49 protein-coding genes (2 of these 49 running past the window's edge) are annotated in these 57,671 nt (G+C 35.7%); 26 read left to right on the top strand and 23 right to left on the bottom strand.

Features of this window, described 5'->3' with window-relative positions:
- On the bottom strand, window positions 1-682 hold the 5' portion of the coding sequence (gene mpgS, locus A3EM_RS0122880) for a mannosyl-3-phosphoglycerate synthase (RefSeq protein ID WP_020530588.1). Its footprint begins 617 nt before the window's first position; the window shows 682 of its 1,299 coding nt (coding positions 1-682); the start codon lies at window positions 680-682; its stop codon lies beyond the left edge, outside the window.
- A gap of 322 nt (window positions 683-1,004) precedes the next feature.
- Between mpgS and A3EM_RS0122875 the strand changes: the two genes are divergently transcribed.
- The 3 genes from A3EM_RS0122875 to A3EM_RS0122865 all read left to right on the top strand — a co-directional run bounded on the left by A3EM_RS0122875 (window position 1,005) and on the right by A3EM_RS0122865 (window position 5,121).
- The gene (locus A3EM_RS0122875) at window positions 1,005-1,934 is read left to right on the top strand and encodes an alpha/beta hydrolase (RefSeq protein WP_020530587.1); all 930 of its coding nucleotides are present in this window, start codon (window positions 1,005-1,007) and stop codon (window positions 1,932-1,934) included.
- A 31-nt stretch (window positions 1,935-1,965) separates the two neighbouring features.
- Window positions 1,966-3,030, top strand: coding sequence for an ATP-binding protein (locus A3EM_RS0122870; protein WP_157638037.1), 1,065 nt, complete (start codon window positions 1,966-1,968; stop codon window positions 3,028-3,030).
- Window positions 3,031-3,228: 198 nt separating this feature from the next.
- A complete protein-coding gene (locus tag A3EM_RS0122865) occupies window positions 3,229-5,121 on the top strand; it encodes a metallophosphoesterase family protein (RefSeq protein WP_020530585.1) in 1,893 nt (630 codons plus the stop codon).
- 107 nt (window positions 5,122-5,228) lie between these two features.
- On the opposite strand, the gene A3EM_RS0122860 is transcribed toward A3EM_RS0122865, so the two are convergent.
- Window positions 5,229-5,588, bottom strand: a complete 360-nt coding sequence (locus A3EM_RS0122860; RefSeq protein ID WP_020530584.1) for a hypothetical protein — start codon at window positions 5,586-5,588, stop codon at window positions 5,229-5,231.
- Between the two features lie 159 nt (window positions 5,589-5,747).
- Between A3EM_RS0122860 and A3EM_RS0122855 the strand changes: the two genes are divergently transcribed.
- Both A3EM_RS0122855 and xrtN read left to right on the top strand, forming a co-directional pair.
- A complete protein-coding gene (locus tag A3EM_RS0122855) occupies window positions 5,748-8,312 on the top strand; it encodes an XrtN system VIT domain-containing protein (protein ID WP_020530583.1) in 2,565 nt (854 codons plus the stop codon).
- 23 nt (window positions 8,313-8,335) lie between these two features.
- Entirely contained in the window at window positions 8,336-9,688 is a 1,353-nt protein-coding gene (gene xrtN / locus A3EM_RS0122850; protein ID WP_020530582.1) for an exosortase N, read from the top strand.
- A 133-nt stretch (window positions 9,689-9,821) separates the two neighbouring features.
- Here the strand turns inward: xrtN and A3EM_RS0122845 are convergent, their stop codons facing one another.
- The 3 genes from A3EM_RS0122845 to A3EM_RS0122835 form a co-directional block, all read right to left on the bottom strand.
- Window positions 9,822-10,229, bottom strand: a complete 408-nt coding sequence (locus A3EM_RS0122845) for a GNAT family N-acetyltransferase (RefSeq protein ID WP_020530581.1) — start codon at window positions 10,227-10,229, stop codon at window positions 9,822-9,824.
- The gene (locus A3EM_RS43390) at window positions 10,195-11,412 is read right to left on the bottom strand and encodes a lysophospholipid acyltransferase family protein (protein ID WP_020530580.1); all 1,218 of its coding nucleotides are present in this window, start codon (window positions 11,410-11,412) and stop codon (window positions 10,195-10,197) included. Before A3EM_RS43390 ends, A3EM_RS0122845 begins: the two co-directional genes overlap by 35 nt.
- A gap of 205 nt (window positions 11,413-11,617) precedes the next feature.
- Entirely contained in the window at window positions 11,618-11,905 is a 288-nt protein-coding gene (locus tag A3EM_RS0122835) for a YciI family protein (RefSeq protein WP_020530579.1), read from the bottom strand.
- 89 nt (window positions 11,906-11,994) lie between these two features.
- On the opposite strand from A3EM_RS0122835, the gene speE reads away from it, so the two are divergent.
- Together speE and A3EM_RS0122825 are read left to right on the top strand one after the other, a co-directional pair.
- A complete protein-coding gene (speE, locus tag A3EM_RS43385; RefSeq protein WP_020530578.1) occupies window positions 11,995-13,266 on the top strand; it encodes a polyamine aminopropyltransferase in 1,272 nt (423 codons plus the stop codon).
- A gap of 252 nt (window positions 13,267-13,518) precedes the next feature.
- On the top strand, window positions 13,519-14,307 hold the full coding sequence (locus tag A3EM_RS0122825) for a hypothetical protein (protein WP_020530577.1): 789 nt from the start codon (window positions 13,519-13,521) through the stop codon (window positions 14,305-14,307).
- A gap of 103 nt (window positions 14,308-14,410) precedes the next feature.
- Here the strand turns inward: A3EM_RS0122825 and A3EM_RS0122820 are convergent, their stop codons facing one another.
- The 4 genes from A3EM_RS0122820 to A3EM_RS0122805 form a co-directional block, all read right to left on the bottom strand.
- Window positions 14,411-15,655 (bottom strand): DUF1015 domain-containing protein, encoded by a 1,245-nt coding sequence (locus A3EM_RS0122820; protein ID WP_020530576.1) that lies wholly within the window; start codon window positions 15,653-15,655, stop codon window positions 14,411-14,413.
- A 24-nt stretch (window positions 15,656-15,679) separates the two neighbouring features.
- Window positions 15,680-16,861 carry a phosphoglycerate dehydrogenase gene (locus A3EM_RS0122815; RefSeq protein WP_020530575.1) on the bottom strand — a complete coding sequence of 394 codons (1,182 nt, stop codon included), beginning with the start codon at window positions 16,859-16,861 and terminating at the stop codon, window positions 15,680-15,682.
- Window positions 16,862-17,077: 216 nt separating this feature from the next.
- On the bottom strand, window positions 17,078-18,157 hold the full coding sequence (gene serC / locus A3EM_RS0122810; protein WP_020530574.1) for a 3-phosphoserine/phosphohydroxythreonine transaminase: 1,080 nt from the start codon (window positions 18,155-18,157) through the stop codon (window positions 17,078-17,080).
- Window positions 18,158-18,437: 280 nt separating this feature from the next.
- On the bottom strand, window positions 18,438-20,072 hold the full coding sequence (locus A3EM_RS0122805) for an acyl-CoA carboxylase subunit beta (RefSeq protein ID WP_020530573.1): 1,635 nt from the start codon (window positions 20,070-20,072) through the stop codon (window positions 18,438-18,440).
- A 300-nt stretch (window positions 20,073-20,372) separates the two neighbouring features.
- Here A3EM_RS0122805 and A3EM_RS0122800 point away from each other — a divergent pair, with 300 nt between their 5' ends.
- Window positions 20,373-20,846 (top strand): hypothetical protein, encoded by a 474-nt coding sequence (locus tag A3EM_RS0122800; RefSeq protein WP_020530572.1) that lies wholly within the window; start codon window positions 20,373-20,375, stop codon window positions 20,844-20,846.
- A 52-nt stretch (window positions 20,847-20,898) separates the two neighbouring features.
- Here the strand turns inward: A3EM_RS0122800 and A3EM_RS0122795 are convergent, their stop codons facing one another.
- The 3 genes from A3EM_RS0122795 to A3EM_RS0122785 all read right to left on the bottom strand — a co-directional run bounded on the left by A3EM_RS0122795 (window position 20,899) and on the right by A3EM_RS0122785 (window position 23,472).
- Complete coding sequence (locus A3EM_RS0122795; protein WP_020530571.1) at window positions 20,899-22,188, bottom strand: MFS transporter; 1,290 nt, start codon at window positions 22,186-22,188, stop codon at window positions 20,899-20,901.
- A gap of 20 nt (window positions 22,189-22,208) precedes the next feature.
- The gene (locus A3EM_RS0122790; protein ID WP_020530570.1) at window positions 22,209-22,688 is read right to left on the bottom strand and encodes a GNAT family N-acetyltransferase; all 480 of its coding nucleotides are present in this window, start codon (window positions 22,686-22,688) and stop codon (window positions 22,209-22,211) included.
- A gap of 142 nt (window positions 22,689-22,830) precedes the next feature.
- The gene (locus A3EM_RS0122785) at window positions 22,831-23,472 is read right to left on the bottom strand and encodes a hypothetical protein (protein WP_020530569.1); all 642 of its coding nucleotides are present in this window, start codon (window positions 23,470-23,472) and stop codon (window positions 22,831-22,833) included.
- Here A3EM_RS0122785 and A3EM_RS0122780 point away from each other — a divergent pair, their 5' ends adjacent.
- From A3EM_RS0122780 to xseB, 3 genes are read left to right on the top strand one after another with little or no spacing between them, the layout of a single operon-like run.
- Window positions 23,473-24,678, top strand: a complete 1,206-nt coding sequence (locus A3EM_RS0122780) for an exo-beta-N-acetylmuramidase NamZ family protein (RefSeq protein ID WP_020530568.1) — start codon at window positions 23,473-23,475, stop codon at window positions 24,676-24,678.
- A gap of 16 nt (window positions 24,679-24,694) precedes the next feature.
- Window positions 24,695-25,915: an exodeoxyribonuclease VII large subunit gene (gene xseA, locus A3EM_RS43380; RefSeq protein WP_157638035.1), complete on the top strand. Its 1,221-nt coding sequence runs from the start codon at window positions 24,695-24,697 to the stop codon at window positions 25,913-25,915.
- A gap of 8 nt (window positions 25,916-25,923) precedes the next feature.
- Window positions 25,924-26,130 (top strand): exodeoxyribonuclease VII small subunit, encoded by a 207-nt coding sequence (gene xseB, locus A3EM_RS0122770; RefSeq protein ID WP_044239545.1) that lies wholly within the window; start codon window positions 25,924-25,926, stop codon window positions 26,128-26,130.
- A gap of 70 nt (window positions 26,131-26,200) precedes the next feature.
- On the opposite strand, the gene A3EM_RS0122765 is transcribed toward xseB, so the two are convergent.
- Window positions 26,201-27,535, bottom strand: coding sequence for an ABC1 kinase family protein (locus A3EM_RS0122765; protein ID WP_020530565.1), 1,335 nt, complete (start codon window positions 27,533-27,535; stop codon window positions 26,201-26,203).
- Window positions 27,536-27,541: 6 nt separating this feature from the next.
- On the bottom strand, window positions 27,542-28,153 hold the full coding sequence (locus tag A3EM_RS43375; RefSeq protein WP_157638034.1) for a TetR family transcriptional regulator C-terminal domain-containing protein: 612 nt from the start codon (window positions 28,151-28,153) through the stop codon (window positions 27,542-27,544).
- A 406-nt stretch (window positions 28,154-28,559) separates the two neighbouring features.
- Here A3EM_RS43375 and hemL point away from each other — a divergent pair, with 406 nt between their 5' ends.
- Both hemL and A3EM_RS0122750 read left to right on the top strand, forming a co-directional pair.
- A complete protein-coding gene (gene hemL / locus A3EM_RS0122755) occupies window positions 28,560-29,852 on the top strand; it encodes a glutamate-1-semialdehyde 2,1-aminomutase (protein WP_020530563.1) in 1,293 nt (430 codons plus the stop codon).
- Window positions 29,853-29,857: 5 nt separating this feature from the next.
- Window positions 29,858-30,505, top strand: coding sequence for an SCO family protein (locus A3EM_RS0122750; RefSeq protein ID WP_020530562.1), 648 nt, complete (start codon window positions 29,858-29,860; stop codon window positions 30,503-30,505).
- 45 nt (window positions 30,506-30,550) lie between these two features.
- Here the strand turns inward: A3EM_RS0122750 and lon are convergent, their stop codons facing one another.
- Complete coding sequence (gene lon, locus A3EM_RS0122745; protein WP_020530561.1) at window positions 30,551-33,031, bottom strand: endopeptidase La; 2,481 nt, start codon at window positions 33,029-33,031, stop codon at window positions 30,551-30,553.
- A gap of 716 nt (window positions 33,032-33,747) precedes the next feature.
- Here lon and A3EM_RS43370 point away from each other — a divergent pair.
- From A3EM_RS43370 to A3EM_RS0122715, 4 genes are all read left to right on the top strand, one after another.
- On the top strand, window positions 33,748-35,769 hold the full coding sequence (locus tag A3EM_RS43370) for an OmpA family protein (protein ID WP_020530559.1): 2,022 nt from the start codon (window positions 33,748-33,750) through the stop codon (window positions 35,767-35,769).
- A gap of 121 nt (window positions 35,770-35,890) precedes the next feature.
- Window positions 35,891-36,592: an isoprenoid biosynthesis glyoxalase ElbB gene (gene elbB, locus A3EM_RS0122730; protein WP_020530558.1), complete on the top strand. Its 702-nt coding sequence runs from the start codon at window positions 35,891-35,893 to the stop codon at window positions 36,590-36,592.
- A 139-nt stretch (window positions 36,593-36,731) separates the two neighbouring features.
- The gene (locus A3EM_RS0122720; protein ID WP_157638033.1) at window positions 36,732-37,619 is read left to right on the top strand and encodes a DUF4249 domain-containing protein; all 888 of its coding nucleotides are present in this window, start codon (window positions 36,732-36,734) and stop codon (window positions 37,617-37,619) included.
- 207 nt (window positions 37,620-37,826) lie between these two features.
- Window positions 37,827-39,812: an OmpA family protein gene (locus A3EM_RS0122715; protein ID WP_020530555.1), complete on the top strand. Its 1,986-nt coding sequence runs from the start codon at window positions 37,827-37,829 to the stop codon at window positions 39,810-39,812.
- A gap of 264 nt (window positions 39,813-40,076) precedes the next feature.
- Here A3EM_RS0122715 and rpsA read toward each other — a convergent pair whose 3' ends face one another.
- Window positions 40,077-41,879, bottom strand: coding sequence for a 30S ribosomal protein S1 (gene rpsA / locus A3EM_RS0122710; RefSeq protein ID WP_020530554.1), 1,803 nt, complete (start codon window positions 41,877-41,879; stop codon window positions 40,077-40,079).
- 325 nt (window positions 41,880-42,204) lie between these two features.
- Here rpsA and A3EM_RS0122705 point away from each other — a divergent pair, with 325 nt between their 5' ends.
- Window positions 42,205-43,326, top strand: a complete 1,122-nt coding sequence (locus A3EM_RS0122705) for a glycosyltransferase (protein WP_020530553.1) — start codon at window positions 42,205-42,207, stop codon at window positions 43,324-43,326.
- 158 nt (window positions 43,327-43,484) lie between these two features.
- Here A3EM_RS0122705 and A3EM_RS0122695 read toward each other — a convergent pair whose 3' ends face one another.
- Together A3EM_RS0122695 and A3EM_RS0122690 are read right to left on the bottom strand one after the other, a co-directional pair.
- A complete protein-coding gene (locus A3EM_RS0122695) occupies window positions 43,485-43,760 on the bottom strand; it encodes a hypothetical protein (RefSeq protein ID WP_020530551.1) in 276 nt (91 codons plus the stop codon).
- A gap of 84 nt (window positions 43,761-43,844) precedes the next feature.
- Entirely contained in the window at window positions 43,845-45,029 is a 1,185-nt protein-coding gene (locus tag A3EM_RS0122690) for a THUMP-like domain-containing protein (RefSeq protein ID WP_020530550.1), read from the bottom strand.
- Window positions 45,030-45,146: 117 nt separating this feature from the next.
- Here A3EM_RS0122690 and A3EM_RS43365 point away from each other — a divergent pair, with 117 nt between their 5' ends.
- Both A3EM_RS43365 and A3EM_RS0122670 read left to right on the top strand, forming a co-directional pair.
- Complete coding sequence (locus A3EM_RS43365; RefSeq protein WP_020530549.1) at window positions 45,147-45,647, top strand: hypothetical protein; 501 nt, start codon at window positions 45,147-45,149, stop codon at window positions 45,645-45,647.
- Window positions 45,648-46,294: 647 nt separating this feature from the next.
- On the top strand, window positions 46,295-46,951 hold the full coding sequence (locus A3EM_RS0122670) for an SDR family NAD(P)-dependent oxidoreductase (RefSeq protein ID WP_020530547.1): 657 nt from the start codon (window positions 46,295-46,297) through the stop codon (window positions 46,949-46,951).
- Between the two features lie 39 nt (window positions 46,952-46,990).
- Here A3EM_RS0122670 and A3EM_RS0122665 read toward each other — a convergent pair whose 3' ends face one another.
- From A3EM_RS0122665 to A3EM_RS0122655, 3 genes are read right to left on the bottom strand one after another with little or no spacing between them, the layout of a single operon-like run.
- Window positions 46,991-48,166: an iron-containing alcohol dehydrogenase gene (locus A3EM_RS0122665; RefSeq protein ID WP_020530546.1), complete on the bottom strand. Its 1,176-nt coding sequence runs from the start codon at window positions 48,164-48,166 to the stop codon at window positions 46,991-46,993.
- Complete coding sequence (locus tag A3EM_RS0122660) at window positions 48,166-48,468, bottom strand: putative quinol monooxygenase (protein ID WP_020530545.1); 303 nt, start codon at window positions 48,466-48,468, stop codon at window positions 48,166-48,168. Before A3EM_RS0122660 ends, A3EM_RS0122665 begins: the two co-directional genes overlap by 1 nt.
- A 29-nt stretch (window positions 48,469-48,497) precedes the next feature.
- Window positions 48,498-49,226 carry an NUDIX hydrolase gene (locus A3EM_RS0122655; protein ID WP_020530544.1) on the bottom strand — a complete coding sequence of 243 codons (729 nt, stop codon included), beginning with the start codon at window positions 49,224-49,226 and terminating at the stop codon, window positions 48,498-48,500.
- A 329-nt stretch (window positions 49,227-49,555) separates the two neighbouring features.
- Between A3EM_RS0122655 and A3EM_RS0122650 the strand changes: the two genes are divergently transcribed.
- Window positions 49,556-50,551: an aldo/keto reductase gene (locus A3EM_RS0122650; RefSeq protein WP_020530543.1), complete on the top strand. Its 996-nt coding sequence runs from the start codon at window positions 49,556-49,558 to the stop codon at window positions 50,549-50,551.
- Between the two features lie 13 nt (window positions 50,552-50,564).
- On the opposite strand, the gene A3EM_RS0122645 is transcribed toward A3EM_RS0122650, so the two are convergent.
- Window positions 50,565-51,584: a GntR family transcriptional regulator gene (locus A3EM_RS0122645; RefSeq protein ID WP_020530542.1), complete on the bottom strand. Its 1,020-nt coding sequence runs from the start codon at window positions 51,582-51,584 to the stop codon at window positions 50,565-50,567.
- Window positions 51,585-51,806: 222 nt separating this feature from the next.
- Between A3EM_RS0122645 and A3EM_RS0122635 the strand changes: the two genes are divergently transcribed.
- Window positions 51,807-53,393 carry an FG-GAP repeat domain-containing protein gene (locus tag A3EM_RS0122635; RefSeq protein WP_020530540.1) on the top strand — a complete coding sequence of 529 codons (1,587 nt, stop codon included), beginning with the start codon at window positions 51,807-51,809 and terminating at the stop codon, window positions 53,391-53,393.
- 1 nt (window position 53,394) lies between these two features.
- Here A3EM_RS0122635 and A3EM_RS0122630 read toward each other — a convergent pair whose 3' ends face one another.
- Window positions 53,395-54,219: an alpha/beta fold hydrolase gene (locus A3EM_RS0122630; RefSeq protein WP_020530539.1), complete on the bottom strand. Its 825-nt coding sequence runs from the start codon at window positions 54,217-54,219 to the stop codon at window positions 53,395-53,397.
- A gap of 122 nt (window positions 54,220-54,341) precedes the next feature.
- Between A3EM_RS0122630 and A3EM_RS0122625 the strand changes: the two genes are divergently transcribed.
- From A3EM_RS0122625 to A3EM_RS0122605, 4 genes are all read left to right on the top strand, one after another.
- Entirely contained in the window at window positions 54,342-55,013 is a 672-nt protein-coding gene (locus tag A3EM_RS0122625; protein WP_026210530.1) for a DUF2461 domain-containing protein, read from the top strand.
- A gap of 127 nt (window positions 55,014-55,140) precedes the next feature.
- The gene (locus A3EM_RS0122620; protein ID WP_020530537.1) at window positions 55,141-56,340 is read left to right on the top strand and encodes a pyridoxal phosphate-dependent aminotransferase; all 1,200 of its coding nucleotides are present in this window, start codon (window positions 55,141-55,143) and stop codon (window positions 56,338-56,340) included.
- Window positions 56,337-57,317, top strand: coding sequence for a D-glycero-beta-D-manno-heptose-7-phosphate kinase (gene rfaE1, locus A3EM_RS0122615; protein WP_020530536.1), 981 nt, complete (start codon window positions 56,337-56,339; stop codon window positions 57,315-57,317). The genes A3EM_RS0122620 and rfaE1 overlap by 4 nt, the downstream gene beginning before the upstream one ends.
- 317 nt (window positions 57,318-57,634) lie before the next feature.
- On the top strand, window positions 57,635-57,671 hold the 5' portion of the coding sequence (locus A3EM_RS0122605; protein ID WP_020530535.1) for a S8 family serine peptidase. 4,253 nt of this gene lie beyond the right edge of the window; only the first 37 of its 4,290 coding nucleotides appear in the window; its start codon is at window positions 57,635-57,637; its stop codon lies beyond the right edge, outside the window.

Raw genomic sequence — 57,671 nt, 5'->3', positions numbered from 1 at the left:
CAGAAGCTCTTCCTCTTTTGGCAAAAAACAAATTGGATTCCACAACTTTGGGTTTACTATGCCATGAAATCCGAACCATGGTATAATCAGAATTACTCATGGTAAATCCGGCACCATATTCATGCACATATTCCATTACAGCACCTGGGAAATAATTGTCTGAATCAATGAAACCTATATACTTTTTGCCACATATATAAGCCAGCATTTTACTCAAAATCATCCCTTCAGCTTTTCCATCCTTTACGACTCCATTTTTATCGAGCAAGTGCGTATAACCTGCTGCGGCACAGGCTTCTCCCAACTTGGGATCTTTCTGATGGACAATTAAAAAATCTCTGTCCATAAAATGCTCCATATGTTCAATAGCATCCTTTTCCAGCTTATACCGATCCATTGGGTATCTGGGACTGTTGGATACAATGATGATAAGGCAGTGGTGAGGAATTCCGCTTAAAACCCCTTCTATCAGTTTAATTTTCTCGTTTCTTATGGGTACAACAATTGCCATTTGCTTTTGAATTTCATGCTGGGTGTCATAGGCAATTCTTTTCATAATGGGGTTGTCGTCCTTATCGTTTTTGGCATTTCGCAAACCAGCGTCTAATTCATAAACCTTCTGCACGCCATGGAAAACAATTGGACCAAATCTTTCTACTTCTCTTGGAATTTCAATCTTCATTTTTTCTTAAATAATTTACAATTAGGAATTGATTAAACTTTTAAAAATGATGTAGAACACCACCCTTAAATTCGATGCTTTTTCAAAATACAGAAATCAAATAAACTATCTGAAAACAGTGGATTTCATATCTGGAAGATAAAATATTGAGTAGTAAGTAATAAGGTAAAATATCAAAAAATACGAAATTTGAGTACTTTCTAAAACTCCGTAGTTAAATTTAGGTCAATTTTTAATTCTGCCCTGAAAAACAAGCTGTCTTGTAAATAGGCAGGTTACTAATTGGCTAAATTTAACAACCGAAATTGATAATAATAGGAAAATGAAAATTATTTTTAAATTAATTATTATAACCATCATTCTGACAAATAGCTTTAATTCGATAGGTCAAAATTCCGGAGATTCTCTATTTCTCTGGCCGGATGGTGCGCCAGGTTCAATAGATTTTGAATTAAATGAAATCCACCAGGTCAATGGAATTTTAAGGGTAAGGCAAGTGTCACAGCCAACCATTCAACTGTTTTTGCCAGAAAAAGAAAAAGCCACCGGGGCTGCGGTAGTTATTTGCCCGGGAGGAGGATATGGAATTTTAGCAATTGATCATGAAGGTTTTCAGATAGCCAAATGGTTAAACTCATTTGGTGTGGCTGGGATTGTCTTAAAATATAGGTTACCAGATGACAGAATAATGGAGGATAAAACCATTGGTCCATTAATGGATGCGCAACAAGCGATAAGAATGGTAAGGCAAAATGCAGATAAATGGAACATTGACCCGGAAAAAGTAGGGATAATGGGTTTTTCTGCAGGGGGGCATTTAGCTGCTACAGCCGGAACTCATTTTAATGATATTGTAGGTGGGATTACAGATAAAACATCCGTCCGTCCTGATTTTAATATTTTGATTTACCCAGTGGTTTCCTTTAAGGAGGGAGTGGGTCATATGGGCTCAAGAAGAAATTTAATTGGCCAGACTAATGATTTTAACCTGGTTTCTAAATATTCGAATGAATTGCATATTACTGAAGCTACACCACCCACTTTTCTTGTGCATTCACGCGATGATAAGGCTGTGCCTGTTCAGAACAGCATAAGGTTTTATGAGGCTTTATTAAAGTATGATACTCCTTCCGAAATGCACTTATACAACAAGGGAGGGCACGGATATGGATTAGGAAGGGAAGGAACCACTACTTTATCCTGGCCGGATAGGTGTGCAGCCTGGTTGAAAGAGATCGGAATGGCCGAATAATTAATATTTGTGAATATAGAATTGCAAAAACATGCGTTATTGGCATTATAGTTTTTGTGATTCTATGTTTAGTAATGAAGAAAAGATATTAGCAAGGGCGCAAAGCCTGGTCGACCGGAAAACACTTGAGGACCTGGATAAAAAAGGTCTTCAGGTTATTTTTAAGGAATACCAACGCCTGACCCAAGATTATGGGTTGCTTTTAGCTGATATGAAATTCATTACCAAAATTGGAGATCGTCTTCAACATAAACTGAATAGCCTCAATGAAAGGCTAACTGAAAAAACTGTTCAGTTAGAGCATGCCAAAGACCTAATTCAGGTACAAAACAATAAACTGCAATCTGCAAAAGAAGAACTGGAAGAAAAGGTAAAGGAGAGAACCCGGGAACTGGAAAAAGCCTATAGTGATTTACTCGTTTCTAATCAGGAACTGGATGACTTTGTATACAATGCTTCTCATGACCTGAAAGGGCCCATCGTAAGACTGATTGGTTTGTGTAATGTTGGATTACAGGAAATTGAAGACGAAAAATCCATGAAGTACCTTTCTATGCTGCAGGAAATTTCCAACCAAATGAACGATATGCTTGGGGGATTACTTCACATCAATAATCTAAAACATTCAATAGTAACCCCTGATAAGGTATTGGTAAATGGGGTGTTGGAGGAGGTTTTGGGGAATTTGACTAAATTCAAAAAGTTTGATTTGAGTCAAATCAATATAGAAGCTCCGGAATTGTTGATTATTAGAAGTGATCTGGAGATTTTAAGAACCCTGTTCCAGAACATTTTTGAGTATTGTGTAGCGAATAGCATTCCCCAGGAATCTGGGAAAGCCATTCATTTTAATTTAAAAATTGAAAAGCAATTTTTAATAATTGAAGTAACGCTATTTTGCAGCAAAATTCCAGATAAAGTAAAGCAGGAAATTTTTAATTTATTCTATAGAACTTCCAATAATCCTCACCATACCGGAATGGAGTTGTATACAGTAAGTCTTGCCGCAGAAAAACTTGGAGGAAAGGTTGCGCTTTCCTGCTCTGAAAAAAATACTTCCAAATTTATCATTACCCTGCCTGAAATTTTGGTTTAATCCCAAACTTGTTGGCTAATTTTTAAGTTCTGTTTACTTTTTAAAGGGAATATTTTACCTTCTGATTCTAATTGTTACTTTTGAGAGCAGGATATCAGACCTAATTGTTTACTATTTTTTTAACTGAAAATTTCCATTGGAGATTGGTTTAGGAAATAAATCATTTTTGGAAATTATTTTTTAATTGAAGCTATAATAATGAAAATTAATATTGTTATTTCTCTCATCTGCTTTGTATTTAGTTTGGGTTGGCAAAGTGTAATTGCCCAGAAAAAAAGTGAAGTTCCAGCGGTTTATTCTAATATTTACCAGGATGCTGATGGTAAGTTTTTCATTTTTACAGGTAAGGATACCATTTATGAATTTATAGATGAACCCTGGTTAAAACTCGAAAACCTGAAAGGAGATCCTCAGGGAATGCCTATCGGATTGTTTTTCGATTTCAAGAATACCGAATTGAAAGGAACCCTTTATTATGGCTTTATTCCGCAGGGTGATTCTAAACATCCGCTTCCGGTATACTTTCGGCAAACAGCAAATATCTTGTCAGGAAGAACAACAATTCCCATCAAAGGAATTATGGGAGGAAAATACGATATGATTGGATGGGAAGAAAGTGGAAAAGGTAAAATCGGCTATCGTGTAGTAGATGCAGAAGGCCGAATGCTTTATGATGGCAGAATTTCATTTAAAGGAAAAGGGCCTTTCGAAATTGATGATTCAGTGATAGAAGGACCATTTGTAAATCTGGTAACGGATGAAGGGGCAACCATATCGTTTGAAACAAACAATGAAATAATTGCCAGTGTGGAAGTAGGCGGAAAAACCTTTTCTGATGAAAAAGCTACCCGAAATCATGAAATTTTAATTACAGGCCTGGAATCCGATAAAGATTTTGATTATAACATAGTGTATGGAGAAAATAAGGAAACTTATTCTTTGCACACGGCTCCAAAACCGGGAACAAAAACTAAGTTTACATTTGCCTATGCAAGTGATTCAAGGAGTGGCAATGGGGGAGGAGAACGGGATTTGTATGGGGCCAATTTCTATATCATGAAAAAGATCATGGCTCTAAGTAAATACAGAGATGTGAAATTTTTTCAGTTTTCAGGTGATATGATTAATGGTTATTTGAGAGACCCTGATGAGGCAAGGTTGCAATATGCTAACTGGAAAAGAGCGGTTGAACCTTTCTGGCATTATTTCCCCATTTATATTTCCATGGGTAATCATGAGGCACTATTACGGGAGTTTAGACAAGAAGGTGGTGGCAGAGCCTCTGTAGACCGATTCCCTTTTGAAACTGAATCGGCTGAGGCCATATTTAATGAAGCTTTCGTAAATCCTACTAATGGCCCCGAAAGTGAGGATGGAGCTTCTTACGATCCTGGTAGAAATGTGGATTTTCCAAGTTATAAAGAAAATGTATTCTATTATACCTATGATAATGTGGCGGTGATTGTATTAAACTCCAATTATTTATATAATCCTTCTGAGGGAAATATTCCCCTTACCGGAGGTGGATTACATGCTTATATCATGGATCAACAATTGAAGTGGCTTCAGTCTACCATAAAGACTTTGGAAAAAGATGATAATATTGACCATGTTTTCCTCACCCAACATACTCCGTGCTTTCCCAATGGCGGGCATGTAAGAGATGATATGTGGTATAATGGAAATAATGAATACCGCCCTGTGATTGCAGGAAAGCCTTTGGCAAAGGGAATCATTGAAAGAAGGGATGAATACCTGGATATTATCATCAATAAAAGTTCGAAAGTGAGGGCAATTATGACGGGGGATGAGCATAATTATGCTAAAACTGAGATTAAGGCTGGAATGGAAATGTACCCTGAAAACTGGGAAGGTAAAAAAATTAAAATCTCCAGAACTATTTACCAGATCAATAATGGAGCGGCTGGTGCTCCTTATTATGCGCAGGAACAAACCCCCTGGACACCAAATGTAACAGGCTTTACCACCCAACATGCACTGGTATTATTCCATGTAGATGGAGAAGAAATTGAAATGGAAGTAATTAATCCGGATACCTTGGAGCCTGTGGATGAGTTGAAACTTAATTAACCAAAATTTTATATTAACCAGTTATTTGGTAATTAATAGCTTAATAAAAAAGAGTAGTAGCTTATTTTTAGGGTTACTACTCTTTTTTTGTTTGTAAAACTAGTTTTTTAGTTAAATTCATTGTTTCGGGGACATACATAATGGTTTAGTTGGCTGAATTTTATGATTTTTTCATTTTTAAATTCATTAACCCAATGGCTTTCTTCGCCCTCTGGAACATTAATCAGATAAATTTTCATCCTTTCTGAAACAACTCTTTCCACGGATAATTTATAAGAATCCACAAGAGAAATCAGGTTTTCCTGTGGAATGGTGTCATATGTTTTTATCATTATTTCTCCGGGTACAAAATCTCCACATATATCATGTTCCTCATTATTGCACCCAATTAAAATTGACCCTGTAATTAATAACCATATCAAAATATTTGAATTTGTTTTCAGGTGTTTTGTGGTGATAATAAACATAAATAAATGAGTTTACTTGAAGTAAATATTGATAAATTTAATAATATTGAAATAATCATAATCCAACAATCTAATTAACATTTATTATGAGCTTAAAATTTGAAATGCAACCATTAAAATTAACTTTGTAATACAAAGTTCTTTTAAAATATTAATGCTATGGAATATCAAAATGACCAATTAGAAGAAAATTTACCTGAAATAGGCAGGAAAAAAGAAGCCTCAGCCCTCCAGAAGAATAACAGGACAAGAATGGTAATAGTAGGTTGGGTTTTTTCAGTTATTGCTTTTTACCTATTCCTGATGGCTGAGACAGATTCCGATCGTTTCCTGGATTTTGGAAGTTTGTTCATGATTAATTTCGGAATTGCTATTGTTTACTTCCTCATTACAGTGGTGAGTAAATTTAAATTTAGTAAAATAAACCCCGCTGAATATGCTTTATCCCTTGTGCTATTTTCAATCAGTGCTTTTACCCTCAATAAGTCTCTTCCTGTGTTTGGTAATTTTCCCAATTGGGAAATTGCGTACATATTCCTCATGCATATCCCGCTTTTTACTTTGTCATTTAAAGAGGAATTACCCAAATGGCTAATCAACTTTTCCTATTTTGCTTTAGGAATGGGGGTAGTACTTTGGGGTTATATGTGCATTCACCTTACGCTTTTCATGGTTTATGGGCTACTGATTTTCTGGTTCTTTGGGATTTCTCTGCATGCCTGGGTTCCTGCTATATTTCTTTTATTTAGTTTCAAGCATATTTCCCAAAATCAAATTTATCCCATCCAAAAAAACATGTTTAAAGTTGGGATACTGGGGCCTTTAATTTTAGGTATATTGTTTATCGCGAATTGGGGAATTGAAAAACATAAATTGGAATCCATTATCCAAAAGGCTGAGACAGAAGGCACTGAATTACCGCTTTGGGTAAATGTTTCCAGGGAAATTGCTGACAATTTTGTTACAAGACAATTTTTATTATCTGAAAATCTAATATCAGATTCGGATTCCTTTTTGGATAGGCCTTTCAACCGAAACAGAAATGGTTTGGATGAGGTGATGACTGATGATCCTTTAGTGAAAATCGGACTTTTGCTATTCGGAAATATTGAAGGACTTGATACCAAAGACAAACAATCCTTATTAATTACCCAGCAAAATTTAAAACATGAAGCAAATAGAAGGCTTTGGTCGGGAAATGATTTGAAGACAAAGGAGGTGAAAACAAGAGTAAATTTGTATCATGATTTCAGGATGGCTTATACAGAAAAAGAAATCATTATTGAAAACACAAGTCAGTATTCCTGGAGGCCTCAGGAAGCCATTTATACCTTTCATTTACCCACTGGCTCTACCATTTCCTCTTTATCACTTTGGATAAATGGAAGGGAGGAAAAAGCAGTTTTAACTACCAAAGGCAAGGCGGATAAGGCATATGAAACGATAGTAGGGGTAGAAAGCAGAGATCCGGCATTGGTACATTGGCTGGAAGGAAATAAAGTGGTGGTGACGGTATTTCCCTGTAATCCTGAAGAAAAAAGGCGCTTCAAAATAGGCGTTACCAGTCCACTTGTTTTAAAGGAAGACAAACTGGTTTTACAGAATATTTATTTTGAAGGACCGTCCACAAAAGATACTTCAGGAGAGGAGGAAGTGATCATTGTTTCTGGAAACAAAAATCTAGATATTGAAGGGACTAAATTTTGGAAAGATGGTGAAGGTAAATATTCACACAAAGGGAATTACAGAAATTACTGGGAGCTGGAAATACCAGCAGAAAATCCATCGGAGAGGGCTTTTGTTTTTGATGGGGAAAAATATACTGTTTCTACTTTAGAGAAAGGTTCGCAGGCCTTTAGTCCAAGAGATATTTACCTGGATATCAACAATTCCTGGACAGAGTTTGAGATCAATCAGGTGTACGCTGCTTTAAAAGACAGGGACATTTTTATTATGGATAAACAGCCAGAATTACTTACAAAAGCTAACTTCATAGAATTAGTAAAAAAGGCAAGGGCCTATAATTATTCTTTGTTTCCCATTCACAAAATTCATTTTCCTGAAAACTCATTGGTCATTACCAAAACAAATTCCAATTCTCCAGAATTGAAAGATTTAAAAGACTCGGAGTTTTCAAAAAGTTTAGCTGCTTTTTGTGCAGAAAATAAAACTCCTGTGAAATTCCTGAACATTGGTGATGAATTAAATCCATATTTAAAAACCCTGGAGGAACTTAATGCCATTAAGATTAAAAACTCTGGCCTTTTAGGCTTTTTGGATTTGAATAAACTATTTACTTTCCAGGAAGAAGTGCTTGAGGGTAATGAAGTGGAATTGAAAGGAACTAGGTTGAAAATAACGAAATCAGAGGCCAGTGGACAAGCAGGAAATGCACCGGATCATTTAATGCGTCTTTATGCATACAATAAAATAATGAAGGAAGTGGGGAAACATTATTTTAAATCGGAATCCTATGAAAACGGACCTTTAATTGATCTTGCAGTGAAAGCCAATGTGGTTTCTCCCATTTCCAGCCTGATAGCTTTGGAAACCCAAAAGGATTATGATCGATTCGACATTGAGCGATCCAAAAATAGTTTGGGGAATGCCGCTGATGCCGGTTCCGGTGCAGTTCCTGAACCTCATGAATGGGCATTAATCATTTTTGCCATGTTGGTAGTAGGATTGCTTTGGATTAAAAAATATAGAGCCGGGCTGGTTTAATTCGGATTTGAATAGCATAATTCATGGAATATATTAAAGCAGAAGTACTTAAAAATTCAAAAGGAATAAAGGCTTGGATTTTTCCACTTGCCTTTATCCTTTTAGGGTTTGTGCTTGTTTTCTTCAATTTGGAAAATTTCATAAAATTTGAATTTAACTGGATTTTAGGCCTAATGGTTTTGCCAATTATTCTCCATTTTGATAAGTCCAAAACGGCAAATTACCAGTTACTCCTTTTTGTTCTCATTTTACTTGGTTTTTCCTGGGTGCTTCATATCAGAACATTGCATATTTCTGCTTTTTTCCTTTTTCTATTTTTCCAAATGAGCTTAATATGGGGAAGAATAAATATTTTACCATTATTTCTACTTCTGTTTCTTTCTCCAATTTTCACCTACTTTGTAGAAGTATTTGGTTTCCCCATCCGATTAGTGTTAAGTGAATGGGCGGTGGACTTATTCAATTTGATCGGCTTAAAGGCAGTGGCCAAAGGGAATATAATTTCCCTCAATGGCAATGATTTTTCCGTTGACCAGAGTTGTATTGGTTTGAATATGGTAACCACTTCCTTTGTATTACAGTTGGGTATAATTGGCTACTTTGAAGGCAAATGCAACAAAAAATTACAACTGTTATGGATTTTAGTAATTCTTAGCCTTACTTCAATTTTTATCCTCATTAACAATTTGCTGAGAATTAATGTGTTGGTTTTGTTTCAGTCTGATCCGCAATCACTTTCTCATCAGCTTTTTGGGCTGACAGGTTTATTGCTTTATGTAGTGCTTCCTGGTTTTTTCTTTACCAAGTGGATTTACAGCAGGTTTGGGAAAGCTCCGGAAGCTGGCCACAAGCAAGGAAATAAAAAGTCTGAATTTGCCAAAAACCTAATGCTTTCCATCGGAATTTTACTTATTCTTCTTGTTTTCAATTTCAGACAGGATGAAGTTTTTCCAGATGAAGGAATTATCAAAACTTTCAGATTACAGGAAAATCTGGAAGTTCCTGAGGGCTTTAAAGGAGAGATTCTGGCCAATGGTGTGGCAAAAATGGAAAACGCAAAGGCTTTAGTTTATATCAAGCCTCCCTCAAAATTTTTCAGAAGTGATCATAACCCTATGTTTTGCTGGAAGGGAAGTGGTTATACCTTTAAAAAAGAACAAACCAAAGTGATTGCCGGAAAAGAAGTGTTTTTTGCAGAATTGGAAAAGGGGAAAGATATACTTTATACCGTCTGGTGGCATGAAAATGCTACTCATCAAACCATTAGTCAATTCGATTGGAGGTGGCGAACCTTAAAAGGGGAAGAAGGTTTCATTTTGGTAAATATTACCTGTGCCAAAGAAAGTGATTTGGAAGCCGCTATTGGAAAGTTTTAGATTAGAAATAGCTCATCTGCTTGTGCTTTAAAATTTTAACTACTTTGAAAAACAACGAGATGCTATTAAAATGAAAAGGTCAAGGCAGACGCATTGAACTCTAAAAGAAATCACTTGCGGTCGAGTTTTTCAATCAATGATCATCTCCCTGGTAAATCCACATCGGTACTGTTTCCCCTGCTTTTTCAAAACCGCACTTTTTGTAGAATTCAACTGCATTTCCATCGGAAACCAGCATTTGCTGATGAAATTCTTTATACTTTTCCTGTAGTACTTCCATGATCATTTTCCCTATACCTTTTCCCTGATATTCCGGGTGAACTAACAAATGAGGGTAATAAACCACCAGAAAACCATCAGTAATGGCATTTCCAATACCAATCAATAAATCTTCATCCCAGGCTGTGACAAGCGAATCAGAGTTTTTTAATGCATTAAATAAGATCTCTGGTTTTTCAGCAGAGGACCATTTATTGAGGCGGTAAATTTGGATGATTTTTTCCTGCTCAGGTATTTTGTTCGTGCAGATTTTCACTGGCATGTCTTTCCTTTTTATCAATTTTAGCTCCTTTATTCTTCTTATTGAATTGTGCATTTTTATAACCTTTCAACAAAACCGGAATCCAGCCTAAAATGGGGATGAAATAAGCAAAAATAAAGGGATTCCTGAACAAAATTCTAAAGAATGACCAGAACCCTAATTTCATTTCAAAATTACCATTTCCATATTTGGTGTATTTTCGTTGAAATTCTGAAAATAACAATGGCCATGCCCAGGGTAGTAAAAATGGCATTTTTTTCCAGTTGGTAAAAAGTGTTTTAAAATGCTCCTTCCATTGATATGGATTTTTCCCATAATCCCTTACCGCCTTATCCAGGTCTGTCTGCATAATACCATGAATCTTATCCCGCAATTCCTCCAAATCTTTCCTCTCCATTTCTTCAAATGGTTTGTTGGTCCATTCATGAGGCTTAATTCTTGAACCCATCACAAAAGTAAGTTTGGCAGGTAAGCCATAATAAAACAACCAGGGCTGAAGCAAAAGAATGAGGGTTAACCAGCCCAGTGGTAAAAACGGAATCCCAATTTTTTGAATGATTCGATTCACCCAGTTATTACTGTAATGCCCCGGATTGATGTACTCTCCATTTACCGATGAAATAAGAATGATATCTGTTTTATATTTCAGGCTCATTCTCACCATTGAAGTGGAAAGGCGTTGTAATTTATATTTATTGTTAAAGCCTTTGCCAATTCCAGGAACTCCTTCCGGATAAATCATCAGATTGTAGTCGGAGTATTGCATTAAAGTTTCGAAATTGAGGGTAGTGGCATCAATACTGCCTACTCTTTTCCACAAATTCCTGATCAGAAAAGGATTCATTAAAGTAGACTGGGATAGCATTGGTGCAGTTAATGGCCGTGGGGCATTATGCAAATAATCCCACTTATCGAAAAGACCGGATAGAAAAATGATCCCATCCCAGGGAAAGGCCATGCCCGAATGATTACTGGCAAAAATCAATGGAAAGTCAGGATTATTTCTTTCAGGCAATTCATCGAAACCAATAAACTGCGCTCTAAAATAATATTTGGTTAACCAGCCAATGGCATGTTTGTTCAAGGCTTTTGCATAGTCCAAATCAAAATGCTCAGTGAGAACATTTTTGTTTTTTTCAATGGCCTGCTGTAGCTGCGCTCTGGTTAGTTTCCTTGTATCCATTTTAGCAAAAGCCCTTTCGGGTTGGTGGTGTTTTTTTCAGTAATGCTCAATATACTCAAAAAATGCTTTTCCCAGCAAGGTCTTCGCTAGAGGCCTTGTATTTATTGGGATTCAAAAGATTCAATGACGCATGGCCGCTAAAATTCAGACCCTGCTCCACGCTTTCTGTCACTTTGGGAATTGCTATTTTAGTTTTTATAACTGATTAAAAATTAACCAGTTTAATCTTTTTAACTTCTATCTTCTCCCAAACATCGCCCTTAATATAAGGATCATTTTCCAGACATTTTTGTAATTCCTTTTTGTTTTCAAATCTCATATATAGAGTGGAGCCAATCATTTTACCATTTTTATCCAGAATAGCCCCTCCATTTATAAAATGACCTTCTTCTTTTAATTTTTTCGCTACTTCCAAATGAGCATCTCTGGCAAGTAATCTTCTTCCAAGGGCACCTTCATCGGTATGATCGTAGGCAATTACTAAAAAATCCATAGGTTAAACTAATTTTTAAATCCTTTTATACTTCTGCTGCATTATTGTTATTTTTTTAGAATTTAGCAATCAAAAACAAAAAATTTAATTTGGAATCACTGGGAAAACATATCATCGCAGAATTTTTTAACTGTAATCCTGAAGGCCTTAATGATGTGGTATTTATCGAGAATGCCATGTTAGAAGCCGCAAAGGAGGCCAATGCTACGGTTATCAATTCAACGTTTCATCATTTTTCGCCTATAGGTGTCTCCGGAGTGGTGGTCATTCAGGAAAGCCACCTGGCTATTCATACCTGGCCGGAATATGGCTTTGCCTCGGTCGATATTTTCACATGTGGGGATCAGATTGACCCCTGGTTATCCTCCCGATATTTAAAAAAAGCGCTGGAAGCCAGTCACGATTCGGCTATTGAAATGCGTAGAGGGCAAAAAGGCCTAATTGAAAAACAGGAGGGATTTAAATTTAATGTCCAAAAATCAGTGGCTGATCTGGCTGAAATCAGAAAGGAAAGGGAAATATGGGTGACAGAAAGAACTGATGACCTGGCGCTTTCATTCCGACATACTGGGGAATTGTTATTCAGGACTAAAAGCGATTTCCAGCGAATTGAGGTTTTTCAATCCCGTTCTTTTGGGAAAATAATGTTACTGGATGGGATAATTGTACTTACTGAAAAAGATGAATTTGCGTTCCATGAGATGCTGGTCCATGTGCCATTGCTTTGTCATCCAAACCCTAAGCAGGTTATGGTCATTGGAGGAGGTGATGGCGGGACGGTAAAAGAACTTCTGAAACATCCTGAAATTGAACAAATAACAGTTTTGGAAATTGATCCACAGGTAATCCAGACGGCAAAAACTTATTTCCCCGAAATTTCAGCCGGTTTAAATGATAATAAAGTAAAGGTTATTCTTGGAGAAGCTTTTGATTACCTGAAAAATGAAAGCAGCCAAAAATTTGATATAATTCTAAGTGATTATGCGAATCCGGTAGAAGAAGGGGCAGAGGAGCATTTTAAGCATATCCATTTAATCTTAAAAAAGCATTTGAAGGAAAAAGGCATTCTCATAGCACAGACAGGTTCACCTGGAATTTCAGGAGAAAAATTTGCTGAAAATTTTAAAGGGCTAAAAAATATTTTCGGAGCAGAAAATGTAAAACCATTCCAGGTAAATATACCCACTTTCCCATCTGGCTTATGGACATTTGGTTTTTGCCAAAAAGATATTTCAAATAATAATTTTCCCGACAAATCCAGATTAAAACAACTGGAAGCTGACTATTCGTTGAATTATTACAATGAGGAAATTCATAAAGCAGCTTTTGTACTGCCAAATTATGTTAGGAGGTTGGTTTGACTTAAGCCAGTAGTTTAAGTTAAAAGTTTATTTTTCCTGCTGGTTCAGGTTTGTAACCTGGACTTAATTATTAGATTAGAAGTATTTTGGAGAAGTCTGAGACTTCGGTGAGTTTTTGGTATGGCTTGTTCAGAATTTCAGCGACTCAAAAACTGCTTAATATTCCAGTTTTGCAAAGGGGTTTATTAGATGGGTTAACCAATCCATTGTAATTATTCTTAAATCAGAATTCGATAAATAAATCATTAAAAAATGAAAATTATTTTTGCAATCATATTTAACTTTTGGGGAATCATATGCTTTGGCCAGACAAGAAATTTAATTGGGAAATATTCTTATGATGAACTATTTTCAAGAGTTTTATTAGTTATTGAACCTGATTCTTCTTTTACATATGCTTCCTCTATACATCCTTCTTTTAATCGAATTGAGTATTTTAAGGAAAAAGGCAAATGGATCATTTCAGGGGACACTATTATACTCAACCCACATCTGGAGGAAAAACCCTTTATTGAAACTGATTTCCAGGAAAAGAAAATTGAGAGTGATACCAGTTTAATATTGACTTTTAACCATATAAAAAGGTATTTTGACAATGAGGGAAAATTAACTATTAATGATACGGTTGAGGTGGATAGGCTCGATTTTGCTTTCAATAATTTTAAGAAAAAAAGCAGAACAAGGGTTTCTAGGGATTATACAACCAGATGTGCCTTTGCTGGTTATATTCCACCAGAAATAATCAGCCTTAAAAATACCATAACGATCTCAAAACCATCTGAAAAATTGGAAAGTATTTTCATTGGTTGTTATGAACTTTATGGTACAAGAGAATTTCAAATAAAAGATTCAACTTCTAATCATCTAATATTAAATATATATTCAAACTATTATCAAGATGGGCAGTTAAGGCAAAAGAAATTTTTGGTAAAAAATGATAAAAGAATATATACCCAACAAAAGAATAGTGGAAAGTTTAAAAAAGGTTTTTGGCATCCAGCTTCGGTGATAAGGAAGAAGAAACCACGTAAACGTAAATAGCTGGAACTCACGCTAGTTCCGGTTTGTAACCTGGACCTAACTAATAAATGAAAGTTTGTAACTTTCAGGATTCCCAGCTACAAACTTTGCATTTAATTTTCCATCAACTCAGCAAATGCGTGACTAATCCGCTTCTTAGTTTTGGTTCGAACCAGGTTACTTTTGGAGGCATTATTTTCCCACTGTCGGCTATGTCGATGAGTTGCTTCATGGAAACCGGGAATAGGGCAAAGGCCACTTTCATTTCTCCTGAATCTACTCTTTTTTCAAGCTCTCCCAAACCTCTACCTCCTCCCACAAATTCAATCCGTTTATCAGTTCTTAAATTAAAAATACCTAAAACTGGTTTTAAAATCTGTTCTGATAAAATGGTCACATCTAAAACGCCAATAGGATCAGCATCATCAAACGTTCCCGGTTTTGCTTTCAGGGAATACCAATTACCTCCCAAATACATTCCAAAAGTATGTAATTCCGTTGGCTTAAAAATTTCCCTTCCCTTTTTCTCTACCACAAATTTAGTTTTGAGTTTATCTACAAAATCCACTGGGGCAAGGCCATTCAAATCTTTTACCACACGGTTATAATCTATAATTTGTAATTGATTATCAGGGAAATGCACTGCCAGGAAATAATTATACTCTTCATCTCCGGTATGATTTGGGTTTTCTTCTTTAAGGTCTTTTCCTACCAAAGCTGCAGCCGCAGTTCTGTGGTGCCCGTCTGCAACATAAGTGGCAGGTAGTTTTTCAAATTCCTGAATAATTTGAGTGATAATCGTTTCATCCTCAATTACCCAAAACTCATGTTGCACACCATCTTCAGCCACAAAATTATATTCCGGTGTCTGGGAAACTATTTTATCGGCTATTTCATCCAGTGCTTTTTGATTAGGATAAGCAAAAAATACCGGTTCTGCATTCATCATTCCCACACGAACATGTTTTTTTCGGTCTGCTTCTTTATCCGGCCGGGTCAGTTCGTGTTTTTTGATGACATTGTTAAAATAATCATCTATGGCTGCACAGGCTACATAACCTACCTGCGAATGGGTTTCTGCAGTTATTCTGTACAAATACAAACAATCTTTCTGGTCCTGAATTAATACCCCTTCATCTACCATTTTCTGATAGTTTTCCTTGCCTTTCTGATAGATTTCTTCCGCATAAGGATCATGTCCATCGGGGAATGATATTTCCGGTTTTACCACATTTAAAAAACTATATTGATTGCCTTTGGCTTCATCTCTGGCTTCAGCGGTATTCATCACATCGTATGGTCTGGAAGCCACCTGGATAGCTTTTTCTGGTATTGGTCGTACTCCTTTAAATGCTTTAATTTTTGCCATTTTTTTGATTAGGTTTTTCTTGGTTTAAGCTTTAAGTTTTTGAGGTAGCAATCTACTCATAATTATACCTTCAATACTGTTTAAGGCTTCCATCTGGCTCTCATTTAATGGTTTGTTCACATCAATAATATTGTAGGCCAGATTGCCTCGGTGTTTATTTAATAAATCTTCAATATTTACATTTTCCTTTGCCAGCACAGTGGTGATTTGCCCTACCATGTTGGGAATGTTTTTATTAGCAATGATCAATCGGGCTCCACCGTTTCTTGGCATTTCTGCTTCCGGGAAATTAACTGAATTTTTAATATTTCCGTTCTCTAAAAAATCTTTTAGTTGGTCCACGGCCATTATGGCACAATTAGATTCTGATTCGGGAGTGGATGCTCCCAAATGTGGTAAACAAATGATTTTGTCATTTTTTAATAAATCTTCATCGGGAAAATCAGTCACAAATCGGGCAACTTTTCCCGATTCCAAAGCGGAAAACAAATCTCGTTTATTTAACAAACCTCCTCTGGCAAAGTTCAAAATTCTGATGCCAGGTTTCATTATTTCAAACTTCTCCTTATTGAGAAATCCTTTGGTGCTATCGAGCAAAGGAACATGAAGAGTGAGATAGTCTGATTGGCTTAATAAATGATCAAGGCTTTTTGCTTTTTTTACCTTCTGGGATAATGCCCATGCCGAATCAACGGAAATATAGGGATCGTAGCCTAAAACCTTCATACCCAGGGCTTCAGCAGCGTTGGCTACCAGCATGCCAATAGCCCCCAGACCTACTACTCCCAGGGTCTTTCCCAGAATTTCCGGTCCGGCAAAGTTGGATTTTCCTTTTTCCACCAGTTTGCCCACTTCATCTCCTTTTCCCACTAGTTCCTTTGCCCAGGAAATGCCATCGGGGATTTTTCTGGATGAAAGTAATAGGCCGGTAAGTACCAGTTCCTTCACTGCATTGGCATTGGCTCCGGGAGTATTAAAAACTACGATTCCATCTTCAGTACATTTTTCTATGGGAATATTATTGACACCAGCTCCGGCTCTGGCAATGGCTTTTAGCGTTTTTGGAAATGCCAAATCATGCATTTTGGCGCTTCTTACCAAGATGGCATCGGGGGAGGAAAATTCGGAGGCTACTTCATATTGATCCAGGGGAAATTTTTGTAGCCCACTTGGGGAAATTTTATTGATCGTTTGAATCTTAAACATTTTCAAGTTTACCAGTTAAGTTTATCTTGGGATAGTTAGTGGTAGTCGTTCAATGGAATTTTAAGTTGTAATTCAAAATTAACCGTTTATTATTTTGCCATAAAAGACTGATAGAGAGATTATTGTTTCTCGGAAATAAGAGCACAGGGTGCTTATTTGGAAGGCACAAGGAAGACCTTATATCTTTACCTTGTGCCAGAATTTCCATATTAATTATTAATTCCTGCTTTCAAAATCCTTCATGAAGTCCACCAACGCTTTTACGCCTTCCATGGGCATGGAATTGTAAATACTGGCTCTCATGCCTCCAACTGATCGATGTCCTTTTAGGGTAGTTAGGTTATTGGCAGCGGCCTCTGAAATGAATTTGGCATCCAGCTCATCATTTCCGGTTACAAAAGGCACGTTCATTAATGACCTGAATTTTGGCTCCACAGTGGCTTTAAAAAGGCTGGAACTATCCAGATAATTATAAAGCAACCCGGCTTTTTCTTTATTGATTTTTTCGATGCTTTTTAGACCTCCCTTTTCCAATGCCCACTCGAATACCAGACCTGCCATGTAAATGGAATAACAAGGAGGAGTATTGAACATGGAATCATTGTCGGCATGGGTTTTATAATTGAGCATGGTAGGGGTGAAATCCAGTGCTTTTCCAATTAAATCTTCCCGAATGATTACAATGGTCAATCCAGCTGGCCCAATGTTTTTCTGAGCCCCCGCATAGATAATTCCAAACTTAGAAACATCATATTCCTGTGATAGAATATTGGATGACATATCGGCTACCAAGGGTACATTCCCAACTTCTGGAAGACCTGGAAATAATGTTCCGTAAATGGTATTGTTAGTCGTGATATGTGCATAATCTGCATCCTGATCAAACATTTCGGCTGAAAGTTCAGGGATATACGAAAAGGTTTTGTCTTCGGAAGAAGCCACTACGTTTACATTCCCATATCTTTTGGCTTCGGCAATTGCTTTTTTCGACCAAGCCCCGGTATTTACAATATCTGCTTTTTTCTTTTCTGAAAAAAGGTTGAGGGGTACCATGGCAAACTGCGAAGAGGCTCCGCCTTGTAAAAACAATACTTTATAATTGGCTGGAATTCCCATCAATTCAATTAGTTTGGATTTTGCATTTTCAGCAATTTCCATAAATACTTTCGATCGATGACTCATCTCCATTACTGACATTCCGCTACCCTGGTAATCAGTCATTTCATTTTTGGCTTTTTCAAGCACTTCAAGCGGCAACATTGCAGGCCCCGCAGAAAAATTAAATACTCTTCCCATTATTTGTTAGTATAAATTTATGTTAGGCTTGTTTAAAATTTAATTTTTCAAGCGAAAATGTTCAGTTTAGGGTTCTCGTGAAACAAGAAAATTTTTCAATAGCAGCGCTATTTACAAATTTTATTTTGAAACCAGGTTCCTGAAATGGGCATTTGCAGCGAAATACGTAAAATTTAAACATGCTCTTAATTCGAATTTGGCACTTCTTGATTATAAGGATTTAATGCCTGCTTTAAAGTTAATAATTTATTAAAATTTTATCCTATATTGGATTATCGATTTATGTTTGAATTACTCCGGGATTAAATCTTTTAGTAATTGGAGCATGATTGGCGGCTTCCAAACCTCCAGAAATCATTTTTCTGGTTTCTAATGGAGAAATAATTTCATCTACCCAAAGTCTTGAGGCTGCATAGTATGGGGAAAGCTGTTCATTGTATTTATCTTCTATTTCTTTTAAAAGCTTTTGTTCATCTTCTTTAGAAATTTCTTTTCCCTTGGCTTTTAAGGAAGCTACTTTTATTTGCAATAAAGTCTTTGCCGCTGAAGCTCCGCTCATTACTGCAATTTGTGCGGTAGGCCAGGCAAAAATAAATCTGGGATCATAGGCCTTTCCACACATGGCATAATTTCCGGCACCATATGAGTTTCCTACAATCAGGGTGATTTTGGGAACAGTAGAATTTGCCATAGCATTTACCATTTTAGCTCCATCTTTAATAATTCCTCCATGCTCGGCCCGACTTCCCACCATAAACCCGGAAACATCCTGAATGAATAACAAAGGGATTTTTTTCTGGTTACAATTCATGATAAACCGGGCTGATTTATCCGCTGATTCTGAGTAAATTACACCACCCATTTGCATTTCTCCTTTTTTGGTTTTGGAAATGGTTCTCTGGTTGGCAATAATGCCTACCCCCCAGCCATCAATGCGGGCATAGCCACAAATTAAGGTCTGTCCATAGCCTTCTTTATAATGATCGAATTTCGATTCATCTACCAATCTTTCAATAATCTCCATCATATCGTAAGGCTTTACCCGGTCGTAAGGAAATTTGTCAAGCAGTTCCTTTTCACTTTTAAGGGGAGGTTTAGCCTCAATTCTATCAAAACCAGCTGGTTCATGGTGGCCTAGTTTGTCCATTAGTTTTTTAATGGTATCCAGGCAATCTTTGTCATCTTTACATTTATAATCAGTTACTCCGGATATTTCACAGTGGGTAGTGGCCCCGCCAAGTGTTTCGTTATCAACCGTTTCTCCAATAGCAGATTTGACCAGATAGGAACCGGCTAGGAATACTGAACCAGTACCTTCCACAATCAAAGATTCATCGGACATGATAGGAAGGTAGGCTCCACCTGCTACACAACTTCCCATAATTGCTGCGATTTGTACTATTCCCTCCGAAGACATGATGGCATTATTCCTGAAAATTCTTCCGAAATGTTCCTTGTCTGGAAATATTTCATCCTGCATGGGGAGGAAAACTCCTGCGCTATCTACCAGATAGATAATTGGCAGTTTATTTTCCATGGAGATTTCCTGAGCTCTCAGGTTTTTTTTGGCTGTGATTGGAAACCAGGCTCCGGCTTTTACAGTGGCATCATTGGCTACTACCACACAAGTTCTACCACTGACTTTGGTAATCCCAGTTACTACTCCACCAGAAGGACAGCCTCCATATTCTTTGTACATCCCCTCTCCGGTAAAAGTCCCAACTTCCATAAAAAAGGCATCATCATCTTTTAGATAATCAATTCTTTCTCTTGCGGTAAGTTTTCCTTTTTTGTGTTGAGATTCAATTTTTTTATTTCCGCCTCCTAAATAAACTTTTTCCCTTTTTTCAGAAAGTTCGTTTAAGTGAGCTTCTAAATTTTTATGGTTTTTATTAGCTTCCTTTTCCAGTTTCATTACTTGCTAATTTTGTTTATTGGTTAAATTTTTATTTTTTGCTACAATCAAAAAGTGAAATTCGCTTTAATGCTAAAATTTAATTGATTTGCGGAACATAAACTAAATATTTGTACCTGGAATTAAAACATATTTTTCTAGTAAGGGTTTAAGGCTTATTTAAATTTAGTATTAGATTATTAACCACTCTTCAAAAAATACTTTACAACTTCAACTTCAGATACTTTTTTAGTGACATCTGGATTTCTTCTTTCCTAGAATGCTAAAAATCATTGTTTTTTAGCATAAAAAAATTAACTTATGGATATACAGCTCCACCAAGAAACAGAAGCCATGGATACTACCTCTATACTTGAAGAACCGAAAGTCCTTATAGAACAAGGCGATAACCCTCCTTTTTTATCCATAAAATGGAAGGGTAAACCTGAGTTTCCTGAATTCAAATTTGCTTACGAACACTTTCTGTTTTTTGCTGAAAACCAAAATGTTCATCATTTAATTCTGGATCATATTGAACTGGAAAAAAACTCAATTAAGGCTAAAACCTGGTTCCTGATCAGTTTTATTCCCAGGTTGGTAGGAGCATTAAAATTTAATCTGAAAGTGGCGATTATGGTGCCTGAAACCAAATATGTTGATTCTAAACAGAAAATCATTATTTCAACTTTCAGAAACTTAAGCCGATCGCTTAAAATTAAAGCCTTTGAAACCAAAGAAGACGCTTATGAATGGTTTAAGGAAGTAAGTGGAGAACCTGAAAAAATTGAACAATAATAGTTTCCAACAATCAAATCAGTTAAATTGATTGTTGGAAACCAGACTTTTTTTAAGTAGTTGCATTTTCTTTTTTCTTACCAAAATCCCCCCTTAATGGAATGAAAATGGTGATGATGAAACCCGGAATTGCTGAAAATAAAACCCAGGTAAAGAATTTGGGATAACCTAATTGTTCCTGAAGCCATCCGCTGAATAACCCCGGTAACATCATACCCAGTGCCATAAAGCCGGTGGCAATAGCGAAATGAGCAGTTTTGTAAGGACCTTCGGAAATATAGATCATGTACATCATGTAGGCCGTAAAGCCAAAGCCATAACCAAATTGCTCGATAGCCACCGCTGCATTGATGATATAAAAGTTTTCCGGTTGGAATACAGAAAGATAAATGTAGACGCCATTGGGTAAATTGATGGCAATAATCATCCACCACAACCAGTATTTTAGTCCGTGTTTAGAGACGAGAAATCCACCCAAAATTCCCCCAATTGTTAAGGCAATCAGTCCAACAGTTCCATAAACAATTCCAACTTCCTCGGTGGATAAACCCAATCCACCAACATCTCTTTTATCTAAAAGAAATGGAGAGGCCAATTTTACTAATTGGGCTTCTCCAAATCTGTATAGTAACAAAAAACCAATGATAATCAGAATTTTATCTTTTTTGATAAAAAGTAAAAATGTACGTCCGAATTCAGTGAGGACATTTTCTCCTGGTTTTAATTCTTTTTTGATGTCAGATTTGGGTCGGGGCAGGACAAAGTTATGGTAAATGTAAAAAAGAAACATCAAGGCTGTAATGACAAAAAAGGTGATTGTCCAGCCGTTAACTACCCCAAAATGGTTTTCAAGTTTACCAGCCATAATGACAAGGAATCCTTGTCCTGTGATCATGGCTAATCGATAAAATGTACTCCGTATCCCGACAAAGTAGGCTTGTTGGTGTTCAGAAAGACCCAACATATAAAAACCATCAGCAGCAATATCATGAGTGGCTGAACTAAACGCCATGAGCCAGAAAAAAGCCAGTGTGTATCGAAAAAAATTGTCAGTTGGAATACTAAAGGCAACTCCAGCGAAAGCCGCTCCCAGAATAAGTTGCATGATGAGGATCCAGTACCTTTTGGTTTTTAAGGTATCTACTACAGGGCTCCAGATCGGTTTTATTACCCATGGGAAATATAAAAAACTGGTATAAAAGGCAATTTCGGCATTAGGAACATTAAGTCTTTTGTACATGATTAAAGAGACTACATTTACCATTACATATGGCAATCCTTCCGCCAAATAAAGACTTGGCACCCAGGCCCAAGGATTAATTTGATTTGTTAGTTTTTTCATTCAATAATAAGTATGTGTGTTTATTTTTTTTCTTTAAGCAAGCCTTTGTAAATTCCTGGATCTGAGCCTTCAATCAGGACCGCATCTACCGCTTTTTTGTAAAACTCAGCCGGGCCAACACCACCAATTATCGCATAGGCATAGCCCGATTCTTTCATTAGTCTCAGGCTCTCAATGAGCAGAATTTTGCCTAGTCCAAGTCCTCTGTGGGTAGGAAGGACTCCTGTTGGACCAAAATAATTTTTAGAAGTAGTTTCGTAACAGGCGAATCCAATAATTTCCTGGTTTTGAATAGCGATAAGGCAGGACACCGGGTTTCGGGAAAAAGCCACATCCACTTCATCGGCCCAAAGGGCACTAAAGTGGTTTTTAGCCCACTTGGTTAAAAGTGTTTTCTCCGGGGCTAAAGGCCTGCGAATGGTAATGCCTTTTTTTTCAAGGGCAAGTACCTCATTATGTACTTGGGGAAGGTCATATAACCTTACCAGCATATCTTGCATTCTAATGGTTGTTTTGTGTTGATTAAGTTTGCCAAAAAAGTTGAATAGGTATATTTAATCTGTTCAACTTTTGAATTAATCCGGAAAACTAATAATAAACCATGGATCCGCAAAAGGAGGGAAGGTGAATATTGAATATATACTATTGTTGGTTAGTAATAATTTCCTTAAAAAGCCTATAAATTCTATCCATTTCTTTCTGAAACCCACTGGCTTCTGTCTGGAATAAATAGATCCGGTTTTTATAAACCCAAAATCTATCCTTACAATGGAGGCAGTTGTTTGTGGGAATTCTTAATCCAGTATTGGAAATAGCATTTAAAGCATCCTGATGATTTAAAAATTGCCATTCAATAATGGATATTCTTGCTTTATAACCGTTTTTCAATTTGGCTTCCGATTTAATATGGGTGAGCCATGCCTGGTTTGGAGGTTTTAATCCAAAAGTATCTGTAATGGGATTTATAGAAAAAGAGGTTTGGTGAATATCTTTTAAAAAATAACTTTCCCTTTTAGGATCAAAATCTGTGAAATATTCAGAGTTCCAATTATAAAATTTTTCACTGAATTTAAATTTGTAGGACTTATCCATTTTCATTATTTCAATGAAAGTTTTAGATGGTCCTTTCTTCAAAGAATCAAGTCTTTCTATAATATTATTCCCTTTAAATATTTCAATCCGCTTCTGGATAAATCTATCCTGATTATCACAACTAACCAGTCCTGAAAAAATAAAAATTATCCATAACTTTGGGCCACCAATAATCTCACTTAAATAAATCATATGAAGCTTTTTAATTTATTATTAATTTCTTTTTTTATCCTTGGTTGTAAAGGGAATGTCGAAAAAGAAGAAGAAAAAATTACACCCCCACCAGCAGAAACAGAGAAAAGAATAATTGTAGGTGCGGAAAAAATGGATAGTTATCTGTCCACCTTGAAAGGGAAAAATATCGGTTTAGTCGTAAACCAGACCTCAGTGGTTAATGGTGTTCATTTAGTTGATACCTTATTGAGTCTAGGCATTGAAATTAAAAAAGTTTTTGCCCCAGAACACGGTTTTAGAGGGGAAGCGGATGCCGGTGCTCATATCGATAATTCCATTGATCCGAAAACCAATATTCCCATCATCTCTATTTATGGCAAAAACAAGAAACCATCTGCCGATCATTTAAAAGACATTGATGTCATTATTTTTGATATTCAGGATGTTGGTACTCGCTTTTACACTTATATCAGTACTATGCATTATGTAATGGAGGCGGCTGCGGAAAATGGTAAAAAAGTGCTTGTTCTTGATAGACCGAATCCGAACGGAGATTATATTGCCGGACCAATATTAGACCCGAAATTTAAATCCTTCGTGGGTATGCATCCCATTCCCATAGTTCACGGATTGACTGTAGGTGAACTAGCCAAAATGATTAATGGGGAAAAATGGCTGGAAGGGAAACTGGCCTGCGAGCTCGAAGTGATTCCTATAGAGCATTACGATCACAAAATGCCTTATGAGCTTCCAATTGCTCCATCACCAAATTTGCCTAATCAACAGGCTATCCGGTTGTATCCTTCCTTGTGTTTGTTTGAAGCCACCGTAATGAGTATAGGACGAGGGACTGATTTTCCCTTTCAGGTGATTGGCTATCCTGATGAAAATTTTGGGGATTTTTCATTTACTCCGGTGAGTATGCCTGGAAAATCCACACATCCTAAAAATGAGAATAAAAAATGTTTTGGTGTGGATTTAAGAAATGCAGATGATGATTTGGGACTAAGTCTGGAATATCTGGTGGATTTTGCACAAAAATATAAAGGTCAGGATTTCATCAATCGAGGTGATTTTTTTAATCTTCTGGCGGGAAATGATGTTTTGCAAAAGCAAATTAAAGATGGACTTTCTGAGGCCGAAATTAAAGCTACCTGGAATGAAGGCCTGGACCAATATAAAACCTTAAGAAAAAAATACCTGCTTTATCAGGATTTTGAGTGATTTAAAAAAAAATGTATTGAAATACTTTACCCTGCTACAACTCAATAAAAGTGTTCAGAAACTTGTTCACGGCATAAATAAGGATTTTTGGATTACAGCCGAAATTTCCAATGTTCAGGTGAACGACCATTGCTATATGGAACTTGTGCAGAAAGAGGGGGAGAGAATTGTGGCTAAATCAAGGGCTATGATCTGGGCTTCCCAGTTGGCAGTTATAGGGGTAAAACTGGGAGAAAGTCTCGACACGCTACTGAAAAACGGGACCAAATTGTTGCTACAGGTACGGGTGACATTTCATGAAATCCATGGAATGTCACTTGTAGTTGCTGATATTGATCCTTCTTATACCATTGGAGAGTTGGAATTGAAGCGCTTGGAAACCATCAGGCAACTGGAGGAGCAGGGGTTGATTGATTTACAAAAATCACATTCGTTACCCGCTGTAATTCAGAGGATTGCCATAGTTTCTTCTAAAGATGCTGCAGGATTTACTGATTTTATGAATCAACTGACTTTAAATGATTTTGGGTACAGGTTTTCGTGTACCTTTTTTCAATCTGCAGTGCAAGGGGAAAAAGCGGAAAAGGAGATATTGATGCAGTTAGGGAAAATAAATCCTGATCATTTTGATGTTGTAATTCTGATTAGAGGAGGAGGGTCCAAACTCGATTTGGAAGTTTTTAATAGTTATGTCATTTCTGAGTTTATTGCCAATATGGATATTCCCGTAATTACAGGTATAGGGCACCAGCGGGATGAAACCGTTTGTGATATTGTTGCGCATACTGCCATGAAAACGCCTACTGCAGCAGCTGAATTTATTATCCAAAGGGCATTAATTTTCGAAACCCGGATTTCCTCTGTTTTTGAAAATATTCTTGGACAGGCCAATGGAATTCTTCACCGTCAAAAAATAGAGATACAGGAATTTAAAAGTACTATTTCAAGATCAGTGATTAATAAAATTCATCAGGAAAAACTTACCATTTCCAATGCCAAACTATTGATGACTAAAAACCTGCAATTTATTTTTGAGCGGAATAAAGCAAAAGTAAAACAACTTAGCCGGCAAATTGCCAATTTAGATCCTCAAAAGGTTTTGGAAAGGGGGTATTCTCTTACGCTCAGGAATGGTCAAATAATTAAAGAAGAAATAAAAGTCGGGGATTCCATTACTACAATCACGGCAACTAAAGTAATTGAAAGTACTGTAAAGCAGGTTAAGACTAAAAAGTGAATGATCATATGGGAAAACAAAAGGATAAAATTAGTTATGAAAATGCCTTGAAGGAACTGGAAGAAATCCAATTGGCATTAGAGCAAAATGAAGTGCCAGTGGATGAGCTGTCAGAAAAAGTGAAAAGGGCTAATTTCCTTTTAGAATATTGCCAGGATATGTTGCATAAAACGGAGGAAGATGTGAACAAAATATTGAATAAAGAGGAGAAGTAATAATTGGCCATAAACAAAAAATCAGCAGTCGATTCCGACTGCTGATTTTTTGTTTTATTAAAAAAGAGGTTTAAACTAAAACTTCTTTGTTTTTTAGAGGTGAAGTAGTTTTTATATTTGCTTTTAATTGATTCAGGATATTATAAAGCCCAAAATACGTCCTGTTCAGGTAAAGTCCATCTTTGGCTCCTCTGGGCTTTTTTGAATACCTCAGAGCCTTAACTTTGGCCGATTCATCTCCCAGATCATAAATTTCCTGGAAATAATTGTCATTGCCAAAATCAAATTCCTCTTCTCTAAAAGGCCTGCCTAGTAATTCCAGCATTTTAAGTAAAACGCCCTGCAATTCATCCATTTCACTTTCTGAATCATCACTATGCAGGAAGTTTAGTTTGAAGAGTGCTTTTCTCAGTTTTTCTTTCTCTTCCAGCAGAGACCCATCGATTAACACAAAATAATTATCATAGAATACTTTGGGAATCACTTTTACACAGCCAAAGTCAATTATACCCAGAGTTCCATTTTCATCCATAAAAAAGTTTCCAGGATGCGGGTCAGCATGAACTTCATGGAGCACATGGATTTGGTAATCATAGAAATCCCAAAGGGCCTGCCCTAGTTGATTTCGGATTTCCTGGGAGGGGTTTGTGTTAAGAAATTCTCCAAGATGCTTTCCCTGCATCCAATCCATAGTTAAAACCCTGTCACTGGAATATTCCGGATAGTACTTTGGAAATTGCACATTTTTAACCACTTTCAGGACCTTTTCAGATAAATCTATGGAGCGTTTTAGTTCCAATTGATAATCTGTTTCTGACAACAGCATATTTTGAACTTCCTCCATGTATAAATCCACATCCTTTTCATTTAACCCTGCTATTCTCACGGCAAAAGGTTTTACCATTTTCAGGTCTGACTTTACGCTTTCTGCTACGCCCGGATACTGGACTTTTACCGCAAAAGTTTTATTATTTTTTGAGGCCTGATGAACCTGCCCGATTGAGGCGGCATTCACCGCATTTTTGGAAAAAGAATCAAAAATCTCAGTGGGTGTTTTACCGAACGCTTTTCTAAAAGTTTTGACAACCAGCGGATAGGAAAGTGGAGGTGCAGAGTATTGTGCCATTTGGAACTTATCAGAGTAGGCTTGAGGCAACACATTCTTATCCATACTCATCATCTGGGCAACTTTCAATGCACTTCCTTTCAATTCACTAAGTGAATCGTAGATATCTTCTGCATTTTCGGCATGTAAATCATCTTTTGAAAGAGAAGGATCAACTACTTTTTTTGCATAATGCTTCACATAGTTTTTACCCACTTTCATCCCGGTTTTCATAAACTTTGCAGCTCTTTGTACTTTACTTGCCGGAATACTGGATTGAGAATTAATTTTCTTTGACATGAGTATTTAATCAGCGGTTGAATTTTCCTTTTGTTTGTCCTTTTTGTCTTTCATGCTAAAATCACAATCTTTGAAAAAAGGAAGTTTAAAATTTTGAAGAAGAAACTTTCCAAAATCGAACGCCCCATCAATTGGATTATGTCCTAATAGATCAAACGATAAATTTGTAACTTTTTCAATAGCTGCATCCGTTTTTTCATATTCCTTTGAAAAGTCATCTATCCAAAATTTAATGATGAAAAAAGTCTGCCCCCAAAGTGCATCTGCATAAACCTGACTTACTACTGGCCGGTCGATAATTTCCTCTGTGGCCTGTCCTTCTTCTATCAATTCCTTAGCATAAGTGGTAAACTCCATTTTGAATTCTTTCAAGAAGGGATAAGATAAATTTATCCCCAAAAGATTATCATTAAAGCAAAGCAATGCGAAATCCCTGTTAAGTTTTAATTCTTCAATTAGTGTAAAGTAAAATGATAGAATTTTTTCCCTTACTGCATATTCCGGATACACATCTTCTGCCTTTACTTTTTCAATAGTAATTTTTATGATATCCAACCAAATACTTTTATCAATTGTTTCGAAATTTTTAAAATATTGATAAAATTCCTTTGGTTCCATATTTAGGCTCTCAGAGAACAATAAGACCGATTTTGGTCGTTTCTTATGCAATGAAATATAGCTTAGGTAATTTTTTTTAATTTTTTTTATAAATTTTTCCATAATTGTGTAACAATTTTCAATAAAAACTGTTATAGTTACATGAAGTTTGTTTGTTAGTTTAGTTTATTAAAGTGGAAAGGAACCTTCGATATTCGGAGGTTTCTTTTTTTTTATCCCCTTCACAACACTTATTTCCCTTCAATTTACAAGTAAAACTTACGCAATTAACTATTTATAGTTCCCTAAATAAAATAATTTCTGATTAAGTCTGGAATTTCCAACATCCTGTTGTTATTTAGTGTTCAGTTTTTGAGTATCTTTTTTTTTCAATTGTTCTGAATAACTAAAAAAACATACATTCCAAATGTTAGATATATCTTCAAGTGTTTCCCTATTTGAGAATGCAGGTCATGTAATACCAGGTGGGGTAAATTCACCAGTCCGGGCATTTAAAGCAGTAGGAGGGACACCTATTTTCATTAAATCAGCCAATGGGGCGTATATTTTTGATGAAAATGACAATAAATATATTGAATTGATCAATTCCTGGGGCCCTATGATTCTGGGCCATGCTCACCCTCTAATTACAGAAGCAGTTTCCAAGGCTATTCAAAACTCCTTATCCTTCGGAGCACCTACGGCCAGGGAAGTGGAAATTGCCGAATTAATTGTTTCAATGATCCCCTCTTTTGAGAAAGTAAGAATGGTAAATTCAGGGACAGAGGCGACCATGTCAGCCATAAGATTGGCAAGGGGATATACCAAAAGAGACAAAGTTATCAAATTTGAGGGTTGCTATCATGGGCATGGCGATTCTTTTCTTATAGCTGCAGGGAGTGGTGCAATCACCATGGGAGAACCTAATAGTCCAGGAGTAACTAAAGGAACTGCTAAAGACACTCTAACCGCTCCATATAATAACCTGGAGGCTGTAGAAGAATTAGTTAATGCGAATAAGGATGAAATCGCAGCTATCATACTGGAGCCGGTAGCAGGGAATATGGGTTGTGTATTACCCAAAGTAGGATTTCTCGAAGGTTTAAGAAAAGTCTGTGACCAGCATGGAATTATTTTAATTTTTGATGAGGTAATGACAGGTTTTCGGCTGGCCAAAGGAGGCGCACAGGAAGTTTTCAATATTGAGCCTGATTTAACCTGTTTAGGAAAAATAATAGGTGGGGGAATGCCTGTTGGTGCGTATGGAGGAAAGAAAGAAATTATGGATTTTGTTTCTCCTTCCGGACCAGTTTATCAGGCTGGTACTTTATCAGGGAATCCGGTGGCCATGGCGGCTGGTTTTACCATGCTTTCCTATTTAAATGAGCATCCGGAAGTTTACCAGAATTTAGAGTCAAAAACATTAACCCTAAAAAAAGGTTTTGAAACTAATCTGGAGAAATTAGGGCTTGATTATTCTATTAACCAAATCGGATCGATGATTTCCATATTTTTTACTAATGAAAAAGTGGAAAACTTTGAAGATGCACAGAAAAGTAACATGGATTTGTTCAAAAACTATTTCCATGAGATGCTGAATAGGGGAATTTATCTTGCTCCATCTCAATATGAAACATTATTTTTATCTGATGCTTTGACAGATAAGGATTTGAACGATATAATCAGTGCAAATTTTGAATCATTAAAAGCCATTCATTAATCGCTATGAGGAAGCTGGTAATTGTATTTTTTATTTTAACTTTTAGTTGTTCTGCACCCCATAAAGAAGATCCAAAATTGCCTATTCTGGGTAGAAGGGAAACCACTGAAAAGAAGGTAAATGGAAAAATGGTTATTGATACTACTTATCATACCGTTGGAGATTTTAAATTTTTGGATCAGGACAGCAACTGGGTATCACAGGAAACTTTTAAGGATAAAATCTATGTGGCAGATTTCTTTTTTACAAGTTGTCCTACCATTTGTCCTAAAATGAAAGCGCAAATGCTCAGAGTTTATGATCAATTTCTGGATAATGATGAAGTCTTGATTTTATCCCATTCCATTGATCCGGAAACTGATTCGGTTGGGAGATTAAGAGAATATGCAGAAAGGCTTGGCATTAAATCTGAAAAGTGGCATATGGTGACCGGAGAAAAGCAGGATATTTACAAAATGGGGCAGGAAAGCTATATTGTAACTGCAAAAGAGGATGAAAATGCTGAAGGAGGATTCTTGCATAGTGGAGCCTTTTTACTTGTGGACAAGAACAGGCAGATTCGAGGAGTCTATGATGGTACTGATGAAATGAAAGTAGATAAACTAATTCAGGATATTCCAAGGTTATTGGGCGAATATCAAAAAGGACAATAAAAAAAGGGCATATGCCCTTTTTTTATTGTTCAATTGGAAAGAGAATCAATTTTTTGAAGACTTTTCTTCCTTGAATTCAAATTTTAAAGGATTGTTCACCTTGCTTTTAAGCAGGGCAATTTCCAGGACTTCTGTCACATGGTCTACGAAATGGATTTTAAGGTTTTTCCTATATTGGTCATCCACCTCTTCCACATCTTTTTGATTTCTAGAACAGAAAATTAATTCCCTGATTCCGGCCCTTCTGGCTGCCAAAAGCTTCTCTTTAATTCCTCCAACTGGTAAAACTCTGCCTGTTAAGGTAATTTCTCCAGTCATTGCCAAATTGCTTTTTATTTTCCTTTGGGTGTAAATAGAGGCTAATGAAGTAAACATGGTAATTCCTGCCGATGGACCATCCTTGGGGACTGCACCTGCCGGAACGTGAATATGTAGATCATACTGTGAGAAAACTTTATGGTCTATGCCTAAAGTTTCTGCATTTGCTTTTAAATAAGAAAGCGCAGCAGTTGCAGATTCTTTCATTACATCTCCCAACTGACCTGAAAGCACCAGTTGTCCTCTTCCCTTACTTAAGCTTGATTCAATGAATAATATTTCACCTCCGGTAGATGTCCAGGCCAGACCTGTAACCACACCGGGAAGTTCATTATTTTCGTAAAGTTCTTTATCAAAAACAGGAGAGCCTAAAATTTCCTCAACTCTGGCAGGGGAAATTTTCTTTTTGTAAGCCTGCTCCATTGCAACTGATTTGGCAATATTTCGGCAAATTGCTCCAATTTTCCTTTCCAAATTCCTTACTCCGGATTCTCTGGTATACCCCTCAATTACCTTTTTTATCCCAGCTTCATCAAAATTCAGGTTTTTGGCTAGAAGGCCGTGTTCTTTTCTCTGCTTTGGAATAAGGTGTTTTTTTGAAATCTCAATTTTTTCCTCCAGTGTATAGCCATTTACTTCAATGATTTCCATTCTGTCCCTTAAGGCAGGGTGGATGGTATCAAGGGAGTTGGCTGTAGCAATGAATAAAATTTTTGACAGATCAAATTCCAGTTCCAGGTAATTATCCAGGAAAGTGGCATTTTGTTCCGGGTCAAGCACTTCAAGTAAAGCTGAAGAAGGATCACCCCTGAAATCTGCTCCGATTTTATCTATTTCATCAAGAATGAAAACAGGATTATTGGTTCCTACTTTCTTTATGCTCTGTAGAATTCTACCTGGCATGGCCCCTACATAAGTTTTTCGGTGACCACGGATTTCCGCTTCGTCTCTTACACCACCCAAAGACATTCTGATATATTTCCTGTTCAATGCCTCGGCAATTGATTTTCCCAGAGAAGTTTTCCCTACTCCCGGAGGGCCGTAAAGACAGAGAATAGGCCCTTTTAAATTGTTTTTTAATTTTAAAACAGCAAGGTATTCTATTATTCTGGTTTTTACTTTTTCCAGCCCGTAGTGGTCCTTATCTAATATTTTTTGAGCCCGAATAAGGTCAAAAATATCTTCTGAATGTTCATTCCATGGCAGCTCAAGTAATAGTTCACAATAATTGAGTACTATTGGGTATTCTGCCGCTGCAGGGTTCATTCTGCTAATTTTTAAAAGCTCTTTTTCAAAATGAGCTTTCACATATAAGGGCCAATCCTTTTTTTCTCCCCTTAATTTTAGTGCCTCAATTTCCTGGTCAGGACCTTCCATTCCAAGTTCGTCCTGTAGCACTTTCATTTGCTGTCTAAGGAAATAATCCCTTTGTTGTTGGTCGATATCGGAATGTACTTTATTCTGTATTTCATGCTTGAGTTCCAATAATTGAATTTCCCTAAGCATAAATTCAAGCAATCTGGTAGCCCTTTCTCTACCATTATTCAATTCCAACAATGATTGTTTCTCCCTTACATCTGCATTGATGTTTGAAGACAAAAAGTGAGTAAGGAAGCTTGGACTATTTATATTTTCCAGGGCTACTTGTGCCTCCTGGGGGATCTCAGGGTTTAATTTCAGGATTTTAAAAGCCGCATCTTTTAAAGATTGAACAAGGGCTTTGGTTTCTTTTGACTTTGGTTTGCTGAAACTATCCTTCATTACCACTATTTTGGCAGTAAGAAACGGTTCTGTTTCCAGCATTTGATCTATCCTGAATTTACTTTTTCCCTGAATTATGATGGTTGTATTTCCATCTGGCAATACAATTAATTTAAGGATTTTCGCAATGGTTCCGATCTTATAAATATCTTCTAAATCAGGGTCATCATTTTTTGAATTGCTCTGTGCAACTACCCCAATAGTTTTGTCACCTCTGTAAGCTTTTTTTACCAGTTTTACAGATTTTTGCCTTCCTACGGTAATAGGGATTACAATCCCGGGAAATAATACTGTATTTCGGATTGGAAGAATTGGTAAATCTAATTCTTTATCTTTTTCAAACTCGTTGTCATCATCATCTCCTGGAATTATTGGAATTAACTGGTCAGACTCCAGGTCTGAAATATCGCTTAAAACTAGTGTGCTTTTCAATCGTTTCTCTTTCATTCTACAGTTTGTGAAAAATTCAAATCATCCCTTGCTTTATCATTGTCCAAACTTAGGACTTTTTTGGTTTATGGAAACTCATTTCAAATAAAAAACTTCAAAAACGGGATTATCCATAGAAGTAATTTTATCTTTTGTTCAATATTTATAAAGCAGGATGATTTTTAGTAACTTTATTTTCAATAGCTATGCCAATAGGAATTTGTCTGGTGGTTTAAAATTCTGTGTTTAGTGTATATACTTGTTTTTTATGAGTTATTTTTCGTGTTTTTTATGTTTTTAATGATGTATTTAAAGGTTTGTTTGAAATTAAAGGTGTTATTAGGGTCTTGAACCGGTCTTTTTTGATTAATTATTTTAATGACAAAATTGCAGTATTTTAATAAGATTCAATCCCAGATGGAATGTTGGGAAATAATTTCGAATTAAGTTAATACTTCCCTTGTTAGGAAGTTAAATTTGATAAAAAATTATAAATAAAAACAGATATTAAAATTATGGCACAATAGTTTGTGTTTTTTTATTAACTTTTAAATTAAATGATAGTTGTTTTCATTTTGAGTAGATTTTTTATTTTTTAGCAGCAGGCGAAGTTTTTAATTTTTTGATAATCACAATTTTTTATGAAGTTATTTTTTGTGGTACCAATAAATTGAATATAAATGGAGACTTTGCGTTAAGGAAAGAATTTAGTGAGGTACCAAAGTACAAAAGCAGTGAAATTTCTTAATAGAACAATTTTTTTTCTTTTTTTTATCCTTTCTGTTTCTTCACTTCAGGCACAGAAAAAAAGTAAGGGTGTACATTCCTCTTCAAAAAAGGAAAAAGGGCTTATTGTTCATAAATTTGATCCTGCAGACACTTCCAGTATAGTACGCTTTCCTAAAATTGATTTTAAAAATATAAACGTAATTTCCGATTATTATAAACCTGCCAAGCTGGCAGAAATTTCCCGGCTTAAAAAGAATAAGCAGTGGGACAAGTTTATGGCTGAGCTTTATGATTATGTCAGCAATTTTGGAATTGGAAATTTCATTTACGATATTGATAAAATCTGGCAACTGGCCAGGGTTTCAGAATCAAAAGGCGAATTGGAATTGGCCAAGGACCTTTATAGAATAATCATAAAACATTATCGGGGTGATTTACAAAAGGCTTTAAACCATTATGATTCAATTGCCTACTTCGATAAAGTACTTTATGCAAGTATTGAGGATTATTATCGGCTTATAGAAAAGAGAAAACAAATAGATACCCTTAAACCCCCTAAGGATATTTTACTGGATATGGGGGAAGGGGTAAACTCTCCATATGATGATTATGGCCTAACCATTTCAGGGTTAAATGATGATATCATTTTCTTTACATCCAGTAGAAACCAGGATACCTCCAAAATTGCAAATGACATTAAGGGGGCTAAGGAAAATGAAGATATTTATATTTCTAAAAAAGATCATGATATGGATGAATGGACTCCGGCTATCCCATTCAAACATTTAAATTCTAAATTTAATGAAGGTTCTCCGTGCATGAGCCGAGATGGTAGCAAAATTGTGTTTGCCAGATGTAGTAGCCCGGATGGACTTGGAGATTGTGATTTATACATTACTTACAAGGCTGAAGACAGCACCTGGTCGGAACCCAAAAACCTTGGGGAAGAAATAAATAGTTATGCATGGGATTCCCATCCGGCTTTTTCAAGAGGTGGAGATACTTTGTATTTTGCATCCAGCAGAAGAGGTGGATTTGGTGGATCTGATATATATTATTCCGTACTGGATGAAAAAAACAAATGGGGAAAAGCTAAAAATATAGGCCCTGTGATTAATACCAGGGATTCCGAAGTAAGTCCATTTCCACATCCAAAATTCAATGTTTTGTACTTTAGCTCAAATGGACAACTGCTTAATTTTGGGGAATTTGATATTTATAAAACCTATTCTGAGGATGGAAAATGGTCCGAACCATATAATGTAGGTCCTTTGGTAAATGGAGAAGGAAGTGAGTTTTATTTTACAATTGATGCAGAATCAAAATGGCTTTTTTATGCAAAATCAGTAGAACTGAATAACAAAAATCTTGATTTGCAATCTTTTCCACTTCCTATGGATGCAAAACCTAATAATACAATTAGATTTTCCGGAAGGATTATAGAACCTACTACAGGAGAGGTATTTAAGGGAGTGGTTACTATTATTGATCTCGATTATGGTGATGAAGTGGCACCCAGGCAGACTTTTGAAGATGGTACCTTCGAATTTGACCTTATTGATAAAAGAAATTATCTGGTGATAGTGGAAGGGGATAACTTCTTTAAAATTGAAGAAATGTTCTTTTTAGATGGAGATATGGACCTGGAATTGAAAGCTACTAATGTGAGTAAAGTGGTTACTTTTAAATCAATTGATTTTGCCAAAGGAAGTAGCAAGCTGGAGGCAAAAATGGAAAACAATCTTCATTTAATTATAGACTTTTTAGTTTCTCATGAGGATTTTAACCTGAGAATTACTGGACATACAGATTCTGATGGAGATGCAGATAAAAACCTGGCTTTATCTCAGGAAAGGGCTCAGGTGATAAAAGATTATATCATTTCCTATGGAGGTTTGGACAATACAAGAGTGGAAGCAATTGGTATGGGCAACACTGCTCCAATTGTGGAAAATGAACTTACTGAGGAGGACAAACATAAAAACAGAAGGGTGGAGTTTAAATTATTCAGGCCAGGGTTTGAGTAATGCAATAATTTGCTGGATTTGTATTTTATAGCGAGTTTTGTTTTGGAAATAAATAGTATGAATTAAATATTCAATACAGTTTATTATTTTTTAATGAAATTGAACAAAAAAAGATTTTAATATGAAAATTGGAGTTTTGCTTTCTGGCTGTGGTGTATATGATGGAGCTGAAATCCATGAGTCGGTCCTTACGCTTTTAGCACTTGATAAGTTAGGAGCTGAGGTCGTTTGTCTTGCTCCGGACATTGATCAACATCATGTAATTAATCATATTACTGGTGAAGAAATTTCCCAGAAAAGGAATGTTTTAATAGAATCGGCCAGAATTGCCAGGGGAAACATCAAACCACTTTCCGAAGTAGATCCCAAAGAATTGGACGCGCTGGCCATGCCTGGTGGATTTGGAGCTGCCAAAAACTTTACAAAATGGGCATTTTCCGGGCCGGAAGGAAATATATTACCCGAATTAAAGAATTTGATTGTAAAAATGGTGGAAGATCACAAACCCATTGCTGCGTTATGTATGTCTCCTACAGTTATTGCCAAGGCTCTTGAAGGATCTAATATCCAGGCCATTCTTACGGTGGGCTCCAAAGAAGGCCCTTCACCTTATGAGATTGGGGCTATTAGTTCAGGGATGGAATCAATTGGGGCAAAATCCAAAGATTGTGACACGGCCAATGTCATAATTGATGATGCTCATAATATCATTACTACTCCATGCTATATGATGGAAGCATCTATCAGTCAGATAAATGAGGGTATTGAAAAAGCCATGGCCAAATTGGTGGCGCTTACCAATTTGCATATGCATCATGAGTAATTCCTTTTCAAAGTAAAAAAAGCCATTTCTTTCAGGAGATGGCTTTTTTTATTTTCCAATCTCATGAAAATTTGGATTTGTTTTTTCTGGTTGTTTAATTTTAAGGTCAGGTATTGAGGTAATTGTATTATAGATGCTCATGTTGATTAAAAATACCTTATTTTCATTTTTTTATAAATCACTATTTCTGATTTTTTGCCATTTTCTATTTTCCTGTGAACCAAAAATAGAAAATATATTTAGTGGCCAGGATGATGTCAATTTGGTTGTGGAAGGGGAAATAAACAATCTTTCAGAACCTTATTCCATAAAAATCTCCTTAAGCAATGCCATTAATAGTCCGGATCCGGGTCAAACAATTTCTGGCTTACAAATATTTGTGGAAGAACAAGCTGGTGACAAAGTTTATTTTGAGGAAACTGCCGAAAAGGGAGTTTATGCTACGAATGACACCACTTTTCAAGGGAGTGTTTCAGGTATTTATCATTTAAATATTGAATCGAAGTCTGGTGAAATGTACCAATCGACTCCTCAAATATTAAAAAATGTTCCTTCCATTGATACCCTTTATTATAGAACAGTTGTTAGGTTTTTTCCCGATATTGATTCCATCGGATTTTATGAGGATAAGTTTTTTGCCTCCATACAATTTAAAGACCAGCCTGGGGAATCTGAATATTATCGTTGGAAACTTTTTGTGAATGGCAAATACAGCGAAAAAGCCGAAAGTATTTATTTAGAAAATGACCAGCTTTTTAATGGAAAATTAAAAACCATTGTATTTTCCTCTGATACGCTGGAAGAGAATGATGAAATAATCATTCAACAGTTTTCAATTTCGAAAAGCAGTTATGAATTTTGGAGTTTATTGAAAACTCAGGCTACCAACCTTGGAACTCCTTTTAGCCCTCCTCCGGCTTTAATAGAGGGGAATATCCAAAACCTGCAAAATCCTGATGAAATTATAATCGGTCACTTTGATGTGAATGGGAAAACCTTCATTGAAGGAAGGGTAATTAAACCCTAAGTATACTTTTCTTCTTTTCTTACCAATTTCCTTCTTTTTTACAGTACCTAGGATGTAATAAATTATAGCATTTCCGGTTATTTTATCAGTTTATAACAACTAGCAAATTTTTTAACTTCTACTTTACCTGGTTCCAGCCAGGGTATTTTTAAAATTAGCTCTCAAAGGTAAACTTTGATTTTTTTATAATATCTAAATTTCTCCAAGATGAAATTTTTCCCAAACCCCTGCAACTTTTTACTCTTAGCACTCTTGTTTTCCTTTAATCTGAGTTTTGCCCAGAACAATGAGCAATTACTTAAAAAAGGTATTCATGAGTATAATGATGGAAATTACAAAATAGCCATTGAATATCTTGAGAAGGTTTTAGCAGCCGAACCAGAAAACCTTGAAGCAAAACTTTATGTAAGTAAAAGTTATTTAGCTGCTGAAGATGACCAATCAAAAAAGGCCCTCAGTTACCTTAAGTCATTGATGAACAGTGATATTGCCACTGCGGATGAGGACTATTACCTCGATCTGGCTGATGCATATTTTAAACAAAAAAGCTTTGATGATGCAGTGAAAACACTTGATAACATCAAAGGGGAAAATAATAACTCTTTGGATATTTCTTATTTGAGGTCAAAAATTGAAAATGCTAAAAGTTATTATTCTACCACTTCCAAAGGGATTGTGGTTAAAAACCTGGGGGCAGAAGTGAATTCAGATGCCTCGGATTATAGTGCCGTAATGTTTAAGGATCAGCGGTCTATTTTATTTACCAGCCGAAGAGAAAATGATAATTACCCTCAGGCCAAGGATGGTTATAATTACGAAATGATTTATAAAGCTTCTATGGATAATGATGACCAGTGGTCAAGCCCTGTGATAATTGATGCTGAGAATAATAAAAAAAGACATGATGCTACTGTACAATTGATCAACGGGAAAAATAAAATTGTTTATTTCAGAGATGGGGATTTGTATATCAGCAATTATAACAACGGAGAATGGGATGAGGGGGAAAAAATTAAAGCTGTTTCCACAGCCGCTTCTGATCCGCATTGCTTTATTTCAAAAACCGGAAATACTATCGTTTTTTCTACCAATTATTATTCTGATAATGAAAGTCTTGATTTGTACCTTACCAAAAAGGATAAGAAAGGGAAATGGACTGAGCCGGTAGCCTTAAGTCATTTAAACTCTGAGTTTGATGAAGATTCCCCATTTATTGGAGATGATGGTTCGCTTTATTTTAGCTCAAAAGGACATAAAAGTATGGGTGGATTTGATGTGTTTAAAGCTCAGTATAACAAGGCTAAGGATATTTGGGAAGCGCCTGTAAATTTAGGTTTACCCATCAACAGTATTTCTGATGATATTTATTTTAATATTCATGAAAAATTTGCCTATTTGTCTTCTTCGAGAGAAGGCGGTTTTGGAGGGCTTGATATTTATAGTGTTTATTTTTTTGATCAGGTAAAACTTGAAGGGAGGGTAATTGATGAATCTGGAAAGGCTTTGGCAAATGCGCATATAAAAATGATGAGTAATGGAAATGTTTTTGAAAGTATTACGGATGATTTAGGTAATTATACAGTTTTTGCACCATTTGGTGAAGACCTAAAAACTTCAATATTTAAAAATGAAAAAGAAATTCATAAGGAAACTTTATCACTGAAACTTTCCTTAAGGAATTCCACAAAAAACACTTATGATTTTGTAGTAAATTCGGAGGTTTCAGCAATGGATAAGGATGGAAATGCCAAAACACTTGACTATTTTGCCATTAATAAAAAGGATAACAATAATTTAAGAAACTCCGAAGAGTTTAGAAACTTGCTCAACTCTGGATTCGATCCAAATGCTATGGGTGATTTTAATCCAGAAAAAGAATTAGTGAATAAGTCATTTTTCAAGGCAGTTGAAATCTCCTTCTTGGAAGATGAGGTGAAAATTGAAGGAAAATACCAACGTCAGTTAATTGATGTGGTGAATTTAATGAATAACCATCCGAAACTTAAAATGGAAATTGTGGGACATGCTGAACGAGGAAAATCAAGTAGATATAATTTAATAATTTCTGAAAAAAGGGTGGATACAGTTGTTAAGTTTTTGAAAGCTCAGGGCATTTCCAAAGATAGAATTATAGTTTTGGAAGGAGCCCAAAATTCTACAAATGACAAAAAAGTTACCATCAACCTTAAATAAGGATGTTTAATTTATAGAATTAATTGAGTTTAATAAAAAAGCCAGACAAATCAATTTGTCTGGCTTTTCTGGTTTTATACAGATGGATGAGGTTTGCTTTAATTAACAGTGCTTACTTATCCCGGAAATGAAAGCACTGATAATGAATAATTCTTAGTCTAGGGGAAATTAAGTGGGTGAATTAATCCTCTGAAAATAAAAAAGCCGTACAGAAATATTTCTGTACAGCTTTTTGGTATGAAAATACTTAGTCAAAAAAGGAAATTAGTCCTTCTTTTTATTCATATCTTCCTTCAATTGTGATAATACACCTAAATCACCAAGAGTGGTTTTAGAATCATTATCTTTATTGATTTTATTCACATTTGCAGAGGCATTTCCTGTTCCTCCGGATTGTTTTTTCTTAGGTTGTGGTTTTTTCTCCTCTTTGTAAGTGCTTACATGAGAAAGAACGATTTTCTTGTCATCCTTAGAGAATTCAGTTACCACAAATTCTAATGCATCTCCAACTTCAGGAGTAGAACCGTCTTCTTTCTGTAGGTTTTTCAACAGACAGAAACCTTCAATTCCGTATGGTAATTCAAGAACTGCTCCTTTGTCATTTTTCTGTAGAATCGTACACTTATGTACTGACCCGGTAGTGAATATTTCTTCGAAAGTATTCCATGGGTTTTCTTCTAATTGTTTATGACCAAGAGCCAGTCTTTTTTGCTCTATATCAAGTTCAAGTACAACTACTTCAAGCTCATCTCCAACTTTTACAAATTCTGATGGATGCTTGATTTTCTTAGTCCAGGATAAATCAGAAACGTGAACTAAACCATCAATTCCCTCTTCCAACTCAATGAAAAGACCAAAGTTAGTTAAGTTTCTAACAATACCTTTATGCTTGGTATCAATAGCGTACTTAATCATTAAGTCAGATCGTTTCCATGGATCCTCGGTAAGTTGCTTAATTCCTAATGACATTTTTCTTTCTTCTCTGTCAATAGTTAATACAACAGCGTCTAGCTTGTCTCCAATTTTTAGGAAGTCCTGAGGGTTTCTCAAATGTTGTGACCATGACATTTCCGAAACGTGGATAAGTCCTTCAACACCAGGAACAATTTCCAAGAATGCTCCGTAATCTGCAACATTTACAATTTTACCGCTTACTTTGGTTCCTACTTCAATAGCAGTATCCAGTGAATCCCATGGATGAGCAGTCAATTGCTTCATGCCAAGAGAAATTCTCTTCTTGTCATCATCGAAGTCAAGTACTACCACTTTCACAGTCTGGTCAAGTTTAAGCAGCTCTTCCGGATGTGAAATTCTTCCCCACGAAATATCAGTAATATGCAATAGACCATCCACACCACCAAGGTCAATGAATACACCAAAGTTGGTCATGTTCTTAATAACACCTTCAAGAACTTGTCCTCTTTCAAGGTTATTAAGAATTTCAGCTCTTTGCTTCTCAAGATCTTTCTCAATAAGGACTTTATGAGAAACTACTACGTTATCATTTGTATAGTTGATTTTGACAACCTTAAGCTCCATTTTCTTACCAACAAACACGTCAAAATCCCTGATAGGCTTAACATCAATTTGTGATCCAGGTAAGAATGACTCGATACCAAAGATATCTACGATCAAACCACCTTTAGTTCTTCTTTTAACAACACCTTCAATTACAGTGTCATTTTCGAAAGCACCCTGGATATTCTCCCAGGCTTTAACAATTTTTGCTTTTCTTCTGGATAAAATTAATTGTCCATTGGCATCCTCCTGATCTTCAATATAAACTTCAATCTTATCGCCAACCTTAACTTCTTCCAAATCCCTGAACTCATTTAATGAAACAAGTCCGTCTGATTTGAACCCAATATTAAGTACAACCTCCCTGTCAGTAACACTTACTACAGTTCCTTCAACTACTTCTTTGTCAGTGATTTCTGTCAATGTATTGTCATACATTGCCATCATCTTTTCTTTTTCAGAATCACTGTAGCCTTCACCGAAACCATTGGATTCTAATTCATCCCAGTTAAAGTCCTGGTCTGATGCATTTTTTAATTCTTCTGCCATATCTAAATTTAGCACACGATACTCCTTAATCTTAGTGCTATCAGATTAAGGATTTTGTTAGAAATAAATTAAATAAAATTACTTGCCTTTTTAAAAAGGTGTGCAAAGATAATAATTTAACAAGCGTAACACAATTTTCATGTTAATTTTTATTAGGAATCTTTTTAGTAATTGTCTGGGTTTGAAAATGTTGGAAACTTAAAGGAAATTCAGGGTAGGGAATAGAATAATTCACATTACGCAAATGATTTCGAATCCTGATTTTTCAATACTTGTAATTCAAGGAAGAATTCCGATTTTTGGGTGGATTTAACAGAAAACATAAATGAAGATCGCTTTTCTTTCTACTTTTTACCCATTTCGCGGTGGAATTGCTCAGTTTAATGCATCCTTGTTCAGGGCCATTGAAAAAGAGCATGAAGTAGAAGCGTTTAATTTTACCTTACAATACCCCAAATTTTTATTCCCTGGCTCCAGTCAGTTTGTGGATCCTCAGGATAATGCTGATCCTGTTCCTAATAGCAGGTTATTAAATCCAGTCAATCCGGCTTCCTTTTATAAAACCTATCGTGCCATCCTGAAATTTAATCCCGATTTTTTAATTATCGGGTATTGGATGCCGTTTTTCGCTCCAGCTTTTGGAACAGTAGCCTGGTTGCTACGGAAGAAGGGGATTAAGGTGATTTCCATAATTAACAATATGATCCCTCATGAATCCAAGCCTGGGGATAAAGTTTTTAGCCAATACTTTGTCAATAATATTGATGGATTCTTTGTCATGGGTGAAGCGGTTAAAAAAGATGTGCTTTCATTAGTTCCAAAGGCTAAAATTCTATTGCATCCGCATCCTATTTACACACATTTCGGAGAAAAAAAATCAAGAAATGAAGCCGTTGAAAGTTTAAAAATTGAGCCTGGGAAAAAGAATATATTATTTTTCGGTTTAATAAGAGCCTACAAAGGCCTTGATTTATTGATTGAAGCATTCGATGGCTTGTCTGATGATTATCAATTAATTATAGCAGGAGAGTGCTATGAGGACTTTAGTAAATATGAATTTTTGATAGGGAAAAACAATAACAAAGAAAATATAAAATTATTTAACCGGTATATTCCTGATCATGAGGTAAAAGATTTTTTTTCTGCGGCTGATGTTTGTGTCATTCCCTATAAAAGTGGAACGCAAAGCGGAGTAATTGCCACAGCCTTTTATTTCGATGTTCCCGCAATTGTAACTGATGTGGGAAACCTGAGGGAAAGTGTAGAAAGCTTCAATACTGGGATTTGTATTTCGTCTCCGGATTCCTCTCTGTTGAAAACTGCCATCCATGATTTTTTCAATAATTCTGAACGGGAAGGTTACCTGCGAAATATCATAGATTTTAAGCGAAAGTTTACCTGGGAAAATCTATCAAAAGAAATAGTCAGGTTTTACAAATCAATCTGAGAAAGCACGATATTTTTGGCTAACTGGCATTGAAGCATAAAAATCCTGTACTCAAAAGTTATTTTGAGTTTGAAAAACCAGTAAAGTTATTCAGAAAAGAAGTAGAGTTGGTGATTAAAATTTAGTAGTCTTTCGGTAATAATAATTCTGGTTGAAATTTAATTTAGATTTCTCACAAAATTGGATTTATTACTTAATGGGTGATTTGAGTCAATTTTTACAGGAGGATTATCTTCTCCAATTATCCAGGATTCATACACTAACTCCTCCTTAAAATCTACAACATAATATCCAAAACTTACATTTACATGTCCGTTTATTGGATAACCATTGATTTTAATTGTTTGTAAGAATGCTTCAGCCTCCTCCTTTGTAGAGAAGGATATTTCAAAAAGGACTACATCGTTAGATGAAAAGTTGACGAAAAAGTACATTTTATTTTGGTTCGTTATTAATAGGACATTAACTGTAAACTAAAATTTAAAATTGTACTTTTTGGTTAAATTATTGTAAAAAACTTACATCATTTTTTTTGACTCAATAACGATTAATTCATTGTTTAAAGTAGTTGTAGCAAACAAATAAACCTCTCCACCTTCCTGTAATCCGGTTTTTTTTCGGATTTGTTGGACAGAAAGCGGAAAGTTTCTTGCTTTAATGTGGGCTTTTTTTAGTTTTTGGAGCCTTTTTAAATCCTTTTTATTAAAATTAAAAGTATTTTCTATTTCAAATACTCTTCCAGGTAAGTTTTCCCGGAATTTATTAAATGTGTACAAATGACTGTTAGGATGAAGTTTTTTTAAATTTAAATTCTGGCTAACGGATCTGAACAGGCCTGCTTTCATAATGGATGCATTGGGTTCAAATAAATATTTTTCTGGAAGACTATACTCCACTGTAGCATTTTTTTCAGCATTTAGTTTGGTTTCAAATGCCATGAAGTTTTCTTTGTCAATAAAATTTACACACCTAATGGTAGGAGCAAGGCATTCCTGATTGGCCAGTTCAAACAACAGTTCCTTACAATCATTTTTGATCGAAATGACATGAATCACAGATACATTTTCCAATTGATCAATGGCCAGTTTAATATCCAAAAGGGGAGAGGCCTTAATTAAAATTTTTGAACCCTGCTTTAATAGTTTTCTTCTAATCTCCAGGATATTTGGTTGGCAATCCTGAAAGTTTACAATTTTGGATTTATGTTCATCTCTTCTTGCAGGGTCAACATAAATCAGATCAAAATCCTCAGTGTTTTTGTCAAGAACAGTTTCACTATTTGAATGATTAACCAAAATATTATCAATCCCTAAAATTTGTGAATTATGTCTCATTATTTCACACAATTCTTTATCTCTTTCCACATAATGGACCTCCTTAAATTTTTCCGCAAAAAACAGACAGTCAATACCAAATCCACCTGTAAGGTCGATCATTTTGTTTCCCTTATAAAGTTGGGCTTTGTATCTTCCTGTAATTTCGGAAGAGCATTGTTCCATGGAAATTTTTTTAGGATACAAAATTTTGCTATACTCAAGCAAAAAAGGTAGTTTCTTTTTTGCCTTCAGCCTTCCGTTAATTTGAGAAATAATGAATGGGATTGGAATATCTTTATATTTTTGAGCATTCAATGCCAATTGGTTTAAATCATCATTAAGATGTTTTTCAATAAATTGAAGGATGGTTTCATTTAATTGATGCATGCCACTTTAAATGGGGAAAAATTGAATCAGTTTTTTGATAAACCGGAACTTGAATTTGACTTTTTTCTTATTATATGATGTGGTTTTTACCAACTACAATATTTAAACAGAAATAAAATGAGAATAACTAAATTTTTCCAGATACCCTCAAAAATAATCATTATTGCCATTTTGTTGGTTTCTATTTCGGCATGCCAAAATAATTTAACCAAATCGGGAAACCAATCAAATGAAGAAATTAAAGGAGATCAGGGTATTACCGGTGAAGTATTGTGGTTTGAAGGAAATCTGATGCCTGGCCCGAATAAAAAAATGCCTTCTGGTAAACCGGTAGTGAAAGAAATTTTTATTTATGAATTAACCGGCAAAGCCCAGACAAAATTTGATGGGCAGTTTTTTTCTGAAATTAAAACAGATTTAATTTCTCAAATAAAATCTGATGAAAATGGAAAGTTTAAAATAGCTCTTCCTTCAGGAAAGTATTCTTTATTCGTCAAAGAGCCTAATGGTTTTTTTGCTAATAGTTTTGATGGGGAGGGTCACATAAATCCAATTGAGGTGGAGCCGGGAAAATACACTAATTGCATCCTGAAAATTGATTATCAGGCGGCCTACTAATTTTCGAAACTTTATAGTTGAATGACATTTTTAGTTGAAAAACTAAAGGTTTAGCCCTTCCTAAACTGGTAAAATACTGTAAAAATTACAGGTAAATTTCTGTTTTTTTCAGCCTTTATCCTGAAAAAAGAATAATCGTACAATCTTTACTGGATCTTAATGAGATGGTTATAACAAAGCGAAAGCATTTTTTTGCAGTTTTGTTTTTCTTTTTGATTAGGAAAAATAATTCCAAAAAATCATAAAAATTACATTAGGAATAAACAAGGGGTCTTTCATGGGTTTGGGATAATAATTCTTGCCAACTTTACAATATCCAATAAATCACTACCAATTTTTCTATTAGCATTTGCCCGATTTTTTAATTTTTTATTACGTGGAAATGACAACGATTTATTTTTTTACACAGGCAAGTATCTTATTTTGGTTCTCAACACAAATCTGGTCTACAAAATTTATTATTCTGGTTAATAAGTATGCAATTCATTTTACCCAGGTAATGAATATGCTTACCAATTTAGTTGTTGGATAACTTTTCGCCCACTCCTTATGCTCATATTGATGTTCAAATTTTTCATTTTGGAATTAATTTAAAGGAAAATTGCTTTCTTTTATAAAAAAAATTAACCAAAGATGAACAGCTAAATATGGGAAATAAAAAAGTACTTACTATTGTGGGAATGGGAAAGGGAATCAGCCTGGCGTTAGCCAAAAGATTTGCTAAGGAAGGTTACACCATTGCCATGATCTCCAGAAATGAAAACAATCTGAAAAAATATCAAAAAACCTTAGCTGATGCTCAGGTAGAAAGTCATTATTTTGTGGCTGATGCCGGGGGAGCTATTAGCCTAAAAAATGCTTTCGATAATGTGCATGAGACTCTAGGGCCCACAGAAACATTAATTTATAATGCAGCGGTGATTAGAAAACAAAACATTCTTACGGAATCATTAGAATCCCTGGTAGAGGATTTTAAGGTAAATGTAGGTGGAGCACTGGAATCGGCTAAAGCGGTAATCCCAGGAATGGAGAAACAAGGAAAAGGTTCTATTATTTTTACCGGAGGAGGATTATCCCGACATCCTCATAAAGATTATGGGTCCCTTGCCATCGGAAAGGCTGGGTTAAGAAATCTGACTGGTTCGCTTGCCAGAGCTCTTGAAGGTAAAAATATTAAGGTAGGGACTGTGGTGATTTATGGTTATGTTTCGGAAAAGGACGAAAAATATAACCCAAAGGCAATTGCCGAACAATTTTGGGAATTTATGATGTCCGGTGGAAAGGATTTGGAAGTGGTATATTAAAATAAATTTTTGATAAAAGGGTCAATTTAAACGACCCTTTTATATCCGGTTTCTTAAGGCTTCATCCAGTTCGGCAGGGTTAAGCTGATAAGGATTATTTTTATTTCCGGTTTCTTTTATAATTGATGGAATTAACTGTTCTTCTAAATTAAACCTGGAAAGTTTAGCGATTTCAAATTCCTCAATCCATTGGTCTATTTGATCCAGCAGAAAATCAATTTGATAATCTTTCCCCTTATCATCTTTTTGACTAAACATTCTGCCCAGTCTGGCATATTTGCTTAATGCCAGATTAGTGGCATCTTGTTTTCTAAGTTCTCTCACCGTAATTCTATTTACAATTCCCATTAATGAACCGCAAATTAATCCATGGGGAATATTACATTTTCCTCCAACAGAAGAGGCAAAACCATGGATAGTACCTAAGCCTGCATTAGCTAAGGTAATTCCGGAAATCATAGAAGCATAAGCCATTTTGGTTCGGCCTTCTATATTTGCTCCCTCATTTACAGCCAATGGTAATCCATCTTTTAACTGGTTCAAGGCCTTAATGGCAAGTGAATCGGTCATTAGGTTAGATTTTGTGGAAAGGTAAGATTCTACCAGCTGAGTGAAGGCATCCATTCCGCTATGGGCAGTTTGATTTTTTGGAGTGGATAAAGTGAGTGAAGGGTCCACCACAGCAAGGTCAGGCACGAAATTATCATGCCTTAGTGATTTCTTAAACCCATTTTTACCTACCTCCGTAATTACTGCATTTTTGGTGGTTTCGCTGCCTGTGCCAGAGGTAGTTGGTACCGCAATAAATGGAATTTTTATCCCAGGATGACTTTCCCCTGTTCCAACTCCCTCAAGGTAATTCTTAACCGGCTTGTTTAAAGGAATCATGGCCGACACAGCTTTGCCTGCATCAAGTACACTTCCTCCACCTATGGCCAGAATAACTCGCAAATCGTTTTCTCTAAATTGCTTCACACAATGGTCAATCTGGTTAGGAGAAGGTTCATTGGGAATTTCAAAATGGGCAAAACTGATCTCTAAGTCATCCAAACTTTCTCTTAAAATATCCCAATTAACAGAACTTGTGAAAGACTTTGCTCCGGTTAATATCAGCACATTTTTTCCATAGTTATTAATGAGCCGAGGTAATAACTTAAATTTTCCAACACCAAAATGTATTTGAGGCGTACTTGTAAATGAAAATGAAGTTTGCATTATCCTAAAGTTGAGGGGCCTAAAATTTGGTGCTTTACGCCTTTTCTAGGTTTGGCCATCCAGTCATTTACGGTTTCCCTCCATTCGTTATAATGGGCAGTTTCTTTATGTGCCAAAACATCTGATTCAGCTTTATAAGCCTCATAAAATACAAACTTATTGGGATCTTCCATATCCTGGATAAAGTCAAATCTTAAGTTTCCAGGCTCTTTAATAGAGTTTTCAGCATTTTTCAGACATGCTTTAATAAAATTATCTCTGTATTCAGGTTTTACCCAAATATGAACAATTGTAGCAATCATTGTTTTAGCAAGGTTTTTAGGTTAAATAATTAGAAAAGCGAGAAATTAAATCCAGTTTTTACCAGCTCATTGTATTTCTGGCTATCAAACTCGTAATAGTAAGCCCCTTTCTTTGAGGAAGATTTATCCTTTTCATCAAGCTTTTTTAATAAATTCATTGAAATAAGTTTCTTCCTGAAATTTCTGTCGTCAAGTGGTTTTTGGTAAATTTCCTGATATAATTTTAGTAACTGGGGCAGTGTGAATTTTTTGGGTAGTAATTCAAAGCCAATGGGTCTGTATCTTGCATTTTGTTGCAATTTTAGCAAAGCCATTTCCACCATTTCCTTATGATCCAGGATCAGATTGGGAACATCTGTAAAATCAAACCAATTTGCACCATGGGCATTCACCAAATCTTCATCCTGTTGGTCGATCTGGATGAGGCTCCAATATACAATGGAAATTACCCTGGCTCCCGGATCTCTGTCTTTTTTTCCATAAGACTGAAGTTGTTCCATGAAAATATTTTCCAATCCGGTTAATTCCTTCAAAACCCTGTTGGCTGCATAATCCAAATCCTCATTAATTTTCACAAAACTTCCTACCAGCGACCATTCTCCGGCCAAAGGTTCCACCAGACGCTTAATTAAAAGTAATTTAAGCTTTTCCTTTTTGATATCGAATCCCCAAATAATGCAGTCCACTGCCACATGGATAGATTCGCTATCCTGATAGTAGCCTTTGGGTATATCATTAATTGACGATTTTATTTTCATAGTAAGTACCAGTACTTTTTAATAATGAATAATTTCACCAAAGTATCAATCAGTGGTGGTAGTTTAAAGGAGAATTATTCCTGTCATCCAATTAGTTATATGCATTTGGAAGCCACGCTCTCCAATAAAACAGTATAGTCCTCTTGCAAATTTAGGGATACCATTTATAAATGCTAAGGGAACTCTAAGAATTAGATTATACGTTTTGGAGCCAACTAAAATTTAAAATGTTTATGAAGTTAGGGAAATGAATTTTAAATTTCGGTATGTCTTCAAAGATGGGGCATAGATAGTCATTTTTGTTAACTTAATTGGCAAATAATCTTAAGATGGAATATAGAAAATTAGGAAGTTCAGATTTGGAAATATCGGCAATAGCTTTTGGTGCCTGGGCAATTGGAGGATGGTTGTGGGGAGGAGCAGATGAAAATGAGGCTCAAAAAGCTATTCGTGCCTCAATAGATTTGGGTGGAACCACCATTGATACCGCCCCGGTGTATGGTTTTGGGGTTAGTGAAATTATTGTTGGAAAAGCGATAGAAAGTGTTCCAAGAGATAAAATCCAACTATTAACCAAGTATGGTTTGAGATGGGATACTGAAAAAGGAGTGGCCTTTTTTGCCACACAGGATAATAATGGAAATGATATCAATATTCAAAAATTTGCCGGGAAAGACAGTGTAATTAAGGAATGTGAAGATAGTTTGCGCAGGTTAAAAACGGATTATATTGATCTATACCAAATTCACTGGCATGATGAATCTACTCCGATTTCGGAAACTATGGAGGCTGTGGAGCAACTTTTGAAAGAAGGTAAAATCCGGGCTGCCGGAGTTTGCAATTACCAAACTGATTGGGTAGATGAGGCCTTGAAATCAGTAAATATTGTTTCCAACCAGGTTCCGTATTCTATGCTAAGAAAGGATATTGAAAAGGATGTAGTTCCCCATAGTTTGGAAAAAAATATTGGGATATTAGCCTATAGCCCATTGCAGCGTGGGGTTTTAACAGGAAAAATAAAATCCGGGTATAAATTTAACGAAGGGGACAACAGGGCTGATTTACCTTATTTTAAAGGCGAAAACCTGACTAAAATAAATGCATTCCTGGAGGGTATCAGGCCAATTGCTGAAGATAAAGGTGCCACAATTGCTCAATTAGTATTGAAATGGACTTTGGAACAACCTGGCATTACCTGTGCTTTGGCAGGAGCCAGGAATATACAACAAGTGGAAGACAACCTCAAGGCTGCCTCCTTAAGCTTAAGTGAGGAGGAAAAGTTTCAAATAAACCAGGGAATAAAATCCTTAAATTTAGACTTGTAAGGATATAAATTGTTCAAATTGAATTTCTGGCTTTAAAATAAAAGGGATTGGAAATCTGATCCCTTTTCTGCTTTAAAATTAATTCTGCTGCGGTTTTTCCCATACTTTTAAAATCTGTAGAAATTACAGAAATGCCATCTCTGATTACCTCTTTTAATTGAGAGTCATTATAAGAGATTACCCCAAGGTCTTTTCCAGGTTGGAGTTTTTTCTTTTTGGCAAAGTTTAGAAGCTTTATCAAATCTTCATTCTGAAAGGTAATATAAACCTCATTTTCGTTTAATAATCTGGAATTGATCTGGTCGATTAACCTGAATTTGAAATCATATTTCTCGCAAAATTTTTTCAGTCCATCAATTGCCTCTTCAGGGTGAAGTGTTTTAGAGGTGAACACTCCTGTAATTCTTTTATATTTTTTAAGATGCTCCTTCGCTTTTTCCATTCCATAAAAAATATCACTTTCAAAATTTTGATAAACCATCGCACAATCCAGCTTTTTCATTGGCCGGTCCAGTATTAACAGTCTGTCTGGTGGGATTTGTTTAAGGGTTTTCAAAATTTTCTTTTCGTACCTATAGAAGGTTGGAATGATGATAAAATGGTTATAATTTCCAATGTTATCCAAAATTAACCGCTCAAAAATTTTAGGGTTATGATTGTGGAAGAAGGTATCTACAATTACATTTCGATGGAAGTGCGACATTAAGGAATTGTATAAAACCTTTTTGTATTCATTCATTTCATTAAACAAGAGGAATATTTTAAGGTTTTGCTTTGTGTTTGTACTAAAAATATAAAAACCTTTCCCATGAGTTGAAGCAATTATTCCCTTATCCCTCAATTGATAGTAGGCCTTTACTACCGTATCTCTGGAAAGATCAAGTTTTTCACTGATCTGATTGATGGATGGGAGTTTTTGATGTCGGGTAATTTTACCAGCAATAATTCCATCAATAATACAATCCTGGATTTGCTTATAAATTGGTTTTTTTGTTTTTGGGTCTATTTTTATCAGACTGGAGTCTATATTCATGTTAGGATTTTATATTGAGTTGGAGGATATATTCAAAAAATTTGGGTAATATTAATTTTATATTAAAGAATATTAATGAAATTAACTTTCAGTTTTTATTCCACCAAGATAATTAAAAATAATTTAAATTTAATCATTACAGTACATAACAGTAGAGAAAAAACTATGCAGTTATTTATTGATTTGTTATTTTAGATTTAATCGCCATTGATTTTTTACCCAATGAGTAAATACCTTCTTTTCTCCAGTTTAATATTTATTTCCTTCTGTTCGTGTAATTCAAGTTTTAAGCACAATCCAGAATTAAGTAATACTCCTTTCCAATTAGCACTTGATTCAAATGAATTACTTTCCCTAAGCGGTGAAAAATTATCAGTACTGGTTTGTGGAAACTGTCATTTTTATCCGGAACCAGGTTTGTTAGAGAAGGAGATTTGGGCGAAAGTATTTAATCAAATGGGACTTAGGCTTGGCATAGGAGTTAGTGAAAACCTGATGAAACTATATGGTACAAAATCCACTGAGGAATTGGCCTTGTTGGAAAAGGGAAATATTTACCCTTTAACACCTTTAATTCCAATGAAGTCATGGGAGAAGATCAAAAAATATTATCATGAAAAAGCACCGGATTCTATCTCCAATCCACTAGGATTTTTTGATGAATTTGATACTTTACATTATGAAGCTTTTCCGATTGCCAAACCAAAGGGCTTACCTCCATTTGTTACTATGATTAAACAGGAACCTCATTCAGGGGATGTGTATTATGGTACTGCTTCCAACTGGTTATTCAAGTATAATTTCCAACAAAATACATATGATTCCATTGCCGTAGAAACCCCACCAACGGATATTCGATTTACCCAAAACAATGCCTTCCATTTACTCAATATTGGCATTATGAATCCTTCGGATTTACCTCGGGGAAAAGTTCATTTTTATGGAAATGGTTTTAGTGTAGATAAAAATGAATTGCTTACCAATTTGCACCGACCGGTTAATTTTGAAAGGGCTGACCTCAATAATAATGGCCTTGAAGATATCATTATTTGTGAATTTGGTTTTAATGTGGGAAAGTTCACCTGGTATGAGCAGCAAGAGGATGGTTCCTTTGTCGAACATATCATTTCGGATTTGCCCGGTGCGATAAAAGCTTTTGTAAAAGATTTAAATAATGATGGCTCCCAGGATATAATTCTCCTGAGAGCTCAGGGAAAGGAAGGCGTTTATGCCTTTCTCAATGATGGTGAGGGAAACTTTGAATTGAAACCACTTCTAAAGTTTTTGCCTGTTTTTGGAGTAAGTCATATAGAGATGGCAGATTTTAATAATGATGGTCATTTGGACTTTTTATTGGCCAATGGGGATAATGCAGATTATTCTTATTCCTTCAAAAATTTTCATGGCGTTAGAATTTACCTGAACGATGGGAATTTTTCGTTTAAAGAAGCATTTTTTCAACCACTGTATGGGGCCACAATGGCAAAACCAATAGATTTCGATCAGGATGGAGATTTGGATATTGCCGTAAATTGTTTTTTTCCGGACTATGAAAAAACGCCAAATAATAATTTTGTATTCCTTGAAAATAAAGGGAGTTTGAAATTTCACCCATACACATTTGCCGAAAGTGAAAAAGGACGATGGTTAACTATGGAAATAGCAGATTTGGAAATGGATGGAAGTCCCGAAATTCTATTAGGTTCGTTTATTTATGCCCCAACTCCGGTGCCTAAAGAACTGAAAAAAAGTTGGGTAAAAAACGGTCCTGAAGTTTTGGTTTTGAAATATAAAAAGGAAAAAGACTGATTTATTCTAATTCTTTATTGCTGTATTCTTCTTGTAAAATTCCTAAAATAAATCCTTTTAAAGCACGGTTGACCTGATTTGGTTCTTCTATAGAAGAAGAATGTCCGGCACCCTTTAATATGACAAGTTCAGAATGTTTTATCTGGCTTTTTATTCTATGAGATTTGGCCGGAACAGTGGCTACATCCAAGTCTCCAACCATGATTAATGCAGGACATTCAATATCCTTTAATTCCTCAAATACCCCTTTTCTTTTGATTACTCCCGTCACTGCTTTTACGATAGTTTTTTTATTCTTTTCCAATTCCTTTTCCCATTCTTTTCTTTCATCTTTCCTTTGAGGGTCAGTCAGGAATTTCTTTCCGAACATTATGGACATAACTTTTTGGGTGACCGCTTTTACTCCAAAAATTTTCACAATGGTATTCAAAAGTGTGTATTTGAAGGCGTTTGGTTCAGGGTCTGCTGTAGTTTCTATAAGGCTAATTGATTTAACTAAATCAGGCTTTCTGGCCGCAAGCCGCATGGCAATAAATCCCCCCATGGATAAACCTACAAAGTGGCAAGGAGCCAGTTCCAGTTTTCTTATCAATTCTTCCGCATCTGTGGCAAGGTTGTCCATATCATACCCACCTTTGGTTACTTCACTTTTGCCCTGGCCACGGTGGTCATAAACCACACACTTGAAATGGTTTTTAAAAAGAGCAATTTGTTTATGGAAGAGTTTTGTACTCCATAGTAAGCCATGGCTAAATAAAATTGTTTCAGGTCCATCACCATGGATTTCGTAATAAATTTGGGCTTTATTTAAAGTTAGGTAAGGCATAGGAAATATTTTTGGTTATTGATGTTTTGAAAGTTAATTTTCAGGTCGGGAGAGATAAAAGCAACAAAAAAAAAATAAAATTTCACCTCTCTAAAATTAAACTGAAAATAAAAACCCCGATCATGAATTTTGAATCCACCCTGAATTTTTTATCTAAGCTTAAAGATAATAACAATAAAGAATGGTTTGATCTAAACAGAAAGATTTATCTGAAAGAAAAAGAAAAGTTTAAAAAATTGATAGAAGAATTAATTACCGGGATTTCTGGTTTTGATCCAGGCTTAATTGGTTTGGAAACAAAACATTGCATTTTCCGAATTAACAGGGATATCAGGTTTAGTAATGATAAATCTCCCTACAAATTAAATTTTGGTGCATCCATGGCAATGGGTGGGAAAAAGTCAAAATATGCCAGCTATTACATACACCTTCAGCCAGGGGGGAAATCTTTTGTAGGTGGGGGAATGTATCATCCTATGCCCGAAGACCTTAAAAAAGTCCGTCAAGAGATTGATTATAATTTGGAGGACTTTCAGCATATTTTAAATCATCAGGATTTTAAAAAATATTTTGATGAAATATGGAAAGATGATGCTCTGAAGACAGCACCAAAAGGATACCCAAAAGATCATCCGGCTATTGAGCTTTTAAAGCTGAAAAGTTTTGTAGTCTTTAAATCATTTGAGGATGAGGAAGTGTTTCAGGAAAACTTTAAAGAAGAGGCCATTAAGGTTTTTCATGCCTTATATCCTTTTAATCAATTTTTGAATGTGGCAGTTGGGGAAGAAGCGTAAATGGAAAGTTTGTGCTCCATTTCATAAATATAAAAAGTACTGGTACTTAACCGATTAATTCATAATTTTGCCGGTCCCATTTTTTTGGAGATTAAAAAAGTATCAGATCAATAAAATAACTGAGCAAATGTCGGAGAATGCTTTATCAAACAGATTAAAATCATTATCAGAATCTGCAACGCTTGCCATGGCAGTAAAGGCACGAGAACTGCAAGCCCAAGGAGCAAATGTGATTAAACTAAACCTGGGAGAACCTGATTTTCAGACTCCACAGCATATAAAGGATGCAGCTAAAAAGGCGATAGATGAGGGCTTTACATCTTATCCTCCTGTGGCCGGATTTCCAGATTTAAAAGAGGCAATTGTTCATAAGTTAAAGCGGGATAATGGATTGGATTATGAACCTGCAAATATTGTGGCTTCCACAGGTGCAAAACAATCTATAGCTAATGTATTGCTCAGCTTATTGAATAAAGGTGATGAAGTAATCATTTTTACACCTTATTGGGTAACTTATTTTGAGCAGGTAAAACTGGCAGAAGGTATTCCGGTGGCTTTAAAAGGAAATATAGAAAATGATTTTAAAGTTACTGCAGAACAACTAAGGGCGGCCATTACCGATAAGACAAAAGCGATATTGTTTTCCTCCCCTTGTAATCCAACCGGGTCGGTTTTTACCAAAGAAGAATTAAGTGGGATTGCTTCAGTTGTGTCCGAATACAAAGATTTATATATCATCTCAGATGAAATTTACGAATACATCAATTTTAGTGGTCCGCACCATAGTATTGCTGAAATAGATTATATAAAAGACCGGGTGATAATTGTGAACGGGCTTTCGAAAGGATTTGCCATGACCGGTTGGAGACTGGGTTATATAGCTGCTCCAAAATGGCTGGCTAAGGCCTGTGATAAAATTCAGGGACAAGTCACTTCCGGTACCTGTACCATTTCTCAAAAAGCAGGAGTAGCCGCATTGACAGGAGACCTGAAAGCAGCAACAGAAATGAAAATGGCTTATCATAGGAGAAGAGATTTGGTGAAAGGTTTACTGGATGAAATTCCCGGATTTAAAACCAATTTGCCGCAGGGAGCCTTTTATATTTTCCCTGACATTAGTTATTATTTTGGAAAATCCTATGATGGACAGGCGATTAATAACGCTAATGATCTTGCCATGTTTTTGTTGAATGAGGCCCATGTTTCAATTGTGGATGGAGGGGCATTTGGAGAACCGAACTGTGTAAGAATATCTTTTGCAGCATCGGATGAAGACCTTGAAGAAGCCATTAAAAGAATCAAAACAGCACTAGAGAAATTAACGTGAGAAAGGTATTTGAAAAATTTAATGATCTAAAAGTATTGATCTTAGGAGATGTGATGATTGATTCCTACATCTGGGGAAAAGTAAATCGCATATCACCTGAAGCTCCAGTCCCCATTGTAAGTATAAACGAAAGAGACTGGAGATTAGGAGGAGCGGCCAATGTTGCTTTAAATATTAAAGCTTTGGGTGCAGAGCCAATTTTATGTTCAGTGGTTGGAGATGATCCTGAAAGTATCACTTTTCATGAATTACTTGATAAGAGGGGAATGACAAAAGAGGGCATTATTCAAAGTAAGGATAGAGTGACTACTGTGAAGCACCGAATTCTGGCAGGTTCCCAACACATGCTTAGAGTAGACTCAGAAACTGAAAAGGTAATTTCTTCAGAAGACGAGGAGAAAATAGTGGAATTTGTGAGAAACAAAATTGATGAAATTGATGTCATTATTTTTGAGGATTACGATAAGGGTGTTTTAACTGAAAAAGTTATCGGGCAAGTGATTTCCCTGGCCAAATCAAAACAGATCCCCACTACAGTTGATCCTAAAAAACGTAACTTCCTGGCTTATACTGGATGTTCTTTATTTAAGCCTAACCTCAAAGAACTCAGAGAAGGTTTGAAAGTTGAGTTTGAAAATAAAGACATTGAGGCACTAAGCGAAGCTGTAAATAAATTGGCCAAAGTGATGCCGGTAGATGCAGTAATGGTAACCCTTTCTGAGAATGGTGTTTATATTACTGATTTTGAGGAAAAATTTCATTTGCCTGCACATAAAAGAGAAATTGCAGATGTTTCAGGGGCAGGAGATACTGTGATTAGTATCATGTCCTTATGCCTTGCTGTTGGATTGCCACTGAAAAAAATTGCGGGAATTTCCAACCTGGGTGGAGGCTTAGTCTGCGAACACCTCGGAGTAGTTCCTGTTGAAAAAAACCGACTCCTTGAAGAGGCTATAAAACTTTTTGGAAATGAGTGATTGATCTGATCACTCATTTTTTTCTCCATATTCAATCAATCTTTAAATCCAGATTTGATTTCTCTGGTAATCAAACTTCTCCATAATTCAGTAATTTTTATTGAATACCTCTCTCATTTATAAGGCATTAAGGGATTATTCGTTATTAATACAACCATATTTACAATACTGATTTTTTTCAAAATTTTCATTTTTTTCATTCAGTTTATGGTTAGTCAATAGGAAGGTATTATAAATACCAACGGTTTTCAGGTTTTATATCTCCAATAAGAAAAATAGATCTATTCCGGAATACCTGTTAAAATATAAATCTAAATATGAAGAATCTTTACTACATCCTTGTTTTTGCCTTTA

Source organism: Flexithrix dorotheae DSM 6795 (assembly GCF_000379765.1).
GTDB lineage: Bacteria > Bacteroidota > Bacteroidia > Cytophagales > Flammeovirgaceae > Flexithrix > Flexithrix dorotheae.
Note: the sequence above shows the minus strand (reverse complement) of the source record. Positions and strands in the feature narration are given on the sequence as shown.

Excerpts from the sequence above, each read along its gene's own strand:
- A3EM_RS0122875 (WP_020530587.1), top strand. The coding sequence starts at position 1,005 with ATGAAAATTATTTTTAAATTAATTATTATAACCATCATTCTGACAAAT.
- A3EM_RS0122870 (WP_157638037.1), top strand. The coding sequence starts at position 1,966 with ATGCGTTATTGGCATTATAGTTTTTGTGATTCTATGTTTAGTAATGAA.
- A3EM_RS0122865 (WP_020530585.1), top strand. The coding sequence starts at position 3,229 with ATGAAAATTAATATTGTTATTTCTCTCATCTGCTTTGTATTTAGTTTG.
- A3EM_RS0122860 (WP_020530584.1), bottom strand. The coding sequence starts at position 5,588 with ATGTTTATTATCACCACAAAACACCTGAAAACAAATTCAAATATTTTG.
- A3EM_RS0122855 (WP_020530583.1), top strand. The coding sequence starts at position 5,748 with ATGGAATATCAAAATGACCAATTAGAAGAAAATTTACCTGAAATAGGC.
- xrtN (WP_020530582.1), top strand. The coding sequence starts at position 8,336 with ATGGAATATATTAAAGCAGAAGTACTTAAAAATTCAAAAGGAATAAAG.
- A3EM_RS0122845 (WP_020530581.1), bottom strand. The coding sequence starts at position 10,229 with ATGCCAGTGAAAATCTGCACGAACAAAATACCTGAGCAGGAAAAAATC.
- A3EM_RS43390 (WP_020530580.1), bottom strand. The coding sequence starts at position 11,412 with ATGGATACAAGGAAACTAACCAGAGCGCAGCTACAGCAGGCCATTGAA.
- A3EM_RS0122835 (WP_020530579.1), bottom strand. The coding sequence starts at position 11,905 with ATGGATTTTTTAGTAATTGCCTACGATCATACCGATGAAGGTGCCCTT.
- A3EM_RS0122825 (WP_020530577.1), top strand. The coding sequence starts at position 13,519 with ATGAAAATTATTTTTGCAATCATATTTAACTTTTGGGGAATCATATGC.
- A3EM_RS0122820 (WP_020530576.1), bottom strand. The coding sequence starts at position 15,655 with ATGGCAAAAATTAAAGCATTTAAAGGAGTACGACCAATACCAGAAAAA.
- A3EM_RS0122815 (WP_020530575.1), bottom strand. The coding sequence starts at position 16,861 with ATGTTTAAGATTCAAACGATCAATAAAATTTCCCCAAGTGGGCTACAA.
- serC (WP_020530574.1), bottom strand. The coding sequence starts at position 18,157 with ATGGGAAGAGTATTTAATTTTTCTGCGGGGCCTGCAATGTTGCCGCTT.
- A3EM_RS0122805 (WP_020530573.1), bottom strand. The coding sequence starts at position 20,072 with ATGAAACTGGAAAAGGAAGCTAATAAAAACCATAAAAATTTAGAAGCT.
- A3EM_RS0122800 (WP_020530572.1), top strand. The coding sequence starts at position 20,373 with ATGGATATACAGCTCCACCAAGAAACAGAAGCCATGGATACTACCTCT.
- A3EM_RS0122795 (WP_020530571.1), bottom strand. The coding sequence starts at position 22,188 with ATGAAAAAACTAACAAATCAAATTAATCCTTGGGCCTGGGTGCCAAGT.
- A3EM_RS0122790 (WP_020530570.1), bottom strand. The coding sequence starts at position 22,688 with ATGCAAGATATGCTGGTAAGGTTATATGACCTTCCCCAAGTACATAAT.
- A3EM_RS0122785 (WP_020530569.1), bottom strand. The coding sequence starts at position 23,472 with ATGATTTATTTAAGTGAGATTATTGGTGGCCCAAAGTTATGGATAATT.
- A3EM_RS0122780 (WP_020530568.1), top strand. The coding sequence starts at position 23,473 with ATGAAGCTTTTTAATTTATTATTAATTTCTTTTTTTATCCTTGGTTGT.
- xseB (WP_044239545.1), top strand. The coding sequence starts at position 25,924 with ATGGGAAAACAAAAGGATAAAATTAGTTATGAAAATGCCTTGAAGGAA.
- A3EM_RS0122765 (WP_020530565.1), bottom strand. The coding sequence starts at position 27,535 with ATGTCAAAGAAAATTAATTCTCAATCCAGTATTCCGGCAAGTAAAGTA.
- A3EM_RS43375 (WP_157638034.1), bottom strand. The coding sequence starts at position 28,153 with ATGGAACCAAAGGAATTTTATCAATATTTTAAAAATTTCGAAACAATT.
- hemL (WP_020530563.1), top strand. The coding sequence starts at position 28,560 with ATGTTAGATATATCTTCAAGTGTTTCCCTATTTGAGAATGCAGGTCAT.
- A3EM_RS0122750 (WP_020530562.1), top strand. The coding sequence starts at position 29,858 with ATGAGGAAGCTGGTAATTGTATTTTTTATTTTAACTTTTAGTTGTTCT.
- lon (WP_020530561.1), bottom strand. The coding sequence starts at position 33,031 with ATGAAAGAGAAACGATTGAAAAGCACACTAGTTTTAAGCGATATTTCA.
- elbB (WP_020530558.1), top strand. The coding sequence starts at position 35,891 with ATGAAAATTGGAGTTTTGCTTTCTGGCTGTGGTGTATATGATGGAGCT.
- A3EM_RS0122720 (WP_157638033.1), top strand. The coding sequence starts at position 36,732 with ATGTTGATTAAAAATACCTTATTTTCATTTTTTTATAAATCACTATTT.
- A3EM_RS0122715 (WP_020530555.1), top strand. The coding sequence starts at position 37,827 with ATGAAATTTTTCCCAAACCCCTGCAACTTTTTACTCTTAGCACTCTTG.
- rpsA (WP_020530554.1), bottom strand. The coding sequence starts at position 41,879 with ATGGCAGAAGAATTAAAAAATGCATCAGACCAGGACTTTAACTGGGAT.
- A3EM_RS0122705 (WP_020530553.1), top strand. The coding sequence starts at position 42,205 with ATGAAGATCGCTTTTCTTTCTACTTTTTACCCATTTCGCGGTGGAATT.
- A3EM_RS0122695 (WP_020530551.1), bottom strand. The coding sequence starts at position 43,760 with ATGTACTTTTTCGTCAACTTTTCATCTAACGATGTAGTCCTTTTTGAA.
- A3EM_RS0122690 (WP_020530550.1), bottom strand. The coding sequence starts at position 45,029 with ATGCATCAATTAAATGAAACCATCCTTCAATTTATTGAAAAACATCTT.
- A3EM_RS43365 (WP_020530549.1), top strand. The coding sequence starts at position 45,147 with ATGAGAATAACTAAATTTTTCCAGATACCCTCAAAAATAATCATTATT.
- A3EM_RS0122670 (WP_020530547.1), top strand. The coding sequence starts at position 46,295 with ATGGGAAATAAAAAAGTACTTACTATTGTGGGAATGGGAAAGGGAATC.
- A3EM_RS0122665 (WP_020530546.1), bottom strand. The coding sequence starts at position 48,166 with ATGCAAACTTCATTTTCATTTACAAGTACGCCTCAAATACATTTTGGT.
- A3EM_RS0122660 (WP_020530545.1), bottom strand. The coding sequence starts at position 48,468 with ATGATTGCTACAATTGTTCATATTTGGGTAAAACCTGAATACAGAGAT.
- A3EM_RS0122655 (WP_020530544.1), bottom strand. The coding sequence starts at position 49,226 with ATGAAAATAAAATCGTCAATTAATGATATACCCAAAGGCTACTATCAG.
- A3EM_RS0122650 (WP_020530543.1), top strand. The coding sequence starts at position 49,556 with ATGGAATATAGAAAATTAGGAAGTTCAGATTTGGAAATATCGGCAATA.
- A3EM_RS0122645 (WP_020530542.1), bottom strand. The coding sequence starts at position 51,584 with ATGAATATAGACTCCAGTCTGATAAAAATAGACCCAAAAACAAAAAAA.
- A3EM_RS0122635 (WP_020530540.1), top strand. The coding sequence starts at position 51,807 with ATGAGTAAATACCTTCTTTTCTCCAGTTTAATATTTATTTCCTTCTGT.
- A3EM_RS0122630 (WP_020530539.1), bottom strand. The coding sequence starts at position 54,219 with ATGCCTTACCTAACTTTAAATAAAGCCCAAATTTATTACGAAATCCAT.
- A3EM_RS0122625 (WP_026210530.1), top strand. The coding sequence starts at position 54,342 with ATGAATTTTGAATCCACCCTGAATTTTTTATCTAAGCTTAAAGATAAT.
- A3EM_RS0122620 (WP_020530537.1), top strand. The coding sequence starts at position 55,141 with ATGTCGGAGAATGCTTTATCAAACAGATTAAAATCATTATCAGAATCT.